General features: G+C 58.4%; 60 protein-coding genes and 1 pseudogene (1 of these 61 cut by a window edge). 24 read left to right on the forward strand and 37 right to left on the reverse strand.

All coding sequences use genetic code 11. The annotated features are described in order from the left end of the window. The 3 genes in view from FGE05_RS03380 to FGE05_RS03390 are tightly spaced (at most 5 nt apart) and all read right to left on the reverse strand, a layout consistent with a single transcriptional unit that may run on beyond the window. Window positions 1-1027 carry the 5' portion of a hypothetical protein gene (locus FGE05_RS03380; RefSeq protein WP_139641528.1) on the reverse strand. The gene continues 803 nt to the left of window position 1, outside the view, so 1027 of the gene's 1830 nt are visible here — the first part of the coding sequence; the start codon lies at window positions 1025-1027; the stop codon falls past the left edge of the window. Continuing rightward, a complete protein-coding gene (locus FGE05_RS03385) occupies window positions 1027-1464 on the reverse strand; it encodes a hypothetical protein (RefSeq protein ID WP_139641530.1) in 438 nt (145 codons plus the stop codon). Before FGE05_RS03385 ends, FGE05_RS03380 begins: the two co-directional genes overlap by 1 nt. Window positions 1465-1469: 5 nt before the next feature. Next, complete coding sequence (locus FGE05_RS03390; RefSeq protein WP_139641532.1) at window positions 1470-2591, reverse strand: AAA family ATPase; 1122 nt, start codon at window positions 2589-2591, stop codon at window positions 1470-1472. A 223-nt stretch (window positions 2592-2814) separates the two neighbouring features. Between FGE05_RS03390 and FGE05_RS03395 the strand changes: the two genes are divergently transcribed. The 4 genes and pseudogenes from FGE05_RS03395 to FGE05_RS30020 all read left to right on the forward strand — a co-directional run. Then, window positions 2815-3294 carry a hypothetical protein gene (locus FGE05_RS03395; protein WP_139641534.1) on the forward strand — a complete coding sequence of 160 codons (480 nt, stop codon included), beginning with the start codon at window positions 2815-2817 and terminating at the stop codon, window positions 3292-3294. A gap of 12 nt (window positions 3295-3306) precedes the next feature. Continuing rightward, complete coding sequence (locus FGE05_RS03400) at window positions 3307-3549, forward strand: hypothetical protein (RefSeq protein ID WP_139641536.1); 243 nt, start codon at window positions 3307-3309, stop codon at window positions 3547-3549. 219 nt (window positions 3550-3768) lie between these two features. Then, window positions 3769-4170 (forward strand): hypothetical protein, encoded by a 402-nt coding sequence (locus FGE05_RS03405; protein ID WP_139641538.1) that lies wholly within the window; start codon window positions 3769-3771, stop codon window positions 4168-4170. Between the two features lie 33 nt (window positions 4171-4203). Further along, window positions 4204-4326, forward strand: a pseudogene (locus FGE05_RS30020) (adenylate kinase); the annotation flags it as partial. A 73-nt stretch (window positions 4327-4399) separates the two neighbouring features. Here FGE05_RS30020 and FGE05_RS03415 read toward each other — a convergent pair. Further along, window positions 4400-5095: a DUF1963 domain-containing protein gene (locus FGE05_RS03415; RefSeq protein WP_139641540.1), complete on the reverse strand. Its 696-nt coding sequence runs from the start codon at window positions 5093-5095 to the stop codon at window positions 4400-4402. Between the two features lie 766 nt (window positions 5096-5861). Between FGE05_RS03415 and FGE05_RS03425 the strand changes: the two genes are divergently transcribed. Continuing rightward, window positions 5862-6269: a helix-turn-helix domain-containing protein gene (locus tag FGE05_RS03425; RefSeq protein WP_055134950.1), complete on the forward strand. Its 408-nt coding sequence runs from the start codon at window positions 5862-5864 to the stop codon at window positions 6267-6269. A 294-nt stretch (window positions 6270-6563) separates the two neighbouring features. Beyond that, entirely contained in the window at window positions 6564-7637 is a 1074-nt protein-coding gene (locus FGE05_RS03430) for an alkene reductase (RefSeq protein WP_055134949.1), read from the forward strand. Between the two features lie 294 nt (window positions 7638-7931). Here FGE05_RS03430 and FGE05_RS03440 read toward each other — a convergent pair whose 3' ends face one another. From FGE05_RS03440 to FGE05_RS03450, 3 genes are all read right to left on the reverse strand, one after another. Further along, window positions 7932-8411, reverse strand: a complete 480-nt coding sequence (locus tag FGE05_RS03440) for a DUF4411 family protein (RefSeq protein WP_055134948.1) — start codon at window positions 8409-8411, stop codon at window positions 7932-7934. After that, window positions 8398-9546 carry an ImmA/IrrE family metallo-endopeptidase gene (locus FGE05_RS03445; RefSeq protein ID WP_139641542.1) on the reverse strand — a complete coding sequence of 383 codons (1149 nt, stop codon included), beginning with the start codon at window positions 9544-9546 and terminating at the stop codon, window positions 8398-8400. The genes FGE05_RS03440 and FGE05_RS03445 overlap by 14 nt, the downstream gene beginning before the upstream one ends. A 354-nt stretch (window positions 9547-9900) precedes the next feature. Next, complete coding sequence (locus FGE05_RS03450) at window positions 9901-10311, reverse strand: helix-turn-helix domain-containing protein (protein WP_257225571.1); 411 nt, start codon at window positions 10309-10311, stop codon at window positions 9901-9903. Between the two features lie 86 nt (window positions 10312-10397). Here FGE05_RS03450 and FGE05_RS03455 point away from each other — a divergent pair, with 86 nt between their 5' ends. Next, window positions 10398-11237 carry an SDR family oxidoreductase gene (locus FGE05_RS03455; protein ID WP_139641543.1) on the forward strand — a complete coding sequence of 280 codons (840 nt, stop codon included), beginning with the start codon at window positions 10398-10400 and terminating at the stop codon, window positions 11235-11237. Between the two features lie 165 nt (window positions 11238-11402). Here FGE05_RS03455 and FGE05_RS03460 read toward each other — a convergent pair whose 3' ends face one another. Beyond that, window positions 11403-12542: a hypothetical protein gene (locus tag FGE05_RS03460; RefSeq protein ID WP_139641545.1), complete on the reverse strand. Its 1140-nt coding sequence runs from the start codon at window positions 12540-12542 to the stop codon at window positions 11403-11405. 197 nt (window positions 12543-12739) lie between these two features. On the opposite strand from FGE05_RS03460, the gene hxsA2 reads away from it, so the two are divergent. The 5 genes from hxsA2 to FGE05_RS03485 all read left to right on the forward strand — a co-directional run bounded on the left by hxsA2 (window position 12740) and on the right by FGE05_RS03485 (window position 17450). Then, window positions 12740-13045, forward strand: coding sequence for a His-Xaa-Ser repeat protein HxsA2 (gene hxsA2, locus FGE05_RS03465; RefSeq protein WP_139641547.1), 306 nt, complete (start codon window positions 12740-12742; stop codon window positions 13043-13045). Beyond that, window positions 13045-13350 (forward strand): His-Xaa-Ser system protein HxsD, encoded by a 306-nt coding sequence (gene hxsD / locus FGE05_RS03470; protein ID WP_139641549.1) that lies wholly within the window; start codon window positions 13045-13047, stop codon window positions 13348-13350. The genes hxsA2 and hxsD overlap by 1 nt, the downstream gene beginning before the upstream one ends. Then, on the forward strand, window positions 13343-14800 hold the full coding sequence (gene hxsB, locus FGE05_RS03475; RefSeq protein ID WP_139641551.1) for a His-Xaa-Ser system radical SAM maturase HxsB: 1458 nt from the start codon (window positions 13343-13345) through the stop codon (window positions 14798-14800). Before hxsD ends, hxsB begins: the two co-directional genes overlap by 8 nt. After that, window positions 14794-15957, forward strand: coding sequence for a His-Xaa-Ser system radical SAM maturase HxsC (gene hxsC, locus FGE05_RS03480; protein ID WP_139641553.1), 1164 nt, complete (start codon window positions 14794-14796; stop codon window positions 15955-15957). The genes hxsB and hxsC overlap by 7 nt, the downstream gene beginning before the upstream one ends. A 353-nt stretch (window positions 15958-16310) precedes the next feature. Then, the gene (locus tag FGE05_RS03485; RefSeq protein ID WP_139641555.1) at window positions 16311-17450 is read left to right on the forward strand and encodes a hypothetical protein; all 1140 of its coding nucleotides are present in this window, start codon (window positions 16311-16313) and stop codon (window positions 17448-17450) included. Between the two features lie 497 nt (window positions 17451-17947). On the opposite strand, the gene FGE05_RS03490 is transcribed toward FGE05_RS03485, so the two are convergent. From FGE05_RS03490 to FGE05_RS03520, 7 genes are all read right to left on the reverse strand, one after another. Next, a complete protein-coding gene (locus tag FGE05_RS03490; RefSeq protein WP_139641557.1) occupies window positions 17948-20371 on the reverse strand; it encodes an AAA family ATPase in 2424 nt (807 codons plus the stop codon). Between the two features lie 231 nt (window positions 20372-20602). Beyond that, window positions 20603-20965 (reverse strand): DUF6124 family protein, encoded by a 363-nt coding sequence (locus FGE05_RS03495; protein WP_139641559.1) that lies wholly within the window; start codon window positions 20963-20965, stop codon window positions 20603-20605. A 619-nt stretch (window positions 20966-21584) separates the two neighbouring features. Then, a complete protein-coding gene (locus FGE05_RS03500; RefSeq protein WP_139641561.1) occupies window positions 21585-22220 on the reverse strand; it encodes an SCO family protein in 636 nt (211 codons plus the stop codon). Beyond that, the gene (gene cyoE, locus FGE05_RS03505; protein ID WP_139641563.1) at window positions 22217-23116 is read right to left on the reverse strand and encodes a heme o synthase; all 900 of its coding nucleotides are present in this window, start codon (window positions 23114-23116) and stop codon (window positions 22217-22219) included. The genes FGE05_RS03500 and cyoE overlap by 4 nt, the downstream gene beginning before the upstream one ends. After that, window positions 23104-24183, reverse strand: coding sequence for a heme A synthase (locus tag FGE05_RS03510; RefSeq protein ID WP_139641565.1), 1080 nt, complete (start codon window positions 24181-24183; stop codon window positions 23104-23106). Before FGE05_RS03510 ends, cyoE begins: the two co-directional genes overlap by 13 nt. A 10-nt stretch (window positions 24184-24193) precedes the next feature. Then, on the reverse strand, window positions 24194-24787 hold the full coding sequence (locus FGE05_RS03515; RefSeq protein ID WP_024778453.1) for a hypothetical protein: 594 nt from the start codon (window positions 24785-24787) through the stop codon (window positions 24194-24196). Continuing rightward, entirely contained in the window at window positions 24753-25490 is a 738-nt protein-coding gene (locus FGE05_RS03520) for an SURF1 family protein (RefSeq protein ID WP_139641568.1), read from the reverse strand. The genes FGE05_RS03515 and FGE05_RS03520 overlap by 35 nt, the downstream gene beginning before the upstream one ends. Before the next feature lie 70 nt (window positions 25491-25560). Here FGE05_RS03520 and FGE05_RS03525 point away from each other — a divergent pair, with 70 nt between their 5' ends. Next, window positions 25561-25764: a twin transmembrane helix small protein gene (locus tag FGE05_RS03525; protein WP_024778455.1), complete on the forward strand. Its 204-nt coding sequence runs from the start codon at window positions 25561-25563 to the stop codon at window positions 25762-25764. Window positions 25765-25770: 6 nt separating this feature from the next. Here the strand turns inward: FGE05_RS03525 and FGE05_RS03530 are convergent, their stop codons facing one another. The 4 genes from FGE05_RS03530 to coxB form a co-directional block, all read right to left on the reverse strand. Further along, window positions 25771-26658: a cytochrome c oxidase subunit 3 gene (locus FGE05_RS03530; RefSeq protein ID WP_024778456.1), complete on the reverse strand. Its 888-nt coding sequence runs from the start codon at window positions 26656-26658 to the stop codon at window positions 25771-25773. Between the two features lie 24 nt (window positions 26659-26682). Then, complete coding sequence (locus FGE05_RS03535) at window positions 26683-27234, reverse strand: cytochrome c oxidase assembly protein (protein ID WP_139641570.1); 552 nt, start codon at window positions 27232-27234, stop codon at window positions 26683-26685. Window positions 27235-27351: 117 nt separating this feature from the next. After that, a complete protein-coding gene (gene ctaD, locus FGE05_RS03540) occupies window positions 27352-28944 on the reverse strand; it encodes a cytochrome c oxidase subunit I (protein WP_024778458.1) in 1593 nt (530 codons plus the stop codon). Between the two features lie 82 nt (window positions 28945-29026). Next, complete coding sequence (coxB, locus tag FGE05_RS03545; RefSeq protein WP_139641572.1) at window positions 29027-30154, reverse strand: cytochrome c oxidase subunit II; 1128 nt, start codon at window positions 30152-30154, stop codon at window positions 29027-29029. 373 nt (window positions 30155-30527) lie between these two features. On the opposite strand from coxB, the gene FGE05_RS03550 reads away from it, so the two are divergent. Beyond that, on the forward strand, window positions 30528-31178 hold the full coding sequence (locus FGE05_RS03550) for a hypothetical protein (RefSeq protein ID WP_139641574.1): 651 nt from the start codon (window positions 30528-30530) through the stop codon (window positions 31176-31178). 142 nt (window positions 31179-31320) lie between these two features. On the opposite strand, the gene FGE05_RS03555 is transcribed toward FGE05_RS03550, so the two are convergent. From FGE05_RS03555 to FGE05_RS03575, 4 genes are all read right to left on the reverse strand, one after another. Further along, window positions 31321-31863 (reverse strand): hypothetical protein, encoded by a 543-nt coding sequence (locus FGE05_RS03555; RefSeq protein WP_139641576.1) that lies wholly within the window; start codon window positions 31861-31863, stop codon window positions 31321-31323. Window positions 31864-32095: 232 nt separating this feature from the next. Continuing rightward, window positions 32096-33625: a SulP family inorganic anion transporter gene (locus tag FGE05_RS03565; protein ID WP_139641578.1), complete on the reverse strand. Its 1530-nt coding sequence runs from the start codon at window positions 33623-33625 to the stop codon at window positions 32096-32098. A 92-nt stretch (window positions 33626-33717) separates the two neighbouring features. Further along, complete coding sequence (locus tag FGE05_RS03570) at window positions 33718-34449, reverse strand: carbonic anhydrase (RefSeq protein ID WP_041020152.1); 732 nt, start codon at window positions 34447-34449, stop codon at window positions 33718-33720. A gap of 195 nt (window positions 34450-34644) precedes the next feature. After that, complete coding sequence (locus FGE05_RS03575; RefSeq protein ID WP_139641580.1) at window positions 34645-35703, reverse strand: PA0069 family radical SAM protein; 1059 nt, start codon at window positions 35701-35703, stop codon at window positions 34645-34647. A gap of 195 nt (window positions 35704-35898) precedes the next feature. Between FGE05_RS03575 and FGE05_RS03580 the strand changes: the two genes are divergently transcribed. Continuing rightward, window positions 35899-36579, forward strand: a complete 681-nt coding sequence (locus FGE05_RS03580; RefSeq protein ID WP_139641582.1) for a tyrosine-protein phosphatase — start codon at window positions 35899-35901, stop codon at window positions 36577-36579. On the opposite strand, the gene FGE05_RS03585 is transcribed toward FGE05_RS03580, so the two are convergent. From FGE05_RS03585 to prlC, 3 genes are all read right to left on the reverse strand, one after another. Continuing rightward, window positions 36560-38557, reverse strand: coding sequence for a M3 family metallopeptidase (locus FGE05_RS03585; protein ID WP_139641584.1), 1998 nt, complete (start codon window positions 38555-38557; stop codon window positions 36560-36562). The two genes, FGE05_RS03580 and FGE05_RS03585, sit on opposite strands and share 20 nt — an antisense overlap. Before the next feature lie 113 nt (window positions 38558-38670). Further along, window positions 38671-38949, reverse strand: coding sequence for a YheV family putative zinc ribbon protein (locus tag FGE05_RS03590; RefSeq protein WP_024778466.1), 279 nt, complete (start codon window positions 38947-38949; stop codon window positions 38671-38673). Next, window positions 38946-40997, reverse strand: a complete 2052-nt coding sequence (gene prlC / locus FGE05_RS03595) for an oligopeptidase A (RefSeq protein ID WP_055135866.1) — start codon at window positions 40995-40997, stop codon at window positions 38946-38948. Before prlC ends, FGE05_RS03590 begins: the two co-directional genes overlap by 4 nt. A 99-nt stretch (window positions 40998-41096) precedes the next feature. Between prlC and FGE05_RS03600 the strand changes: the two genes are divergently transcribed. The 3 genes from FGE05_RS03600 to FGE05_RS03610 all read left to right on the forward strand — a co-directional run bounded on the left by FGE05_RS03600 (window position 41097) and on the right by FGE05_RS03610 (window position 43006). Further along, window positions 41097-41642: a gamma carbonic anhydrase family protein gene (locus FGE05_RS03600; protein ID WP_139641587.1), complete on the forward strand. Its 546-nt coding sequence runs from the start codon at window positions 41097-41099 to the stop codon at window positions 41640-41642. Between the two features lie 67 nt (window positions 41643-41709). Further along, a complete protein-coding gene (locus FGE05_RS03605) occupies window positions 41710-42360 on the forward strand; it encodes an HAD family hydrolase (protein WP_139641589.1) in 651 nt (216 codons plus the stop codon). 187 nt (window positions 42361-42547) lie between these two features. Further along, window positions 42548-43006, forward strand: a complete 459-nt coding sequence (locus FGE05_RS03610) for a transposase (protein WP_139641591.1) — start codon at window positions 42548-42550, stop codon at window positions 43004-43006. Between the two features lie 131 nt (window positions 43007-43137). On the opposite strand, the gene FGE05_RS03615 is transcribed toward FGE05_RS03610, so the two are convergent. After that, a complete protein-coding gene (locus FGE05_RS03615; protein ID WP_139641593.1) occupies window positions 43138-44214 on the reverse strand; it encodes an aminopeptidase in 1077 nt (358 codons plus the stop codon). A 60-nt stretch (window positions 44215-44274) separates the two neighbouring features. Here FGE05_RS03615 and FGE05_RS03620 point away from each other — a divergent pair, with 60 nt between their 5' ends. Both FGE05_RS03620 and FGE05_RS03625 read left to right on the forward strand, forming a co-directional pair. Next, on the forward strand, window positions 44275-44688 hold the full coding sequence (locus FGE05_RS03620) for a hypothetical protein (protein WP_139641595.1): 414 nt from the start codon (window positions 44275-44277) through the stop codon (window positions 44686-44688). A gap of 39 nt (window positions 44689-44727) precedes the next feature. Further along, window positions 44728-45153, forward strand: a complete 426-nt coding sequence (locus FGE05_RS03625; RefSeq protein WP_139641597.1) for a hypothetical protein — start codon at window positions 44728-44730, stop codon at window positions 45151-45153. Here the strand turns inward: FGE05_RS03625 and FGE05_RS03630 are convergent. Next, window positions 45150-45383 (reverse strand): DUF1161 domain-containing protein, encoded by a 234-nt coding sequence (locus FGE05_RS03630; RefSeq protein WP_139641599.1) that lies wholly within the window; start codon window positions 45381-45383, stop codon window positions 45150-45152. The two genes, FGE05_RS03625 and FGE05_RS03630, sit on opposite strands and share 4 nt — an antisense overlap. 129 nt (window positions 45384-45512) lie before the next feature. Beyond that, window positions 45513-45944 carry an OsmC family protein gene (locus FGE05_RS03635; protein WP_139641600.1) on the reverse strand — a complete coding sequence of 144 codons (432 nt, stop codon included), beginning with the start codon at window positions 45942-45944 and terminating at the stop codon, window positions 45513-45515. Window positions 45945-46175: 231 nt separating this feature from the next. Between FGE05_RS03635 and FGE05_RS03640 the strand changes: the two genes are divergently transcribed. Continuing rightward, window positions 46176-47177 (forward strand): LLM class flavin-dependent oxidoreductase, encoded by a 1002-nt coding sequence (locus tag FGE05_RS03640; protein WP_139641602.1) that lies wholly within the window; start codon window positions 46176-46178, stop codon window positions 47175-47177. 53 nt (window positions 47178-47230) lie between these two features. On the opposite strand, the gene FGE05_RS03645 is transcribed toward FGE05_RS03640, so the two are convergent. Together FGE05_RS03645 and FGE05_RS03650 are read right to left on the reverse strand one after the other, a co-directional pair. Continuing rightward, complete coding sequence (locus FGE05_RS03645; protein WP_139641604.1) at window positions 47231-47452, reverse strand: DUF1161 domain-containing protein; 222 nt, start codon at window positions 47450-47452, stop codon at window positions 47231-47233. A 115-nt stretch (window positions 47453-47567) separates the two neighbouring features. Continuing rightward, window positions 47568-47783 (reverse strand): dodecin, encoded by a 216-nt coding sequence (locus FGE05_RS03650; protein ID WP_041024236.1) that lies wholly within the window; start codon window positions 47781-47783, stop codon window positions 47568-47570. Between the two features lie 170 nt (window positions 47784-47953). On the opposite strand from FGE05_RS03650, the gene FGE05_RS03655 reads away from it, so the two are divergent. Further along, window positions 47954-48280, forward strand: a complete 327-nt coding sequence (locus FGE05_RS03655; protein ID WP_024778479.1) for a YqjD family protein — start codon at window positions 47954-47956, stop codon at window positions 48278-48280. Here the strand turns inward: FGE05_RS03655 and FGE05_RS03660 are convergent. Continuing rightward, entirely contained in the window at window positions 48277-49170 is an 894-nt protein-coding gene (locus FGE05_RS03660) for a LysR family transcriptional regulator (RefSeq protein WP_139641607.1), read from the reverse strand. The genes FGE05_RS03655 and FGE05_RS03660 overlap by 4 nt on opposite strands. A gap of 114 nt (window positions 49171-49284) precedes the next feature. Here FGE05_RS03660 and trpB point away from each other — a divergent pair, with 114 nt between their 5' ends. Together trpB and trpA are read left to right on the forward strand one after the other, a co-directional pair. Then, window positions 49285-50517, forward strand: coding sequence for a tryptophan synthase subunit beta (gene trpB / locus FGE05_RS03665; protein WP_139641610.1), 1233 nt, complete (start codon window positions 49285-49287; stop codon window positions 50515-50517). Beyond that, complete coding sequence (trpA, locus tag FGE05_RS03670) at window positions 50517-51329, forward strand: tryptophan synthase subunit alpha (protein WP_041024239.1); 813 nt, start codon at window positions 50517-50519, stop codon at window positions 51327-51329. The genes trpB and trpA overlap by 1 nt, the downstream gene beginning before the upstream one ends. A gap of 61 nt (window positions 51330-51390) precedes the next feature. Here trpA and FGE05_RS03675 read toward each other — a convergent pair whose 3' ends face one another. The 5 genes from FGE05_RS03675 to FGE05_RS03695 form a co-directional block, all read right to left on the reverse strand. After that, window positions 51391-53352 carry a DUF4105 domain-containing protein gene (locus FGE05_RS03675; RefSeq protein ID WP_139641612.1) on the reverse strand — a complete coding sequence of 654 codons (1962 nt, stop codon included), beginning with the start codon at window positions 53350-53352 and terminating at the stop codon, window positions 51391-51393. Next, entirely contained in the window at window positions 53349-53669 is a 321-nt protein-coding gene (locus FGE05_RS03680; RefSeq protein WP_003187020.1) for a DUF2388 domain-containing protein, read from the reverse strand. The genes FGE05_RS03675 and FGE05_RS03680 overlap by 4 nt, the downstream gene beginning before the upstream one ends. Window positions 53670-53695: 26 nt before the next feature. After that, on the reverse strand, window positions 53696-54004 hold the full coding sequence (locus tag FGE05_RS03685; RefSeq protein ID WP_139641614.1) for a DUF2388 domain-containing protein: 309 nt from the start codon (window positions 54002-54004) through the stop codon (window positions 53696-53698). A gap of 106 nt (window positions 54005-54110) precedes the next feature. Next, complete coding sequence (locus tag FGE05_RS03690) at window positions 54111-54428, reverse strand: DUF2388 domain-containing protein (protein WP_139641616.1); 318 nt, start codon at window positions 54426-54428, stop codon at window positions 54111-54113. A gap of 327 nt (window positions 54429-54755) precedes the next feature. Next, on the reverse strand, window positions 54756-54971 hold the full coding sequence (locus FGE05_RS03695) for a DUF1127 domain-containing protein (protein ID WP_024778486.1): 216 nt from the start codon (window positions 54969-54971) through the stop codon (window positions 54756-54758). Window positions 54972-55036: the final 65 nt, after the last annotated feature.

Raw genomic sequence — 55036 nt, forward strand, 5'->3', positions numbered from 1 at the left:
CGTTGATGCTCAGGATCGCGCTGGGCGTGCGGCCGCGGAACATGATCGCCAGCGGCGTAGCGCAGTTGGTCCAGAGAGTGCGGCGAACGTCGAGCGGCTTTTTCTGTCGTGGAGCTGGAAGCTTGACCAACACGAGCCCGGGTTCGTCGAGCAGTTTCAGGGCGACATGGGAGCCGTTGCTAGCAATGACCGGGGGCAACGTCAGCGCAACCCTTGGAATAAGGGTCTTGACCGGGGTGCGAGCCAGCTGTCGTGCGACATCGAACTCACCCTTGATCAGTTGCAAGGCAAATCGCTGGTCGGGGTTGGGCAGGGCGACTTGTCGGGTGCTTCCGTTTTGCAACGCGAACATCAGGCTGCGGCCATCGAGGCTGCCCTGTATCTGGACCCGATGAGTACAGGAACGGGCGTCGGTAGCAGGCAGTCGCTGACCGACGAGCCAGCGTTCGCCGTTGTCATGTTCCTGTCCCGCCAGCCAGATGCGCCAGGTATGCCAGTGCTCATCGCTGACTATTTGATAAGAGCGGGCGGCGAGCAGTTGCTTCAAATGCGCAGCGCTCTTGAACTCATGCAACTGTGGCGCGTTTTGCAAAATACCCCAGCGCAGTTCGGCCCCGGCTTCGCTGGCACGGCGGGCGAGCAGGATCAGCAGCGCCAGGTGTACCAGCCGTGGTCCGCCCAGTTGCAGCGGGCCGGCGTCGAACAGCACGACGATCATGCGGTTGGCCTGATGAGTGCGGTATTGCGGCGCCAGAAACAGATGTTCGCCAACTGCCGCTCTGCGCAGGAACTCGTCGGGCAGTTCGTCGGCCAGCAACCACTCGCTGGTCAGCAGTCGCTCATACGGGCCACGGCGTTGCAGATCGCCAAGGCCGTCGGGTTCGGGCACGCCGCCCTGCTGCATGCCGCGCAATGGGCCTAGCAACGGGTTGAGGCGTGCAAACAGGTCCGCCAACAAGGGCAACTGTTCGGGGGGAAACCAGTGCAGCCAGTCTCGCCAGGGTTGCAGGGATTGGGGTAATTGCATCAGCGACCTGCCCAACCATTCTGAATGCGTTGCAGATGCCGGGCCGTGACGGGCAGGCATCGGTCGAGCGGCACCACTGCCCTGGGGGCATGCCACAGCAGCAGTGGCGCACGCGCGAATCGGCCGAGCAGCGCTTGTCCCATCAGGTCCAGCGGTGCATCGGGTTCCCAACTGGTGGGCAACCAGAGACCGGGTGCGGCGGGCTCGGTGCAGGCGTAGTCCACACCTTCGACCCACGGCAGGTCGTCGGCATTGCCTGTGACGATCAGCACGTCACGGTTGGCAGTAGCATGCAGCCGCATGGTCTGGTCTTCGGGCATGCGCAGCAACCGTGCGAGCAGGCGCGCAGCGACTTCGCCCCAAGCCACGGCGGCCTGTGCTCGACCTGGCTCGGGCCGTACTCGCCAGTTCCAATCGATGGCAATGGCGTCGGCCATGTTCGTCATGCCTGGTTTGTCAGCAGATGGGCCACTTGTCCGCGTGCCTCATACAGGCGCGGGGGAATGGTCTGGATGTTGAAGTTGGCATCGATTTCGCGCAGCAGCGCTTCCAACAACGGGGATGCGGGCGGTTCGCTGCGAGCCAGATAATCCTCTGCCGTTTCAAGCAGACGATGCAGGCGAGCCATCGGTTGCAGCGTCGCCTCCTCGACGGCACTGAACAAATGGCTGTTGCTGCACTGGGCAAAAAGATCCTGCAAAACCTCGCGACCGTGTTGCTGGATCTCCCGGGTTGGCAGCACATAAAGCAACGGCCAGAGGTCGGCTTCGCTGGCTTGCAGGTGCCCGCGCAGCAAAGCCGCCGCTGCGATCAGACGCTGGGATTTGACGATACGTCGGTCAGATAGCTGTATACCGGCCTCTCGCAACCGGCGGATGGCCTGTGCCAGCGCTGGCCGCACCAGTGACAAATCGACGTCCTTGAGCGCATGGCCCAGCGTGTCCAGCTGAGTCAGCCCCAGCAGTTGTGGAACCGGGCGCTGCTCCGACTGCCAGCCGCCGGCCAGCATTGCTTCGAGCTGGTTGTCGGGGACTGCGTCCACGAAGAGATGCAGCAGAAAGCGGTCGCCGAAGGCCGCCAGCGATTCGTCGTCGGGCAGACCGTTCGCCGCTGCGACACATACGCGCAAGGGGCACTGGACCTGGGTGTGACCCCGGCGGAAACGTCGTTCGTTGAGAACGCCAAGCAGGGTGTTGAGGATGGCCGTCGAGCCCAGGAACACTTCATCCAGGAACACGATGTCGGCTTCGGGCAGCATGCCGCTGATATCGGTTTCCACAGTGCCTTCGCGCAGCTTCTTCAGGTCGACCGTACCAAACAGCTCCGAAGGTTCGGTGAAGCGCCCCAACAGATACTCGAAATAGCGACCGCCCATGGACTGCGCAACCCGACGCACCACAGCGCTTTTCGCCGTGCCGGGCGGACCCACCACCAGAATGTGTTCTTGGGCGACAGCCGCCAATACGATCAACTCGGCCAACTGCTCGCGGCCGACCAGGCCCTCAGTGGCGGCGCGAACGGCGTGACGGATCTGACTGGCGGCGAGGTTGAGCGAAGCGGACATGGGGCATCTTCCTTGAATCTGGAGGGGCACATCTTGCCTGAAGGAGAGGGTGGGCTGGCAAGTTCATCGGCATGTGAGGCGCAAGCTTGAGGCGGTGTGCGCCATTGCCTCGTCACTCATGGCCTCATGCGTCCATGCACTTTGCCTAGCAAAGGTGAAATGATTTGAATCCAATGCGCTCGTTGTAGAGAATCGCCGCCTTTACCTCGAAAGGATACGAGTGATGAAGTTCGAAGGGACTTTCCAATACATGGGCAATCACGGGATCGTCTTCAACGTCTCGCAGATCACCCTCACCGACAGCGAACGCGGACGCCTGCGCGAGCTGCATTTTGGCGAGGCGAAAAGCGCCCACTATGAGGTCAACAGCAAGGTCGTCGAGGTGTACGACAAGATGCAGGCCAAGAACCTGCCTTGTGTGATGATGATCGGCATCTCCAAGCCGCTGACCCGACAACAGGGCGATGTCCTCAATGCCCAGCGCACCACGATCGCCAATCTTGCTGCCTCTGCTTTCACTGCTACCACCAGTGCCGTGGCCTCCACTTATGTGGGGGTTCCTGTTGGAATCGGTGTGCGCATGTATGCCAATGAAATTCTTCCCACCTACCATGCGGGCGACGTGCTGGTGAGTATCGAGGCGCAGGTCAATGGCGGCATCGGCCCGCAACGCAGCTTCTCGACATTGATCATCAAGACCTGACGGGAGAGATACATGTCCGACATTACCCAGATGATTATTGCCATGGTGATGTACTTTCTATTCGATCAGTTTCTCAAGCCGTATCTGCTGCGCAAGTGGCTGGGAGTGGCGTTGGTGGCGGCGGGTGCGGTTGGCTGCGTTGTGGCAGGTCAGAGCCGTCTGTTGGGGTTTGATCTGGGATTGCTGTCGGTTTTTGCCGTCGGGATGGGGGTGGGATTGTTCATGAGGCGGCGGCGGTTTGAGCAGATTGGCTGAAGCAGAGCGGGCAGATTTGCCCCGTGGCGAGGGAGCTTGCTCCCGCTTGAGTGCGAAGCGCTCATAAAACCCACCACGCCCCAATGTCCTGGCCGAAGCGGTCGGTGGACTGCTGGCGGACAGAGAGTGTCCTGCTAACCTTTTTCTGTAGTCGGACTCATTGTCGCCAAGCGGCGTTTCCCTAAATAGGTTTACGGTTGCCGCAACAAGAAACGCGACATGACATGGCACCTGATGAAAGAGAGTGGTAGGAGTAGCGCCGTGAAATTCCGATGCCCTGGCTGTGGTTATATCGTAGACAGCCTTCCGCCGACCCATAAGTGCCCGAAATGCGATGAGTTTTCCCGCGATTGGTTGATTTATGACTGGGAGGGCTTTGCTTCAATCAAACGCCGTCATATTAAGTACGACCTTTTAATAATTGGCATGATTCTAATTAATCTGCTTGCGGGAATTACCTTAAGGTCAACCAATGTATTTCAGTGGTTAGCCAACTTATTAATTATCCCAGCCGTCATCAGTTTGTTTTATTGTCGAAGGCAGCTTGGAAGAAAATCGGAATACGAAGGGCATAAAGGTGGGACTGTATTTCCTTGGTTTATCGGTATAGGAGGGATCTAATACGGCCGATAACTCCAGAGGTCTCCATGTGTCTGGATGCCCACGAACCCTCCTTTTACGACCAAACGCCCACCCAGTGAGCGCGTGTCGATGATCCAGCAAAAGTCTGGTGAGGACGATTGGGCGCTGACCGGTTCCTGTATGGTCTGGGGCGAGGTTAATCGATAGGCATCTGGCCTGAAAGTGCGCGGGGCCCCCGCCGAGGGTGCTGAAAGAAGATGGCAACACATCAGTAAAAATCATAATAAAGCGCCCACTCCCCAGTTTCGTTGTGCTTCCAGAACATCAGGCTCCCACTGTCGACCACGTTCAGATTGATCTTCGCGTCTGATGAGATCTGGAACACAAACTCAAAGCCTTCACCCGGATCGACACCCGACTGACAGAAAGAGGGGTAACCGCCGAACTTGTGTTCGTAGGAGTGGGTGACCAAGTCGTAATAGCTCTGTATCTCGCCCGCGCGTTCCAGCGCGAGGATTGCTTGCTCAAGGTCCTCTGGCACACCACCGCCATCCCAGAGTGGAAAGTCCTCCGGTACCGCTTGCGCTTTCAGTGGGAAGGGTTTGAGAAATGCACCCGCCACCGGCAGAGACTTGCGTACCAACACATCATCCGGCCCATATTCACGGATGACCCAATTATTCCCCATTGGCTCAAAGTGCTCGGGAAACGGGTTTGAAATGAACACCGTCAGCACACGAACCCCCGCCAGCAGCGGATTGTTGACGGGCAGGGCGGGCAGGTAAAACTGTGCATAGGGGAGCAATGGTTGCCCTGCCTGGTTGGCGGGCAGCCCTTCATCCGGCCGGAACAGGAAGACCTTGCCCAGCCAGCTTTCTTCATCGGTGCCGGTAGGGCGAAAGCCGCCGGCAATTAGCTTTACGGCGGGGCGGGCTAGGCGTTGTTTGATTTCCTGGATGTCCATGGATGTAACCCTTCCTTTTGCTACAGGTGTAAAGGCCGCAGATTGGCGGTGTGCGGGCTCGGGTGGCAGCGCTTTTCTCCTGAGCCAGGGTGCATCGGTGGCTTCCAGGAGTGGGATTTCGCACACAGCACGGGCCACGACCTTCCTGAAGGTCTTACCTGTGTCTGAGCGTCATCGATACCGGCTCGGCCAGTGGTGAGGAGACGATAGAGCCCAATGGCAAGGCGGACAAGCCGGCGGATTCGAGTTTAGTTAGCTGAGTAGCGCTTCGAGCAGGCAGACTGAAAAAAAGCGGGCAGATTCGCCCCGTGGCGAGGGAGCTTGCTCCCGCTTGAGTGCGAAGCACTCACAAAAATCTATCAAGCGCCGCCTCCCTTGTGGTGAGGGGATTCATCCCCTGGCGCCCGGAATTTGCCGCCGCCAACCCGACTCTGCCGAGGTGGTTTCTCGACGACCGTACCGAGCTCTCGTTGCGGCTGGCCGAGCTGCGCATGCCGGTCCTGCTGCTGTGGGGCAATGCGGATCCGATCAGCCCCGTTCGAGTTGGTCAGCGTCTTGCTCAACGGTTGCCCACGCGCAGTTGCATGTTTCCCTGGCGCCGATCACAGCCGGGGCTTTACCCATGCAGATGCAGTCGCGAGCTTGATCGACAGCCATCTGGTCCGTGGCTGAGCGGTAATAGATCCGCCGCTTCCTAACGGTATATTCTGGATACCGGCGACGAATAGAAAGCCCAAGATCGCCTTGGCATCCAGAGGAAACCGCAATGCTCGAAATCGAACCCCAATGCTTTTCATCGGCATGCCCCAGCCGTGCCCTCTTCGAGCAGATATCTGACAAGTGGTCGATGATGGTGTTAGTCGTGCTGGACGAGGGCCCGCAGCGTTTCAATGCAATCAGGCGCAGGCTGGAGGGCGTTACCCAGAAGGCGCTGACGCAGTGCTTGCGCCGTCTCGAGCGCAATGGCCTGGTGTCGCGCCAGGTGATATCGCTCTCGCCAGTGGCGGTGCAATACCAGATCACAGCGCTTGGTCGCACGTTGCAACGGCCCCTGAGCCAACTCCATGAATGGACACTTGTAAAACTGTCCGAAGTTGAAGCCGCCAGGGAAATATTCGACCAGGCCAAAGACGTGTCAGGGCTTGCGATCGCGTCGTTTTCCCAACCTGGTTGATCGGATCGGACGCGAGTAACCCAGCCATATTTTGATCCGCTGAACGACAGGCATTGCGCCTGTCGTTTGAGATATCCGCCTGGAAACCAGGTTTCCTCAGACCTACTAACGCGACTCAAGGTGCCTGATTGACGCCAGATTTATTCGGTATACCGTGATCGCGTCAGCACCTCGGTGCGCCCATCAATATTCCCGAAAACTATTTACGGATTCACGTAACGGGTCGCCATGTGCGTCGCGAACGCTGCTGGGTGGACATTCGATTGAAGATCATCGTTAGCCAAAGAGAATCTCATGAGCCATTCAAAACTATTAACGCCCGTCGGCAATGCACAGCTGACCTTCAAAAACCGTGTGTTCATGGCACCTATGACCCGAGGGCGTTCGAAAGACCGAATCGCCAATGAACTCACCGCAACTTATTACGCACAGCGCGCATCCGCAGGTCTGATCTTCTCGGAAGGAGCCCAGATCAGCTCCCAGGCCATTGGTTGGACTAACACGCCCGGTATCCATACATCGGAGCAAATTGCTGGATGGAAGAAGGTCACCCAAGCCGTCCATGAAGCGGGGGGGCTGATCTTCGCCCAGCTATGGCACACAGGCCGTGCCTCCCACCCTGATTTCCACAATGGCGAATTACCTGTTGCGCCATCGGCGGTACCTTTCAACAGCCAAGCCTTCACTGACGAGGGGATCAAGCCGTCCGTTGTGCCACGGGCACTAACCCTCGACGAAATCCAAGCCACCCTGAACGATTACGAAACCGCCGCCCGCGCAGCCAAAGCGGCGGGGTTTGACGGCGTCGAAGTTCACGGTGCCAACGGCTACTTGCCGGCTCAGTTCCTGGAAGACGGATCCAACAAACGAACCGACGCTTATGGCGGCACCATTGAAAAGCGCGCCCGTTTCCTGCTGGAAGCCACGGACGCTGCTATCAAAGTATTCGGACCAGAGCGGGTCTCTGTAAGGCTCTCACCGCGTATTCCTTACAACGACATGGGCGATTCCACGCTTGAGCAAACCTACATGTTTGTCGTCGAAGCGTTGGAAAAGAAGAAAGTGGGCATCCTGCACTTCATGGAGCCGCCCGCATTGCCCGAGGGCCTGAAACTGTTGGCACCTGAAGCAAGAAAACGCTTCACGGGCCTGTTTGTGGTGAATGTCGGTTACGACCAGAAAACAGCCGAACAGGCTTTGGAGAGTGGCTTAGCGGATGCGGTGACCTTCGGTAGCCTTTTCATCAGCAACCCTGATCTGCCGGAGCGGTTCAAGGTTGGTGCACCGCTGGCGCCTGCCGACCAGAGTACCTATTACAGTGGCAACGAGCAGGGATATACCGATTACCCAGCGTTTTCTGTTGCATAGGTAGAAAGGGGGGGCGGGTTTATTTTCTGAAAATATATCCGTCCCCTCGTCTAATGCCGATCAGTTAAGCAGTGGCTGGGAATGTTGTTGGCGGCGGCGGGTGCGGTTGGCTGCGTTGTGGCAGGTCAGAACCACTTGTTCGGGTTTGATCTGGGATTGCTGTCGGTCTTTGCCGTGACTACGGGATGAGGTTGTTCATGAAACGGCGGCGGTTTGAGCAGGTTGACCAAGGAGAAGAAGGGGTAAATGGAATATCAGAAAATATCCCATTTTGTACTCAATGAGTTGAAGTCATCACCCGAAAACCGCTTGTGATCGCTTGATGTAGTCGAGGAAGTTGATCCAAGGGGTTTGCACACTTTCCATATTGCTAACAGCAGGAATCTTCCAATTGCGTTTGAGCTTGTTCGCAGAAGGCTGAAACGCCTCATCCGTGACTAACTCGCAGCCATGTAGCTTCGCGGTGGCAATGATGTATAGATCATTTTCATCGACCCCAGCACCGTATTTGTCTTCTTCGATCTCGAGCAATCCTTTGATACGAAAGGCTTCCAACAGAATCGCCTCGGTCACAGGCATCTTTTGCAGACCTGCATCCTTCAGCCAAGTCACGCACTCCGGTGCTTTGTGCCCAACCTCTTCGGCGGCAACCTCGGACATCCGAATCACCCCTTGCATCACTCGATCCGCCATCCATGCCCAAAGACCCGGAAACTGCGCGATAGGGTAGTTATCCCATGCGTAAAGCATGGATGAGGCATCAAACACCTGCATAGAAGCGTTCCAGCTTGTGCAGGTCCGAGATCTTAAGGTTGTCGAGATAGCTGCTTGCCTTGGCAAGAGTGATACGACGAGCGTTCATGGCTTCCAGCACTGTGCGCACGTAACCATCGCCAAAAATGTGCCGGGGTTCGCGATTGCGGTGCTCTCGGCTGCCACCCTCTTTTTCAGGCATTACTCGTTGCGTGCTCCACCGCCGGTATGCGGCATAGGCTTCGCTTGGCAAACGTCCGGCATCCATCAGACGCCGTAGAATCATCTCGCCGCTCACACCCCACGCCCTGCGTTGTGGTTCCAGCCAGCCATCAAATTCGGCCACCTCAACAGGGCGCTCATTGTCATGAATGCTTAGCAGAAACCGATCGGGGACCAATAGATGGCCGGCAAAGGCATTCGCCTCTTGCTCTTTATCGTCCGCCGAATACAAATCCTCTTCATCATCAATCGAGCTTGCACGATGAATAAGTAGGTGCCCCAACTCATGCATCAACGTGAAGCTTTGGCGGGTATCTGCATCCTGCTTTTTGACGACGATTACCGGGCATTCAGAATCGTAGAGCGAAAAACCGAGAATCGGGTTTTCTTTGGCAATCTGCCATTTACCGTTGTAGCCATTGCTGCGGAAGACCAACAGGCCGCGCGCTTCGATGGCCTTACGATAACTGTCGAAATTGTTAAGGTTCGCCAGCCCCAGCCATTCACGCACACGGCTGGCCGCATCGGGGATGCTCAGGCCTGCCAGGTCGGGCGGCGAGAAACGCACGACTTCCGTCGCATCAAGCTCCTCACGTAGTGCAAGGTACACGGTGCGATGGTGCTCCACTCGCTCAACCAGCAGCTTCAGGCGATGCGAAAGCTCCGGTTTCTGATTGCTCAAGGTGCGGAACTGCGGCGAGTGCACCTTTGCCTCGTTGACCGGCCCTGGCTCCATGAAAAACAAGGTGCCTCGCCCGAAAAAGGCCGCGAGCTTACGCAACTGGTTGAAGGTCAGCCCCGCCTCGCCGGCCATCACTTTTTCAAAGCTGGCAGGTGCTATATCGATCTCACGGGCGAGCTCGTCCCGCGTCATACCGTGATCGGTACAACACCAGTCTATCCGCGCGAGATTGATTGATTGGATACGTTCCATGATTTGAGTATATAGACGGTGTGTACCGGTGAACATGAGCCACCAAAGCTAGCTGCCGAAAGCTTGATGCGGTCGGGCCTATGACTTTCCCGGGGAGCTAGCATGCCGGAGTGTCATCGATACCGGCTCGGCCAGTGGTGAGGAAACGATAGAGCTCGAGGGCAGGGCTGAAAAGCCGGCGGATTCTGGTGCGGTTGTAGGCAAAGGCGCAAGGATATGTGGCTTGGAGGTGCGGTGGTCAGATCCTGGCTTGGCTCATAGAAGGTGGCGAAGCAGGAGCAAGCATCCACGCGAATGTTATTGAAGGGGGCCCCCTTGAATATAGACCTGTCTCTTTCCGCCGAGCAGCCCCAATTACCCCCGCGCCTCGCCCTCCGACCGACTCCGCCGCACCGACATAATCTGCGGAATCTTCTCCTCAATCCAATTCACCATCACCTCAAGATGCTCCGCCGCCTCCCGACCCAACGGCGTCAAGCGGTACTCCACATGCGGCGGCACCACCGGCAGCGACTTGCGATTGACCAACCCATCCGCTTCAAGCTCCTGCAACGTTTGCGACAGCATCTTCTCACTGACCCCGCCAATCTTGCGGCGCAGCTCGCTGAAGCGGTGCATTCCGCCCAGCAGCATGACCAGCACCAGCACGCCCCAGCGGCTGGTCATGTGCTTGAGGACTTCCCGCGAAGGGCAGTCGGCGCTCAGTACATCGCCGCGTCGAACAGCGGCGCTGAACGGCTCGGAATTTCCGGTAGGTGTGTCCACGATACTTACCTTTATGTACGTACTTACAAAAAGTTACCTTGGCCGCTAGGGTGACCATTCTTCCTTTCCCCATCAAGGTATTTGTCATGATCGCCATCACCGGAGCCTCCGGCCAACTGGGCCGTCTCGTTATCCAGTCCCTGCTTGAACGCGTGCCCGCCGAGCAAATCGTCGCCCTGGTCAGAGACCCCGGCAAAGTCCAGGACCTGGCCGCACGGGGCGTGGTGGTACGCACAGCCGACTACAACCAACCGGCCACATTGACTGCCGCGCTGAAAGGCGTCGAAAAACTGCTGTTGATTTCCTCCAGTGAAGTGGGCAGCCGGGCTGCCCAACACCGCGCCGTGATCGAAGCCGCCAAGGCCGCTGGTATCGCACTCCTCGCCTACACCAGCGTCCTGCACGCCGATACCTCCACGTTGGGCTTGGCCGCTGAACATTGCGATACCGAAGACGCCTTGAAAGCGTCCGGTGTGCCACACGTCTTGCTGCGCAACGGCTGGTACACCGAAAACTACCTGGCGAACGTACCGAGCGCCGTGGAACACGGCGTCCTGCTCGGCAGCGCCGGCGAAGGCCGCATCAGCTCCGCGCCCCGTGCCGACTACGCCCAAGCCGCAGCGGTGGTGCTGACCACTGAAGGGCAGGCGGGCAAGGTCTATGAACTGGCGGGGGATAGCAGCTACACCTTGACCGAACTGGCTGTGTTGATCAGCCAGAAAACCGGAAAGCCAGTGGTTTATCAGAACCTGCCGCAGGCTGAGTTTGAGGCGGTGTTGATCAGCGTGGGGTTGCCGGCGGGGTTGGCGGAGTTGCTGGCGGATTCTGATGCGGCGGCGGCGAAAGGGGCGTTGTTTGATGAGAGCGGGGTGCTGGGGCGGTTGATTGGGCGGGGGACTACGCCGGTTGCGGAGTCTTTGGGTTAAGCAGTCAATCAAGGTCCGGAAAATGAACTTGCGTGCCGGTCGACATCAACCGGCACGTGAAGCTGGGAGCGCGGTCCTTGGGCTGAATGGTTGTTGTGCTTGCAACACTTGACGTTTGTACTGGTGGAAAAAGAATGGAAATGTCGATTCGAAAGAAGCGCGTGGTCAAGGGGCTGCCTTTGATTGAAAATTCTTGGGTTTAGGAGCTGTAACGGGGACCGGCTGCTGAACAACCTTAACAACAGGAGGGGGCATTTTCTCCAGCGCGATGATCAGTCGTGCGTTGAGATCTTCGCTGTGCTTCTGAGCGTCCTGAAGCTGCTGCGTCAGTTCCGTTTGTGCCTGGCGTGACTCTTCAAGCTGCGTCTGAAGCGCTACAAGCAAAGCAGCGGACTGCTTGTCCGAAGACTTACCAGCCTCCGTCGCCAAAAATACCTGCCAACCGGTTAGGAACAACGAAACTAACGCAGAGAACACCAGACCTCCGATGGTGAGCTTCACCGTAGTCGAAGCAGATTTTTTGTTGTCTTCCAGATGCAACATAAATTCAGGCACGGCTTGCATCACAGACGTAGTTGCGTCGCCAATTGCCGCAGCCATACGAAGTAACTCGCTCGACATCACAGCCAATGTTCTTAGTGATTCTTCTGCCGCCTTGGCTGATCGCTCCGCTGGCAACACTATACTTTCAAGCGTCGGAGCGTCGTTCTGTCCTTGCAGGACCTTCGCTGAAAGATTGCCATGAAGCGGCTCTACGCATTCTGATTGGATAGAAGTAACCGGTCTTGACAGATCACGAACACGTTCGGTTAACGATCGCAGGCCGTCCAAGCTGCTCTTGAACCGGGTAACCGTATCTGGGGCCACAACAGTCCGAAATCGTTCAAGCATTTCCTTTCTGGAATTCGTAATGTGCTCCACCTGCATTTTGACAACCTGACCAAGGCCGGCAACAGACTCGGAGCCATCTAGAGATTCCGCACCGCAATGCCTATATGCGACAGGAAGCAAGGAAGCGATGTCTACCGGAGTGAGTCGCTCCAATTCTTCTGGCTGAATGGACGGTGCGTCGTAATCTTCGCTGTCCCTCGACAGTATTCTGCCCAAGACGTTATGCCCCGCAGCACTCAGGTCATCAACCCAAGTCGGTTCCGTGGCTATGCCTACCATGTCACCCACAGTGAAGTTCCGGACATAAATTGGCCCGATGCTGGTATTTACCTCCGTTTTCGTAACAAGATCTGCCAACCTCAGCTTTCGCTTATCCGTCATTCCTCCATCCCTTTTGTACTTGGCAATATGCATAGGTTATCGCGCATAGCGGCATAGAGCCATTACCCCGCTTTTGAGCATTTGCAGCGGGCCAGGCTGATTGATATCCAGAACTCCACGGGTGGCGTTTCATCAGCTAAAGTTCGTAGTAGTCGATTAATGGCACTTTGCCCCATGAGGGAACACCTATATAGTGCTGGCATAACCACACCATTCACAGGGATGTTGAAATGAAAAAGCGTGATTTTCTGCTGCCCCTTGCCACTCTGACTGCCGCCGTAACCGCCAACCAAGCATCGGCCTCCGTTGCGATGACCAGCACCGATAAAGCAGATGAAAGCACCGCCCTTGAGAACCAAGTCGCGGCACTGCCAATCGTCAATGTTGGCGAGCAGATGGTCACCGGTCGCCAAGGCGATAACCTCTTCAGTTTTATCCTAAAGCGTGGTGAAGACGGCCAGATGGTCGCTGCCCACTATTCGCATAGCTCACACGCGTCCCACAGTTCTCACAGCTCGCATTATTCGAGCCGCTGATGGCTGGCCTCGCGGAGCTGACCTTCGATGGTCAGCTGTACGGAGCCGAAGCAATCCAGAAGGCGGCATACCGTGCTATGCACGCCTTCACACTCGACCTGAAAGTCGACGGCGATAACATTCTCTGCACGCTGGTTGGCAATATCACAGCTGAGCAGGAAGCCTTTGAGCGTGCCGTTGAAGAGTTCCGAAAGGACGTGCTCGACTATCAGTTGCGTGCCCAGCTTCAGGCTGAAACCGCCCCTATTCGCAACCTCATAATAGGGCTGGCTTTCTCCAACGCCAGGCTGAACCAAAGTGAGTAAATTTCAGGGGCTGGATGCCTATACCCGGAGCGCCAAATACGAACTGCTGCCGTTCAAGTTCGACCGTCTTGAAGGTGATAACTACGTCATTACCAACATGACCGGCGAGTACCTAGAGGTGGCAAAGCCAGAGTTGCACGTCCTCCTCGCCAAAGATCTTGCAACGGAGCATCCGCTTTTCGCATCGCTGCGCGCCAAGCATTTCATCCGCTATGCCGATGAGCAGGCTCCCCTCGATCTGCTCGCATTGAAACTGCGTACGAGACTCTCGCGTCTGACAGGGTTCACTAGTCTGCACATCTTTGTGGTGACGCTGCGCTGTGACCATAGCTGCCCCTATTGTCAGGTTTCGCGGCAAATGGATGGCGAAACTTCCTTCGACATGACGCCCGATATGGCGGACAAGGCTTTGGATTTCGTCTTTCGATCTCCCAATCCTGCGATCAAGATCGAGTTCCAGGGCGGCGAACCACTTTTGAATTTCGAAATGGTGCGCTACGTAGTAGAGGCTGCAAAGCGACGAAACTTGGAGGAAAAGCGTGATCTTGAGTTTGTCATTGCTACCACGTTGTCGCTGCTCACCGACGATGTCCTCGCGTTCTGCCACGAGCACGACATTATCCTTTCGACGTCACTCGATGGCCCAGCAGACCTGCACAATGCAAATCGGCCTCGTGTCGGTCGTGATAGTTTCGAACGTTTCGAAGCAGGCTTGGCCAAGGCTCGCAATGTCCTGGGCGTGGACAGAGTTAGCGCTCTGATGACAACCACTGACAAGAGCCTGCCTCGTGTTAGAGAGATCATCGACGAGTACGTTCGACTGGGTTTCAACGGTATATTCCTGCGGGCGCTTTCTCCATATGGCTTCGCCATAAAAACACGCAAATTCATGACCTACGATACGGAGCGCTGGCTGGAGTTCTACAAGGAAGGCCTCGCCTATATCCTTGAACTGAACAAGGCTGGCGTCCCTTTCGTTGAGCACTATGCATCCCTGATTCTCAAGAAGATGCTTACCAGCAATGACCCGGGTTACGTCGACCTGATGAATCCCGCAGGCGCCGGTATCGCCGCGATCGTCTTCAACTATGACGGTTCAGTCTATGCCTCTGACGAGAGTCGAATGCTTGCAGAGATGGGGGATCAGACGTTCCGATTGGGCGATATCCTGACTGACAGCTACGAAGACATCATTCTTTCCGATGTACTGCTTGATGCCTTGGAACAGTCGTTCACTCTGAGCGCGCCAATGTGTTCCGACTGCGCTTTTGAACCCTACTGCGGCGCCGAACCAGTGTTCCATCACGCCATATTCAAGGACGTTCTAGGCAGAAAGGCTGAGTCCTCGTTCTGCAAGCGGAACATGTCAATCTTCAAACACCTTATCGGCCTGATGAACTCAGACGCCTCTACTCGCCGCCTCTTCATGCAATGGGCCAACGCATGCTGAAACTCGCTGGGAAAGTCGGGCGAATCCAACTGGTCGAAGTCCAGGATCGTCCATTGCTACTGCAGGTCAGCACCAATCCGGCGATCCCAATGGTGCTGCGGGCGACGCAAGCCTTTTTGGTTTCTGAACAGGAATTGCCTGAAGGCTACTTGCATTATTTGATTCCCGAAGGTCTTGAATCGCGCGTGCAAGAGCTGGAAGGGAAGAGCTCTTTTACCTTACTGCCTAACGACTATCATTACCTGGGGCATGGGGACATCATTCGCCTGGACGGTCAGGCGATTCGGGTGCTGTTTAGGGCTAATTCTGGACATAACTCGTTGTTGGTGACCGAGCAGTGCAACCACTATTGCCTCATGTGTTCCCAGCCACCCAAGAACGTTGACGACAGCTGGATCCTCGATGAGCTCGAAGCACTGATTCCCCTGATCCCCAGGGAAACACCCGAGGTAGGGTTCTCAGGTGGAGAACCAACGCTGGCCGGGGCTCGATTCATCAATCTCATGCGGATGATGAAGTCCTACCTCCCCAGAACTGTCGTACACGTACTCTCAAACGGTCGCACGTTCGCCGATGAGTCTTTTGCTCGCCAGTATGCAGAGGTCGACCATCCTGACATCATGGTCGGGATCCCGCTTTACTCTGATGATCCAGACTTGCATGACTACATCGTGCAGGCGCCTGGAGCATTTCACGAAACGGTCCAGGGGATTCTCAACCTCAAGCGCCTGAACCAGAAGGTTGAAATCCGGATCGTCCTGCACAAGCAGTCGATCAGCCGTCTGCCGCAACTGTGCGAGTACATCGCACGAAATCTACTCTTCGTTGATCACGTGACGCTGATGGGATTGGAAATGATCGGCTTCACGCGGGCCAATCTGGAAGCCTTGTGGATCGACCCCGCAGACTACCGAGACGTTCTGAGCGAAGCTGTAGGCATCTTGGCTGCTTATCGAATGAACGTGTCTGTCTACAACCACCAGTTGTGCTTGGTGAACGACGATGTGCTTCCGTACTACCGAAAGTCCATTAGCGATTGGAAGAACGAGTACGTGCCAGAGTGTGATGGGTGTGCACGTAAATCTGAATGCGGTGGCTTTTTTTCTTCCGGAGTGCGTAATGGATACAGCAAGGCTATTACCCCTTTTCTACCGTGACGTCCGTCCAGTAAAGAGCTGATTCCTTACGCTCGCTTCGAGACCTCGATCCGTCTACGGCGATACCAGAAAAAGGGCCGACTTACTATCTGCAAATTATTCTGTCCCTTTTGGTCCACACCGAAAACGGACCACGATGGCTTTCAGCGTTTTTCTGTGAGTCGTTTTCTGTGAGTAAGACAACGTTGCAAGGCGCAGCAGAGGCGTGTATCGCTAAAATCGATCATTAACAGCAGGACTGATTGACTAGCATCTATTTGATATCATTCGCACGAGGTCATTCGCCAACATCCTGAGCTCCGTCAGCTCAAAGACGGCAGAAACAGCGAACGATCTAACGGGGCCGCCACAGTGTGGCGCTTGAAAATGCAGATTTTGTTCGTAAATTGAGGGCTGTAATGGGACATGACCATTGGGAAGAAGATGCGATGCAGCGCCGTATGGATGAAGCTCGGAACCAAACCAACGAATTTGAAGAAGAATTAGAGCGTCAGCACCACCGTGACCGGCAGCGCGAATTAGAAATCGAGCTTGAATTAAGTCAGCGAAGGGAAAATCTCGATAAAGCGGAGAGGAGAAGTATTCTTGTTAAGAAGCTTATTGCAACTTTTACTATCTTAGCCGGTATGATTGCGGCGGTTGGGATTTTATCTCGAGTTTTACAGGAGAGTAAGCTTGGGGAGTTGCTTCTCTCTGGTTGGACTGCCCCAGCCATAGTGACATCTCTTGTAGTAATGGTTATGTCAAAAATATGGGCGGACGGTTGGGGGCAAGACGACAACTCTTTTGTAGAGCTGGATAAGCGAGCGAGAAATGAAAAAACACGCTACAGAGCGTCGCAATTTGATGCGCTGCTCGCCACGATAAATGAATCCGTTAAAGATGTAGAAGGCTCCGGGAAAAGTAAAGAACGCTCGCGCACGATCGCCGGAGGTCTGAGTTTTATGGAGCAAATGCGGGCTGTTATCGAGTCTTTGGATTATCAGATTGATTATGCAGAACAAAAAGCGTCAACCCTGCTAGATATAGGGCGCCGCTTTGTACGCTGGGGTATCTGGCTATATGTATTGTCTATTGTGATTTGGCAGGTTTATTTGTGGAGTGTTAGTTTTGTATTTAATCCTGGAATAATCTCGGGCATGGTGTCGAGCTCGCTTCTGTTCTTAATTGTTGAGTTTTTGGGCGCGTGGTACTTAAAGCAATATCGTCACTATGGAGATTCTGCATTTTCGTATATGAAGGTTAGGTCTTCTTATAATAGATATATGTTGGCGTATTGTGCCGTTGTTCAGTTTTCCGGGAACGATCTTCCTGCGGCTAAAGATGATATTTTGAAGGTTTTAGCCGAGCCGGAGAAGTGGCCGGATTTCAAAGAAGTAACCACAAACGACTTCAATTATATGTTGCAGTCGGTTGAGTCTCTCGGGGCCGTATTTGAAAAGCTTAAGGGCGTTTTCGGACGCAATGGCAAAGATAATTCTGAACGATCGTAGATGCACATTATGCCGGCAGGGTTGGCGGCGTTGCTGGCGGATTCTGAAGCGGCGGCGAAAGGGGCATTGTTTGATGAGAGTGGGGTGTTGGGGCGGTTGATTGGGCGAGGAAATACTTCGGTTGCGGATTCTTTGAGTTAAGTAGCCAAACCAAGGCCAGGAAAATTGACTCTCGTGCCGGTCGACATTGACCGGTACGCAGCTGGCAATGAGACCCACGGACAAAAGCTGCCTGAACTCCCTCTTGAGTGCGAAGCACTCATAGAAGGCCCGCAGCCCTGAATGCCAAGCAGCCAACACACAAAACTCTGTGGCGAGGGGATTTATCCCCGCTGGGGTGCGAAGCAGCCCTGAAATAGCTAATACGATCATTCTGATGCACCGAGATTAATCAATATTCAGGGACGCCTCAGGCCAGCGGTGCGACGCGTCATGTCCCCGAACCTCCAAACCAGGACATCGACACTTGACAGAAAATAAAGCCGCCTCCTTTGGCTTCAAGCCACTCGTTCGGGTTCTCCAATGCTTTTCAATAGGGCATTATATTGAACGGCGTCAGAAGCATATATTTTATCCAAGACATAGTTCGCTACTTTAGCAATCTCAGGGATTTCTACGGGTTTAAAGCTTCTATCTGGTACAGCTTCTAAGTGAGAAAATTCATTGTTAAGGCGATTAACAAGAGCGACGGCCGTATCTTCCTCTTCTCCAAAAAATTTTTTTATCCGTTCAAAAGTGTCGCTCCTATCGTCATGATAGGGGTACTTAAAGAAAAGAAACGCCTCAAGGAATTTTCGCAGGTTGTTGCCAAAGCCAAAGAATGGTTCGTGGCTAATTTGTGCGGCATCCTGATTTTTGCATTTATAGATCTGATGGAACAGGTAGTGAAATTCAGTGATGTAGTCTTTTAGATAAGAGGGCATAAGAAAGATGTTGCTTGCTGCCCCGTTGCGCTCAATCATGAAGTGTTCATGGTCGTAAACGGTTTTGGTCTTGTCTGCCCCCGCAGATATTTTCTTCGTTGGTATGGATAGGCGTTTTAGGTATTTCAGAAAATCCAAATTGTGGGTTGAAATAAAAAGCTGCTTGTATCGGTAGCAGTTTGAACCATCGATTTTTTTTATTGGCTTGGCGATCAAACTTTCAATTAGGCTGAACATGAAAAAAATATGGTTGCTGTCCAAGCTTGAAATAGGGTCATCAATGTAGATTATAAGTTCTTTACCTTTACTTTCAGGATCTTCCAGTTTTGCAATGAAGTAGCAGAAGGAAATCAAACTGCATTCGCCTTCGCTTAGGTTGTACGCGGCCTTGCCATCTCGTGTGATCTCGAACTTGACAGTTGCCTTGTCAGCACTGTCACGAGGCTCAAGCTTGAGGCCGTCATGACCGAAGAAGTTGTTGAGCAGGGAGTTGACTCGCTCGGCCCCTTTACGCTCATCCTTTTGCTTGGCTCTTAAGGCTTGGACTTCTGCCTCGGCGTCACGAATTTCCTTTTCTACGTCCATATATGCCGCGCTTGCGGTGTCGGCGCTGATCTTGAGGGTCGCTATGCGGGTAGATTCAGTTTCATAGGTAATAGCGTCCGCAAACGCAGACACGTCAGCCAACCGAAGCGCGTCTCTCGCAGCGGTCTTATCCTTTTCCAAAGTCTTTGTCTTGCCATTGTTTTTGGCAATCAAAGTATTAATGGCGTCCACATGCTTCTGAATTTTTTTGGGGTCGCACAGTGACGGCAGAAGTGTTATAGCTTGGAACAGATTGTTTTTTCGTGTTTCTAATAACTTCTTGAGTGCTTCCATGTCTTTTTTGTAGATGTCCAATGCCTCGGCAAGCGCCTTGCTGCTCGCGTCAAAGTTAGAACGTTCCTCCGTGTAAAACTGCTCCCCTCTCAACGAGTTAAACCTTGCGACGGCCGCAATCTCGTCGTTGACTGAGGTTATGACATTGTCCAAATCGGTTTCAAGATCACCGGATTCCTTGCTGAAGTGCTCGTCCAGCCTCTGCCAAATATCGTGAGGCAGGCTCTGCCGACAGAAAGCACAAACGTCGCGTTTATCACGGTGGTGAGCGATACCTTGCTTGACCCACAGTTGCAATACGCCGTCGTTTAGTAGTTCTTGAATGGGCTTGGTTGGTGTAATCACTTTGGAAAGAATTGGCTCGGCTTGGCCTTTCAAGGAATCAAGCTGGAGGGCAATGGCAAGCGTGTCTGTTATGTCAGGCAAAGCCTCTTGCTTGAGCAGTGAAATCTTGCCTGCCTGCTCCTGAAGCGTCAGCGGGACAAACTCAGCCTTCTTAGTGGCGGCGATGTCGCGCCTGATGTGGTCGATGTTGTACACGGGAACGCCGTACTGGAGATTTTTCTTGATCTTGTCAGCCGCATGCGAACGCAGCTTGCCTTCCAGTGCAGTGAAAGCAGTACTGTGGTCGGTCTTGGTGCGGTCACGCTCTTTTCTTTTGGCTTCCAGGTCAAAGCGAAGGCCAGCCTTGGCCTCTACGCTTCCCAGCCTAGCCTCGATGGAAGCAATGGCATCGTCAATTTCCTTGTTCTGCTCGCCGACTATGGCGAAGGTCTTGATCTCACCGCCATCCTGATTGACCAAGAAACTGAGGTTATCGGTGACAAAGTCGCGGTTGTAGACCCTTACGTCATAGTTATGAGTCAGTAGGCCGGAGCAGGTTACTGCACCCTTGTCGCCCGTAACGGTGAAGGACGAGCCAGTATAGTTTAAGGGGAGTCTATGCGTCTCCAGGGCACGAAAGACACGAGAAAGAGTCGTTTTGCCCGAGTAGTTGCGCCCGTAGAGGATATTTAGACGCTGGAAGGTCTTAACGTTTTTTCCGCTGTCTCTAACGGCTTTCTTCCACTCTAGCCCGGAAAAGCTTCCGAAGTTTGCGATGTCTATCTGATTGATCATTGATCCATTCCTACCCTGGCGGACTTCAGATGCTTGCAACAGATTAAACCGACCCCAGTTTAGTAGAGACTTTGAGTGTCTGCCTTTGGCCGTTTGTGATCTATCGGGCAGGTAGAAAATTTTTTTGCAGAAAGAGTGCTGAAAATATTTAGAGGTTATTCGTCCGCATTTATGGATAAGGCACAAAAACCCGACGCAGGACGCCGGGTTTTTTCATTGAAAACCCTTTACTTACCGCCCCGGCTCCACATTTTCCAACACCCGATTCGCCAACAACGAACTCAGCTCAATCAACTGCTGAATCCCCAGCGCCAAATGGCGCCGCGAGCCATCCAGGTCAAACGCCAGATCACTAACCATAGCATCGGCTGAAGCCAACGTTTCACTGAGGTTAGCGAGCATGCATTCGTTATCGAGGCCTTTCACAACGGTGAAAACCTGCCCCGGTATCGGTTCGTCTTTGGATTGATCTGTCTTCGGCAGCAAGTAGTGGTCCAGCACGCGTTTGGTGGTTTCTTCTTGCTTCCTGGCCTTGGCTTTTGCGGACTGTGTGGTGGGGCCTGTTTCTGGTGGGTTTGGAGTTACTTTGAACATTGGTGTGATCCTCTAATGGGGCCGCACCATTTCGCTACTAAACGGATGGAGGCGGCTGTGCGCAAGTTAGTAGACCGGTGATCACACCAAACCCGGCGCGCCCGAAGGCGCCATGCGCACAGCCACCATCAAGAACAGGCAATGCCTGCTGATGAGACTTGTGCAACCGAAGATGTGAACCGGGCTACTAAACCCGACCACTGATGAGCAGTGGCAGGGAAACGATAGAACCCCGGAACAAGGCGCACAAGCGGGCGGATTCTGGCGTAGTTGTAGGCAAAGGCGCAAGGATGCGTGGCTTGGTGGAGGAGTGTAGTCAGGGTCTGTAGGAGCAGGGTTTACCGGCGATGCGGGAGATTTGTTTGGGTCTGGAACCGCGTCGATTTCATCGCGAGCAGGCTCGCTCCCACAGGGATTGCGGGCTGTTGCAGATACTGTGTTCACCACCACCCGGTGTGGGAGCGGGGCTGGAGGCCTCTCGCCCTGAACCCAGCCACCGCGTTGTGCCATGTAGATCGCATTCAGCCTTTTGGGGGGCTGCTGCGCAGCCCAGCGGGGATAAATCCCCTCGCCACAAGGAATCGGCATGGCTGAGCTGAGCGGCGTGCCCCTGGAGGGGCTATTTGCGCTTGAGCATCTCTGGCAACTGCGCCACCAGTTTCTGATTATTCAACGGCGCGCGGATGAACCCACGTTGGTGGCCGTCCGGGCCGATGACGGCGAGGTTGCCGCTGTGGTCGACGGTGTAGTTGGGTTTGCTGGTGTCCGCCGGGATGAACGGGATGCTCACGGCGTTGGCGAGTTTCTGCAGGTCTTCGATGGATGCGGCGGTGAGGCCTATGAACTGTGGGTCGAAGTAGCCCAGGTATTGCTTGAGCTGCTTGGGCGTGTCGCGGTTCGGGTCGACGCTGACCAGTACGATCTGCAACTTATCCACAGCCTCTTTCGGCAACTCGCTTTTGATCTGGCGTAGTTGGGCGAGGGTGGTCGGGCAGATGTCCGGGCAGAAGGTGTAGCCGAAGAACAGCAGGCTCCATTTGCCTTTCAAGCCGTCCACGGCCACGGGCTGGCCGTCCTGGTCGGTCATTTTCACTTCCGGCAGGGTGCGCGCCTGGGGCAGCAGGATGATGCCGGCGTCGATCAGCGCCGTCGGGTCGCCTTCACCCTTGCCGGACAGCACTTTGTTGACGGTGAGGCCGAGAATCAGCGCGATCACGGCCACGAGGATGAAGACGGTTTTCTGGGTTCGGGTCATAGGCTCAACAGTAAGTAATGATCTACAAGCAGGGCGATGAACAGCAGGAACAAGTAGTAGATAGAGTACTTGAACGTGTTGATCGCCGCGTGCGGCCGACTGCCACGGTACAACACCACGGCCCATTGCAGGAACCGCGCGCCCAGCACCAGCGCACACACCAGGTAGAGCAGCCCGCTCATCTGGATCACGAACGGCATCAGGCTCACCGCCAGCAGCACCAGGGTGTAGAGCAGGATGTGGATTTTGGTGTAGTGCTCACCGTGGGTGACCGGCAGCATCGGGATGTCGGCCTTGGCGTATTCCTCCTTGCGATGGATCGCCAGGGCCCAGAAGTGCGGCGGGGTCCAGGCGAAGATGATCAGCACCAGCAACAGCGGTTCGGCGCTGACATGGCCGGTGGCGGCGACCCAACCCAGCAACGGCGGCGCAGCGCCGGCCAGGCCGCCGATGACGATGTTCTGCGGCGTCGCGCGCTTGAGGAAACCGGTGTAGACCACTGCATAGCCCAGCAAGGAGGCCAAGGTCAGCCAGGCCGTCAGCGGGTTGGTGAAGGCCAGCAGCAGGGCCTGGCCGATCACCGCCAGGGCCAGGGCGAAGGTCAGTGCGGCGGCCGGCGAAACCCGGCCTTCGGCCAAGGGCCGTTTGTGGGTGCGGGCCATTACTGCGTCGATGCGTCGGTCCACCACGTGGTTGACCGCCGCCGCGCCACCGGCACACAGGGCGATCCCCAGGTTGCCGAACACCAGCACCGTCCACGGCACGCCGGCGCGGGTGGCGAGGAACATGCCGACCAGTGAGGTGATCAGCATCAGCACCACCACTTTCGGCTTGGTCAGCTCCAGATAGTCGCGCCAGATCGCCTGGCTGCGGCGTGCACCGGTCAGGGTTGCCATGGCATCTCTCCTTTTATTGTGATGGGGCTGGTGCCGTGTTTATGCGGGTTGAACCGCCAGCGCAGCGGGACTTGATGCTTGACCCGGACCAGGCTGGTGCGGGCGTGATAATTGACCAGCACCAGGGTCAGCAGCAGCGCCGCGCCCCCGGCGTTGTGAGCGACGGCCACCGGCAGCGGCAGGTGGAACAGCACGTTGCTGATGCCCAGGGTGATTTGCGCCGCCAATGCAGCCAGCACCAGGCCCGCCAAGCGGGTCATGCCCACCGCTTTCAATTGCCAGGCCAGGCCCAGCAGCACCACCGTCACCAACAATGCGCCGATTCGGTGGGTCAGGTGGATGGCGGTGCGGGCGTCGCTGTCTAGCTGGCCGCCCAGGTAGTTCGGGCCGATGTGTTGGGTCAGGTGGAAGCCATTGGCGAAGTCCGCCGGCGGCAGCCATTGGCCGTGGCAGGTGGGGAAGTCGATGCAGGCCACCGCGGCGTAATTGGAGCTGACCCAGCCACCGAGGGCGATCTGCCCGATCACCAGCAGCAGCCCGGCCGTGGCCCAGTGTTGCAGGCGCTTGGGCACGGTCAGCGCCGGCAGTACGCCGGACAATCGCAAGGTGAGCAGGAACAGCAGGCTCAACGTCGCGAAGCCGCCCAGCAAATGTCCGGTCACCACCTGCGGCCATAACTTCAGGGTTACGGTCCACATGCCGAATGCCGCTTGCGCGAAAACCACCGCCAGCAGGAACAACGGCAACTTCAAGGGCTGGCCCGGGCGGTGGCGGTTCATCCAGGACCGTGCCGCCAACGCTACGATCATCAAGCCCAGGGTCCCGGCGAAGTAGCGATGGACCATCTCGTTCCAGCCCTTGTGGGCTTCCACCGGGGTATCGGGAAAATGCAGTTCGGCATGGGCCAGTTGGGCTTCGCTCTTGGGCACGCTGATGAATCCGTAGCAACCGGGCCAGTCCGGGCAGCCGAGGCCGGCGTGGGTCAGGCGGGTGTAGGCGCCCAGCAATACGACGATCAGTGCCAGCAGGGTGGCAAACAGCGCAAGGCGAAATCCTGGTTTGGCCATGTCGATGCCCTCATCCGATGTTCGACAGTTTCAGCAGGTGCCGCAGGTCGTTGAGCAGGTCCTTGCCTTTGACCCGGGCGTCATAGCGCAGCACCAGGTTGCTGTGGGGATCGATGATCCACAGCTGGGCGCCGTCGGTGTTCTGGACGTCTTTCTGATAGACCGGCAGGTCCAGCGGGTAACGTTGCAGTTGTGGGTATTCGCGCTGCAGCTGGGCGTCATATTCGGCATCCAGCGGTTGGGCGATAGCCAGGGCATGGCTGGCGCGGGACGCGTCGCGACCGAGGCCGATCTGCACCTGCCGGGCCAGGTACACCAGTTGCCGGCAGTCCACCGAGCATTCCTTCGGCGCCGTGACGAGGATCTGCCAGCGTTGCTCATCGGCCTGTACGCCGATCTCGGCGCGGGTCTGGCCGGTGCCGATCAGTTCGCCGTGATAGCTGCGGCTGTCCGGGACCCAGAACTGGAATTTGTACATGCCGGTGGCCAGGATCATCGGGCCGATGACGCCGAACACGATCAGCAGCAGTTGCAGGCGTCCCTTGCGACGGTCGCGCGCGGAGGGTGCCTCAGACGTGTTGGTTGGATTCATGGCGGTTCCCATGGTGTCTCCCTGCGTTATGCCATCCGAGATAAAGAAAAAGGCCGAACAGTGCCGCCGCCATGGCGAACCACTGCACGGCATAACCGAGGTGTTTTTCCGGGCCCATGCTCACCACCGGCCAATCGGTCCGGTAGGCGCCGGGGCCGTTTTGTTGGCGCAATTCATAGGCGAAACCGTGGCGGCCCAGCTCGGCCCAGAGCTTGTCCGGCTCGATGGCGGTGACCAGGCGTGGCCAAGGTGCGCCGGTGGGGTCGGCGTGGAGCTGGAACGTGGTGCCGGGCGCGACATAGACCCAGGCCTCCAGGCTCAAAGGCTGTTCGGGGGTGTCGAAGACCGGCGGGGTGCGGCGGTCAGGCCAGGGCAGCCACCCACGATTGACCAGCAGCCACAGCCCGGTGCGGTGGTCGAGAAAGGGTTGCAGCAACTCGACGCCGACCTTGCCGTCGTGCTGGCGGTTATCCAGCAGGATGCTGTGCTCGGCGTCGAACTGACCGCTGAGCTGCACCGGCCGAAAGGCTGGATCCGCCGTCTGTTGCAGCTCGGCGCTGTCCATTGGCGGCGCCACGCGACGCTCGGCGTAGTTCGCCATGAGCACGCGCTTCTGTTCGCCCCGGCTCAATTGCCAGAAGCCCAGGCACACCATCACCGGCACCAGAATGGCCACCACCAGTGTCGGTACGAGGCCCGGCCGGAAGCCTTTCATGGCGCCGCCCGAAAGTCGTCGAACGGGAAAGCTATACTCACGTGCATCGCGTCCCCCCGGAGTGTCCCTGATGCTAAAAGCAGCCATCGTCCTGATGCTGATCGCCACGGTTGTCAGCCTGTTCAGCGGCCTGTTTTTTCTGGTCAAGGACGAAAGCGATTCCAATCGCCTGATGATCGCCCTGGCGATTCGGGTCAGCCTGGCCGCTGTCACCGTCGGCTTGATCGCCTGGGGCTTCTTCAGCGGCCAGTTGGTGTCCCACGCGCCTTGGTAAAAAGCGCTAGAGCACGTAGACGAAGATGAACAACCCGATCCACACCACATCGACGAAGTGCCAGTACCAGCTCGCCGCCTCGAAGCCGAACTGATGCTCGTTGTCGAAGTGTCCGCGCATGATCCGCATCAGCATGACGAACAGAATGATCGTGCCGATGGTGACGTGGGCGCCGTGGAAACCGGTGAGCATGAAGAACGTCGCGCCGTAGACCCCGGAGCCCAGGGTCAGGCCCAGTTCCTTGTAGGCGTGGATGTATTCTTCGGCCTGGAAGCTCAGGAACGCGCAACCCAGTAGCACGGTGATCGCCAGCCAGAGCTTCAGCGCGCCACGGTGGCCTTTTTTCAAGGCATGGTGGGCGATGGTGACCGTGACGCTGGAGCTGACCAGCAGCACGGTGTTGAGCAGCGGCAGGCCCCAGGGGCTGATGACTTCCTTGGGCGCCGGGAACAGTTTCGGGTCGGGGTTGTTCAGCAAGGGCCAGGTGAACTGGAAGTTCGGCCAGAGCATATGGGCCAGACCCTTGGTGCCTTCGCCGCCTAGGGCCGGTCCCGACACATGGCGTACGTAGAACAGCGCACCGAAGAAGGCGATGAAGAACATCACCTCGGAAAAGATGAACCAGCTCATGCCCCAGCGAAACGAGCGGTCGAGCTGCGGGCTGTACAGCCCGGCGCGGCTTTCCTTGACCACCGCGCCGAACCAGCCGAACAGCATGTAGGCCACCAGCAGGCCGCCGACGAAGAAGATCAGCGGGCCGTGGGATTCCGGTCGGGCGGCCTTCAGGTCGTTGAACCAGGTCGCCAGGCCATACACCGTGACGAACATCCCGACCGTGGCGATGATCGGCCACTTGCTCTGGGCCGGAACGTAATAGTGTTCGTGAGTTGCCATTTATTGTTCTCCTTATCGGGCACGCTATCGTTCAGTGTTTTGAGCCACCGGTGGATGACGAGCGGTGATATCGAACAGCGTGTAGGACAGCGTCAGGTGCTTCACATCCTTGGGCATGTCCCGGTCGACGATGAAGCGCATGGGCATTTCGATCCGTTCACCGGGTTGCAGCACTTGCTGGGTAAAACAGAAACACTCGGTCTTGTGGAAGTACGCCGCCGCGGTGCTCGGCGCGATGCTCGGAACGGCCTGGGCGCTCATCGGCCGGTCGGTGGGGTTGTGGGCCACGAAGACCATCTCGTTCACCGCGCCCGGCTGCACCACCAACTGATCACCCTTGGGGTAGAAGTCCCAGGGCATGTCCACCGCATTGGTCGACAGGAACTGCACGCGCACCTGCCGCGACGCATCGGCCACCTGCTCGCCTTCGTACTGCCCGGCGGTCTTGCCATTGATGCCGAACGCCTTGCACATCACGTCGTAGATCGGCACCAGGGCAAAGCCGAAGACGAACATCGCCACCACCACGATCATCAGGCGGGTGACCAGTTTCTTCAGCGAAATCGAGTCAGCCATGGTTCCCAACCTCCCCACGAACCCCTGTGGGAGCGAGCCTGCTCGCGATAGCGGTGCATCTGGCACACCGAGTCGCGTCTATCGCGAGCAGGCTCGCTCCCACAAGGGCAACCGTGTTCATTTCACTTCCGGCGGCGTAGTAAAGGTGTGATACGGCGCCGGCGACGGCACGCTCCACTCCAGCCCTTCGGCGCCATCCCACGGTTTGGCCGGTGCTGGCGGGCCGCCGCGGATGGTCTTGATCACGATGAACAGGAAGAAGATCTGCGTGGTGCCGAACATGAACGCGCCGATGGACGAAACCATGTTGAAGTCGGCGAATTGCAGGTTGTAGTCCGGAATCCGCCGGGGCATGCCCGCCAGGCCGACGAAGTGCATGGGGAAGAACGCCATGTTCATCCCGATGAACGACAGCCAGAAGTGCAGCTTGCCGAGGGTTTCGTCATACATGTGGCCGGTCCATTTCGGCAGCCAGTAGTAGGCCGAGGCGAAGATCCCGAAGATCGCGCCGGGCACCAGCACGTAGTGGAAATGCGCGACCACGAAGTAGGTGTCCTGGTACTGGAAGTCCGCCGGGGCGATGGCCAGCATCAGCCCGGAGAAACCACCGATGGAGAACAGGATCACGAACGCCACGGCAAACAGCATCGGCGTCTCGAACGTCAGCGAGCCTTGCCACATGGTGCTGGCCCAGTTGAACACCTTCACCCCGGTGGGCACGGCGATCAGCAGGGTGGCGTACATGAAGAACAGCTCGCCCACCAGCGGAATGCCCACCACGAACATGTGGTGCGCCCAGACGATGAACGACAGGAACGCAATGGCCGCCGTGGCGTAGACCATCGAGGTGTAGCCGAACAGCGGCTTGCGCGAGAACGCCGGGATGATCGAGCTGACGGCACCGAAGGCCGGCAGGATCATGATGTACACCTCGGGGTGCCCGAAGAACCAGAACACGTGCTGGAACAGCACCGGATCACCGCCGCCGGCGGCACTGAAGAAGCTGGTGCCGAAGTGGATGTCCATCAGCATCATCGTCACGCAGCCGGCCAGCACCGGCATCACCGCGATCAGCAGGAACGCGGTGATCAGCCAGGTCCAGACGAACAGCGGCATTTTCATCAGCGTCATGCCGGGGGCGCGCAGGTTGAGGATGGTGGCGATCACGTTGATCGCGCCCATGATCGAACTGATCCCCATCAGGTGGATGGCGAAGATGAAGAACGTCACGCTTTCCGGCGCGTAGGTGGTGGACAGCGGGGCGTAGAAGGTCCAGCCGAAGTTCGGCCCGCCGCCCGCGGTGAACAGCGTGGACACCAGCAGCAGGAAGGCGGCCGGCAACAGCCAGAAGCTGAAGTTGTTCATGCGCGGCAGGGCCATGTCCGGCGCGCCGATCATCAACGGGATCATCCAGTTGGCGAGGCCGACGAAGGCCGGCATCACCGCGCCGAAGACCATCACCAGGCCATGCATGGTGGTCATCTGGTTGAAGAACGCCGGTTCCACGATCTGCAGGCCGGGCTGGAACAGTTCGGCGCGGATCACCATGGCGAACGAGCCGCCCAGCAGGAACATGGAGAAGGCGAACCACAGGTACAGCGTGCCGATATCCTTGTGGTTGGTGGTCAGTACCCAGCGCATCAGGCCCTTGGCGGGGCCGTGGGCGTGGTCGGCGCCGGCATGACCGTGGTCATCGATCACAGCACTCATGTCCTGTCTCCTTCGAACGAATGGGCTGGACGGCGCGGGGCGATGAGCCCCGACCGGTTGCGGGAACACACGTCAGGCCGGCTCATTTGCTTTCCGCCTGTTTGAGTTCCAGCACTTCTTTCGGCGTAACCATGTCGCCCTTGTTGTTGCCCCAGGCGTTACGTTCATAGGTCACGACGGCGGCGATATCGACTTCCGACAGCTGCTTGCCGAACGCGGCCATGGCGGTCCCCGGTTTGCCGTGGAAAACCAGGCTCAGGTGATCGGCCTTCGGCCCGGTGGCAATCTTCGAGCCCTTGAGTGCCGGGAACATCGGCGGCAGGCCCTGGCCTTCGGCCTGGTGACAGGCCACGCAGGTGGTGTGGTAGATCTTGTCGCCACGTTCCTTGAGTTCGTCGAGGGTCCATTCCTTGCTGGTCAGCTCTTTGAGCTGCGCGGCTTCGGCCTTGCGTTCGGCCAGCCATTTTTCGTAGTCGGGCTTGCTCTTGACCTCGACCACGATGGGCATGAAACCGTGGTCCTTGCCGCACAGCTCGGCACACTGGCCGCGATACAGGCCGGGCTTGTCGACCCGGGTCCAGGCTTCGTTGACGAAGCCGGGAATGGCGTCGCGCTTGACCGCGAAGGCCGGCACCCACCAGGAGTGGATCACGTCGGCGGAGGTCACCAGAAAGCGCACCTTGGCGTCGACCGGCAGCACCAGCGGCTTGTCGACTTCCAACAGGTAATGTTCGCCCTTGGCGCTCTGGTTATGGATCTGTTCGGCGGGTGTCGCCAGGTTGCTGAAGAACTCGACGTCCTGGCCCAGGTATTTGTAGTGCCACTTCCACTGGTAGCCGGTGATCTGGATATCGATGTCCGACTCGCTGGAGTCGTACATCTTGATCAGGGTCGCGGTGGCGGGAATCGCCATGGCCACCAGGATCAGGAAGGGCACGATGGTCCAGAGGATCTCGACGCGGGTGTTCTCGTGGAAGTGGGCCGCGTTCTGGCCTGTCGAGCGGCGGTGCATCATCATCGACCAGAACATGGCGCCGAAGACGATGAGGCCGATCACTACACAGATCCAGAAGATGGTCATGTGCAGGTCGAAAACTGCATTGCTGATCTGTGTCGCTCCAGGCGCCATATTCACAGTCCAGGCCGCTTGTGCCTGGCTGAAAATCGAACACAACAGGAGGCCCATCCAAACATGTGGATGTCGCGTCATTGCGGGTTCCCCTTATCGTTCTTGTTATCCCGTAGGCATAAAGCCCGCGGCAAGGAGAGCGGCTACATCAGACTACGAACTCGAACCGCCGTGCCTTGCTGCCGTACATCGGGTTCATCAGCTAACTCCATTCAGAACCGAGTATAGACAGCGACTGCAACCTCGCAACGCGATGGCGTAAATCGTTTGAAACAGACGGGACTTGCGCTGGAGGCCGCGAATGGAGAAGGATGCGAAACCAGATGATGGCAAACCGATATAACAGCGCTGCATCAAGGAAGAGGCATTTATGACAAATAGGTCTTAGGCGTGTTTATTCGCCAGCTAAGTTATGTCTTCCCTATTTCATTGCCTTTGTTTTCCTGGAGTTGTCATGAACACCGCCGCATTGCGCGAGCAGATCCAAAAAGCCCAACAACACGAAGCCGAGACCGGCCAATTGGCCCGTCAGTTGGAAGGCCAGTTACCGCACCTGCACCGGGCTATCCAATTGCCAGAGACGAATGCCAACGACGTCCTGGCGCGGTTTGTCGCCGCCTACATCGACGAAGTCCCCGACCTGCTGGATGCGGCCAACGAGGTCGCCAAGGAGGCGGGCATCGAGCCGCAAATCAAACCGGTGCTGACAATCGCCGAACAGTATTTCCTCCAGCCGCCGACGATCATGGCCGGTCATGTCGGGCTCGACAGCCTGCTGGACGAGGCCTACCTGGCCCACCGATTCGTCGAAGAGGTCAATGACCTGTACATCAAGCATTTCGGCCAGCCATTGATCCCCTTGGACATGACGGTCGCCAATCTGATTGCCCACCAGTTGATCGGCGAAGCCTTTGCCAACCAGCTCGACGAAGTGGTGCATCACGCCTTTGATGAGATGCTCAACGAAGAGACATTTGCCTTGGAGTCGGTGGAAACCTACCGCGAGAAACTCAGCAGCCCGAACACCGGCGCCGCCTGGAAGCGCTGGCCGTGCATGTCGCGGCGCCTGGGGGTCGGACTGGAACTGGACAAGCCGGCGGCTTGATCAAGAGCTGACTCTCACCAACCCCCTGTGGGAGCGAGCCTGCTCGCGATAGCGGTCTATCAGCTGACTAAAATGTAGTCTGATGCACCGCCATCGCGAGCAGGCTCGCTCCCACATTCGTTCATAAGGATGCCCTTCGCTTTCAGGCCTTGAAGTCTTTCATCGAGGCAAAGGAATTCGCGATCTTGCGGTAGATCAAGTGATCGTCCAGATCCGTATCGCCATCGCTGTCGGCGTCGGTGGCGTTGATGACCTCTCGATAAAGTCCCTTGTTGTAGCCGGTCACCGTCACGATTGAATCGGGGGCGGTCATGTCGGAATCTTTCTTGTAGAGGCCGATGTTGACGTCAGGCAGTGCAGTGTTTCGGCTATTGCTGCCAAACGACACCAGGATGCATTTGTACAGCCGCCGCTCATCCATGCTACTCAACGTGACCATGGCGCTGGCCAGGTCGGCGGCAAGGGTGTAGTAAGACGCGTCATCGTCGTCGATGTCGTCGTCGCCCTCGACATCGTCCACACCTTCAGCGGTTTCATATTGGCCAGTGGTGGAATTGGCATAGGCCGTGACGACGACATCGGGTTTGAGTCCGGGCCTATACCCGTTGTTATATCGGGAGATTATGGCTTCTGACACACCATCGTCATTAGAGTCGTTGAACTCGTATAGCAGCGCGTAGTTCATGGAATGCTCCATGGGAGATAGGGAAGATACCTCCCCTACAAACTAAGTCTCGCTCAACGAATGCGTCTACTGTCATAGCTGACAGGTGTACGTGTGTACAACTGTTCCAAGTGCCAACAAAAAACCTGTGGGAGCGAGCCTGCTCGCGATCGCGGTGTATCAGCTAACGAAAATGTTGTCTGACGCACCGCCATCGCGAGCAGGCTGGCTCCCACATTCGTTTATCAGGGTGTCAGGACGCCGCAGCGCCAATCCCCGTCGTCGTTCGCAACCGTCCTTCCAGTCGGCGCTTGAGCCCGCGGGACTCGATCAGCAGCTTCGATCCCTTGCTGGCGTTCGCCCGGCTCCATTCTTCCAACAACTCCAGGCAGGAGTGGTCGATGTAGCTCAGGTTGTTGAGCGGCACATGTACCGTCACGCCCTCGGGGATGGTCCCCAACACCTGGGTCAACGCCGGCACCTTGAGGAAGGTCGCCGCGCCGACCAGGCGCAGTTCCATCTCACCTTCCTGGGGCAGATCCACCAGGCTGATTTTCAGTCGCGAGGCTTTCCAGGCCAATTTCGCCAGGGTCAGGCCGAAACCGATCAGCACGCCGGTGAGCAGGTCGGTGAAGATGATCGCCAACGCCGTCGCGGCATAGGTAAACATCGGCATCCGGCCATAACGGCCCAGGCCTCGAAACGCCTTGAGATCCACCAGTTTGAAACCGGTGTAGACCAGCACCCCCGCCAGGCTCGCCACCGGAATGCTTTGCAGCACGCTGGACAGCAGCAGGACAAAGAGCAGCAGCCACAGGCCATGGAAAATCGTCGACATCCGCGTGGTGGCTCCGGCCTGGACGTTGGCCGAGCTGCGCACGATCACCCCGGTCATCGGCAAGGCACCGAGCAGGCCGCAGAGCATGTTGCCGATACCTTGGGCGGACAGTTCCCGGTCGAAATCCGCACGCTCGCCGCTGTGCATGCGATCCACGGCGGCGGCCGACAGCAGGGTTTCGGCGCTGGCGATGAACGCGACCGTCAAGGCGGCGACCAGCAACATTGGATCAGCCAGGTTCATCAGATCCGCCGGGCGTAGCCAATCGATGGCTTCGGCGAGGTTGTCCGGCACTTCGACACGCTTGACCTGCAAGGCCAGCACGAGGCTGGCCACGGTGGCCAAGCCGACACCGAGCAAGGCGCCGGGTATGAAGCGCAGGCCGTGAGGGCGAAATTTTTCCCACAGCCACATCACCGCAATCGTCGACAGGCCCAGCAGGCCGGCCTGCCAGCCGAACGACGGCAACGCCTGGGCGACTGCGCCGGGGAATGCCGCCAGGTTATCCAGCCCTGACGGCTTGGGCGCCGCGTCGAGCATCACGTGGACCTGGGACAGCACGATCAGCACGCCGATACCCGCCAGCATGCCGTAGACCACGGCCGGCGCGGTGACCCGGAACCAGCAGCCCAGGCGAAAACGCCCGGCCAGTAATTGCAGGAGCCCGGCCAGCAACAGGATCGGCCCGAGCATGCCTACGCCATGTTGGCGCACCAGTTCGAAAACCAGCACCGCCAACCCGGCGGCCGGCCCGCTGACTTGCAGCTTCGAACCGGCGAAAAAGCCCACGATCAGTCCACCGACAATGCCGGTGATCAGACCCTTGGCGGGCGGCAGACCGGACGCAATGGCGATGCCCATGCACAAGGGCAGCGCCACCAGAAACACAACCACCGAAGCCAGCAGCTCCCGTGGCAGAACAGCTTTCAATTGAGCAGCACGCATGGCGGTTCTCCTGAAGATTCTTCAGGCATGGCAAGGCCCGCCCGCTCGAAGAGCAGGAAGGCTTGACCACGCAAGGATTTATTTAGGAGCGATTAGAAGCGCGCTTTGGGCGTCGCGACCGGGATCGGATGGCTGCCATCGAGCGGCAGGAAACGACCCTGGTCCGCATCGAAGGCTTTGATCTCGCTGGTCTCGATGTTGTACACCCAGCCGTGGATGAACAACTGACCGCTGGCCATGCGCGAGGCCACCGAAGGGTGCGTTCGCAAGTGCTGCAATTGCGCGATCACGTTTTCTTCAGTGAGGATGGGCATGGTCTGTTTTTCGTCGCCGCACGGGCAGTTGTCGTGGACCATGGTCTTGGCCACTTCGGCGTGGCGCAGCCAGGCTTTGACCGTGGGCATTCTTTCCAGGGTTTCGGGGTTGAGCACCGCGCGCATGGCGCCGCAATCGGAATGACCGCACACAATGATGTGCTGCACCCCAAGGGCCAGTACGGCGTATTCGATGGCGGTGGAGACGCCGCCGTTCATTTGTCCATAAGGCGGAACGACGTTGCCGACGTTGCGGGTCACGAACAGATCGCCTGGAGAGCTATGGGTAATCAGCTCGGGCACGATGCGCGAATCGGCGCAGGTGATGAACATCGCCCGGGGCGATTGGGCGGTGGCGAGTTTCTTGAAGAGTTCTTCCTGCTGCGGGAAGACTTCGTGATGGAAATGCAAAAAGCCGTCAACAATATGCTGCAGCGCTGCATCGGCGGTTTCCGCCTCGGGTTGGGCTGAAGCCGACGCAGCCAACGGCTGTTTATCCTTGTCACTCATGATTCATCCTCATAACGCCAGTGGCTGGTTAAAAAACGTCCAGGTCAAAGGGTTCGACCCGTCAGTCACTCGATGAACAAGGTAGCGGTCGAAACTTAACTCAAACTGAATCGGAGGCTCTAGGACAATGATTACGGGCATGACCTAAAGTGCAGGTGCCCTCCTGTCCAGCCTGTGCTGCAGGGTCAACTTTAATCAAATCAACGACATCTGTCGGCCCGGCGGGCAAAAGGCCTCGCAGTCGAGAGTGTACCCTTCGCGCCGATCGAGCCCCAAGCGTTTGATCGCCTTGGCGAAGCGCTGGGCCAGCAGGTCGGCAAAGGGGCCTTCGCCGCGCATGCGTTTGCCAAACTGGCTCTCGTACAGCTCGCCGCCACGGCTCTGGCGGACCAGGCTCAACACATGGGCGGCGCGCTGCGGGTAGTGGGCCTGCAACCACTCTTCGAACAGTGGCGCGACCTCCAGCGGCAAACGCAGCATGATGTAGGAAGCACTTTGGGCACCGGCGGCATGGGCTTCGTTCAGCAGGCTTTCGATTTCGCTGTCGTTGATCATCGGAATCATCGGCGCGCACAACACCCCCACGGGAATGCCCGCCTCCCGCATCACCCTGATCGCTCGCAACCGCGCCTTGGGCGCCGCCGCGCGGGGTTCGAGAATACGTTTGAGCTCGTCGTCCAGGGTGGTGAGGCTGATCATCACCGCCACCAGCCGTTGCCGGGCCAGCTCGGTGAGCAGGTCCAGGTCCCGCAGGATCAGCGAGCCCTTGGTCACGATGGTCACCGGGTGGCGATAGCGCAGCAGCACCTCCAGGATCCGGCGGGTGATGCGCTGTTCGCGTTCGATGGGCTGGTAAGGATCGGTATTGGAGCCCAGGTTGATCGGCGCGCACTGATAGCCGCGCTTGGACAGTTGCTCCTCCAGCACGTCGGCGGCGTTGCTCTTGGCAATCAGTCTGGTTTCGAAATCCAGCCCCGGCGACATGTCCCAATACGCATGGCTGGGCCTTGCATAGCAGTAGATACAGCCATGTTCACAGCCCCGGTAAGGGTTGATCGAGCGATCGAAAGGGATATCCGGAGAGGTATTGCGGGTGATGATGGTCTTCGCCGCCTCGAAGCGCACTTCGGTGCCTTGGGTCAGTGGTACTTCCTGATACCAACCATCATCTTCGACCACCGAGCGGCTCGGGGCGAAGCGGTTGTGTGGGTTGGTAGCGGTGCCACGACCGCGAGGCGGAAGAGAGGCCGACATGAGAAATACTCCGATGCTGTATGTGCATACAGTATCTCCTGCATTCGGATTGGACCAGTGCCATTCAGCGCCTGAGGGGCGTTGGCGCATCTGCGATGACAATTCACAACACTTTGACGTCCTTGTTACGGGTTTTTAACTGGGCAGAGCCGAAACTGCTCCACTTCGAACTCTCTTGTTTCCGGTCATCCGTGCATGTTCAAGTTTCGCTCCCGTTCACTGTGTTGCCTGGCCTTGCTGATGGGGCTGGCCGTGCCCTCGGTCCAGGCCGCTGATGTCGTACAGACGAGGCCCGCTGAGTGGGCCCAGCCTGTAGAAAAGGATTACAACCTTTACCAGATGTCACCCACCCTTTACCGCAGTTCCTTGCCGGATGGTGGAGCCTTGCCCCTGCTGACGAAGCTCAGGATCGGCACGGTCATCACCTTCCTGCCAGAGTCGGATGCACGCTGGCTCTCCACCCCCGGTATTGAGCAGGTACGGTTGCCGTATCGCACCAACCATGTCGACGACAGCGACATCCTTCGGGCCTTGCGTGCCGTCCAGGCGGCCGAAGCCAAGGGCCCCGTACTGATGCACTGCAAGCACGGCTCGGACCGCACCGGGCTGGTGGCGGCGATGTACAGGGTGGTCGTGCAGGGCTGGAGCAAAGAAGACGCGCTGAACGAAATGACCGAAGGCGGCTTCGGCGACAGCCATCACTTCAAGGATGGGGTTCGTTACATGATGCAGGCCGATGTGGAAAAACTCCGTCTTGCATTGGCGAACGGCGAATGCAGCACTAGCGTGTTTGCCCTTTGCTCCTTGAAGAGCTGGGTCAACTCGACCACGACAGCCCATCACCTTGAGCCGCAGATCACCCTGCCCGAGCGCTGATCGATGACGTGCCTGAAAAGGCGGCGATGGAGACGGACAGCGGTCGCGAGTCACCTGGCGCAAAAATGGTTTCACGCAACGCGCGGCCGGTTACCGGGTTGAACAGCCCGTCGCGCTTGAATCGCTGGAACACGGTCATGGCCAATTCCTTTGCCCAGGCGTAGGCGTAGATCGTCGCCCCATAGCCGGTCACCAGGTAGTCCAGGCCATTGGGCCAGCGCTCGCTCGGCGACACCGGCAGATGCCCCACCTGCGCGCTGGTTTGATCAAATACCTGTTGGACGGTCCGCCCGTCGCCGTGGGTGCGGTGTAATTCCATGTCGAATAAAGCGCTGCGCAACAGCACCGCGGTTTCCCAACTGTTCTGGGTGCGGGCAAAGGTCAACAGTTGAGTGGCGACCTCGTCAGGCATCTTTTCTCCGGTTTGATAGTGCTTCGAGATCCGCACCAGGCATTGCCTTGAGAAGCACCATTGCTCGAACAGGATCCCGGCAAATTCGGCGGTGTCGCGAGACAGGCTGTTGATGCCCGACAGATCGCGATAGTCGGCGCGGGTCAGGACATGCTGCAGGCAATGGCCGAACTCATGGAAAAGGATTCGCAGTTGCAGATGGTCGAGCAGGACCGGGTCTGGTCCCTCGCTGCGCGGTAGCCAGCCATGCAGCGCTGCGATGGGGTGTCGTGGACGGCCCTCGGCGGTGATGTGGCGGTTTCGCAGGGTGGTGGTATTGGGAAAACCGTCTCGGTTGGCATCCGAAAACGGATCGAAATAAATGTAACCAATGGTCGCGTCCCATTCGCGGACTTCGAACAGACGCACGTCGGGGTGCCAGGTCGCTACATCCTGTCGCTCGACGAAGTCGACGCCGAACAACTCCGTCGCCATCCGCAACAGCTGGGCAAACGTGGGCTCCAATGCAAACCAGACACTCAGCGCTTCCCTGGAAACGCCTGCTGCCTGCTGGCGAAGTTGATTCGCCAGGTAGGGGTAGTCCCAGGGCTGGGGGTCGCTGAGACCTTGCTGCGTGGCAAAGGTCTTGAGCTGGTCGGCGTCCCGCTTGAATGTGTGCTGCTGCCGTTCGAGCTGTGCCCGCAGAAACGTCATGACTTCTTCAGTGGAGGCGGCTTGCTCTGGCTCGATCGCCAGCTGGGCAAAATTCGAATAGCCCAGGGAGGTGGCGTACTGATGACGGTCATCGAGCAATTGCCTGAGTATGTCGGCGTTGTCGAACTGGCCCGCGTGTGGGCCTTGATCCGATGCGCGGGTGCTGTAGGCCTCGTACATCTGCTGACGTAGGAAACGGTTGTCGGCGTAGTGAGTGACGATGCCAAATGATTCATCGCTAAGTGTCAGCAGCCATCCCGTGCGGCCGGCTTCCCGCGCCTGGCGGGCCATTTGTTGCTTGAACCGCGACGGCAGGCCGCTCAGCTGAGCTTCATCGTCAAACGTTTTGCGCCAGGCCTGGTTGGCCAGTTGCAGGTTTTCCAGGAATAACCCCTGGACCTCCTTGATGCGCAGCTTCAGCAGGCTCTGGCCTGCCGGCATGTGCTGGTGAAATTGGTGCAGGATTTTCTTCAGGACCCGTGTGCGAGTCGGTGCGAAATGCCTGGCGATCTGGCTGTCCGCCAAGCGCTGATAGAGCTCGAACAGCGTGGGGTGTTGTTTCAGCGAAGCCTGGAAGTCATGTAATCGTTCACTGCAATCCAGGGAGGCCCGCGCCCAGGCGTCCGCTGTCCGGGTCGTGGTCAGAAGGTGCAGCAGGTAACCGAAGCCTTCCAATCGTGTGTGGATTTCATCCATGGCCAACACGAGGTCGTCCCAAGTGGGGAAGGGCGTCTGGGTCTTGATGATATGGGCGACCTGATCGCGGCTTTCGGCAAGCAGGCGGTCGAGGGCGGGTGAGAAGTGTTCGGCTTGAATCTGCGAAAAAGGCGGCAGGTCATACGCCTGCAGCAGCGGGTTATCGTCGTGGGGCATGGAGGGCCTTCCTGTCTGTCTGGGCTGACCAGTCTGGGCAGGAAGGCGTGAAGCCTGGCGGTATATATATATCGCTCCCGGGCCGGGTGGCCCGGAAGGTGATGCCGGACATGTCAGTCGGTTTTTTTCTTCAACTTGGGGTTGGGAAAGAACTGTACCGCCTGGACCTTGGCGTCCGGCACTTTAAGCGCCGACGTATTGACCCGGGTGCCCAGTTCCTTGGGCACCGATAGGCCTTGTTCGTTGAGCGTGTCGGAATAACCACAGGCGACGCACTCGCGGTGCGGCACGCCGTCTTCGTTCCACATCATCAACTTGTCCGGCTCGCTGCACGCCGGGCAGACTGCCCCGGCGATAAAGCGTTTTTTCGTGATCACAGGCCCCTCGCTCATGCTGCCGCGTCCTCGCTCAGGCCGCTATGGCGCAAGAGTGCGTCAATCGACGGCTCACGGCCACGGAAGTCGACGAACAGCACCATCGGTTCCTGGGAACCTCCACGGGCCAGGATCGCCTCGCGGAAAGCGCGGCCGGTGTCGGCGTTGAGCACGCCGTCTTCCTCGAACTTCGAGAACGCATCGGCCGACAGCACTTCCGCCCACTTATAGCTGTAGTAGCCCGCCGCGTAGCCGCCGGCGAAGATGTGGGCAAAGCTGTTGGGGAACCGGTTGTAGGCCGGAGGACGCATCACCGACACCTCGTCGCGCACACCTTCGAGCACTTGCAGCACGCTGCGGCCGTCGCCATGGGTGGCGTGCAGTTCGAAATCGAACAGCGAGAATTCCAGTTGGCGGACCATCATCAGGCCGGACTGGAAGTTTTTCGCCGCCAGCATCTTCTCCAGCAGGTCCTGGGGCAGCGGTTCGCCGGTCTCGTAGTGACCGGAGATCAGCGCCAGGCCTTCAGGCTCCCAGCACCAGTTCTCCATGAACTGGCTTGGCAGCTCCACGGCATCCCAGGCCACGCCGTTGATGCCGGATACGCCGGCGTGCTCGACGCGGGTCAGCAGGTGGTGCAGGCCATGGCCGAACTCGTGGAACAGTGTGGTGACTTCGTCGTGGGTCAGGAGGGCCGGTTTGCCACTGTCGGCCGGGGTGAAGTTGCACACCAGGTTGGCGACCGGGCTTTGCAGCACGCCATCGATCGTGCGACGACGGTCCCGGGCGCCGTCCATCCAGGCGCCACCACGCTTGTTGGCGCGGGCATAGAGATCGAAGAAGAAACGCCCGACGTGCTGGCCGTTTTCCTTGATCTCGAACAGGCGCACGTCCGGGTGCCAGGCGTCGAAGCCTTTCAGCTCGGTGATCTCGATGCCGTAGAGGCGTTGCACGATGGCGAACAGACCGCTCAGTACCTTGTCGATCGGGAAGTACGCGCGCAGGGCTTCCTGGGCGACGCTGTAGCGCTGCTGGCGCAGTTTTTCACCGTAGAAACCGCTGTCCCAGCTTTGCAGATCGGGGCAGCCTTGCTCGGCGGCGAAGGCTTTCAGTTGTTCCAGATCCTGGGCGGCAAACGGTTTGCTGCGCTTGGCCAGGTCACGCAGGAAGCTGAGGACCTGGTCGCTGGACTCGGCCATCTTGGTCGCCAGGCTCAACTCGGCGAAATTGGCGAAGCCCAGCAATTGGGCCAGCTCCTGGCGCAGGTCGAGGATCTGCTCCATCACCGGGCCGTTATCGTTCTGACCGGCATTCGGGCCTTGGTCCGACGCACGGGTGCAGTAGGCCGCGTAGACTTCTTCACGCAGGGCGCGGTCTTCGGCGTAGGTCATCACCGCGTAGTAGCTGGGGAATTCCAGGTTGATCAGCCAGCCGTCCAGTTCCTTGGCCTGGGCTGCCGCAGCCATTTGTGCCTTGGCCGAATCGGTCAGGCCGGCGAGCGCCGCTTCGTCGGTGACGTGCTTGGTCCAGGCCTGGGTGGCGTCCAGCAGTTGGTTGGAGAACCGGCTGCCCAGCTCGGACAACTTGCTTTGCACCTCGGCGTAGCGTTTCTGCTGCTCCGGTGGCAGGTCGATACCCGACAGACGGAAGTCTCGCAGGGAGTGTTCCAGGATGGTTTTTTGCGCCACGTCGAAACCGGCGGCCTCAGGGCTGTTCGCCAAGGCTTCGAAGGCCTGGAACAACTCACGGTTCTGGCCCAACTCAGTGGAGTAGGCGCTCAGGGCTGGCAGGCAGGCTTCATAGGCTTCACGCAGTTCAGGGCTGTTGCGCACCGCGTTCAAGTGGCTCACCGGGCTCCAGGCGGCGCCCAGGCGATCGTTGAGCTCGTCCATCGCCAGCACCAGGCCGGCCCAGCTTGGCTGTTGGCCTTGGGTCTTGAGGATCTGCGCGATGGCGGCACGGTTGTCAGCCAGGATCTGCTCGATGGCCGGTTGCACGTGTTCGGCACGGATCGCCGAGAATGGCGGCAGGTCATAGGGCTGTAAAAGAGGGTTGTTCACGCTCACGGTTGGCACCTTGGCTGGAAGAAACATCGGCCCATCTTAATTACAATCGACCTTCACCGCAGCTAGCAGCGACTATCAGTAGAAAAGAGAGAGCCTATCGTGACCCTTCGCACGTACCAGAATCACACCCCACGGCTTGCCCGGGGCGCTTTCGTCGACAGCACCGCGGTGGTGATCGGCGACGTTGAAATCGGCGAAGACAGCTCCGTCTGGCCACTGACGGTCATTCGCGGCGATATGCACCGCATCCGCATCGGCGCCCGTACCAGCGTGCAGGACGGCTGCGTGCTGCATATCACCCACGCCGGCCCGTTCAATCCCGATGGCTTTCCACTGTTGATCGGCGACGACGTGACCATCGCCCACAAGGTCATGCTCCATGGCTGCGCCGTGGGCAGCCGGGTGCTGATCGGCATGGGCAGCATCGTCATGGACGGCGCGGTGGTCGAGGATGAGGTGATCATTGGTGCCGGCAGCCTCGTACCGCCGGGCAAACGCCTGGAGAGTGGCTTCCTGTACGTGGGCAGCCCGGTGAAACAGGCCCGGCCGCTGACTGACAAGGAGCGCGCCTTCTTCACCTACAGCGCGGCGAACTACGTCAAGCTCAAGGATTTGCACTTGGCTGAAGGTTATGACCAGCCCTGAAACATCTGGTGAGTCCCCTCGCCACAGATGACCCCTTGCTACTGATTCATTCACCTCGGGAGCTTGCATGCACTACCAAACCGTACTGTTCGACCTCGACGGTACCCTCACCGACCCGCGTGAAGGCATCACCCGTTCGATCCAGTTCGCCCTCAGCCAATTGGGCATCGACGAGCCCGACCTGACCCGCCTCGAACATTTCATCGGCCCGCCGCTGCTGCAGGCCTTCATGCAGTTCTATGGCTTCGACGAAGCGAAGGCCTGGGAGGCGGTGAATTTCTACCGCGAGCGCTTCAAAGTCACCGGCCTGTACGAAAACCGCGTTTTCGAAGGGGTGATGCCGCTGCTGGAAACCCTGGTGGGGCAGGGTCGGCAGTTGTACATCGCCACTTCCAAGCCTTGGGTCTTTGCCCGGGAAATCGCCCGGCATTTTGATTTTGCGCGGCACTTCAAGGTGATCTACGGCAGCGAGCTGGACGGCACCCGCACCGACAAAGTCGAATTGATCGCCCACCTGCTGGCTGAAGAAGGCATCGACCCGGCGAAGACCCTGATGATCGGCGACCGTAAACATGACCTGATCGGCGCGCGCAGCAATGGCCTGGATGCGGCTGCGGTGGGGTATGGGTTTGGCAGTCGTGAGGAGCTCCTGGCCGAGAGTCCGGCGTATCACTTCCAGACGGTGGATGAGCTGCATCAGGCATTTATGCGAGGGTAGTTCGATGGTCATCGCGGGCAAGCCTTGCTCCCACGGAATCCATCCGGCATGAGGGAATTGTCGGTTCTGTGGGAGCAAGGCTTGCCCGCGATGAGGCCACCCAGACACATCCTGCTCCAACTTTTCAGATCAGATCCGCTTCTGCTGTCTAGCCTTAGGACAAAGACAGATCAAGGAGGATCCCCCATTGAAAACCCAGGCACATTCCAATCGATTGCGTTTCGGGCGTTATTCGCAATCCGGACAAATTTATCTATTGACGGTAGTAGCGCTCCGTCGCGATCCGGTTTTCAATCGCTTCGAGACAGGACGTTTGGTAGTGGACGCCTTTCGAAAAGCTCAGCAAGAACAATTCGCCCGTTCCCTGGCCTGGGTTGTCATGCCGGACCATTTTCATTGGCTGATTGAATTGCAGGATATAGGGCTTTCGAAATTGATTGCGCGCACGAAGTCCCGGACCACCGTAGCCTTCAATCGACAGATGCAGCGTCAAGGACCGCTTTGGCAAGAAGGTTTCCACGACCGGGCCATTCGCAAGGAAGAAGATTTGCAAGCGGTGGCGCGTTATATCGTGGCAAACCCTCTGCGAGCGGGGTTGGTTAAGCGGATAGGGGATTATCCGTTGTGGGATGCAGCATGGATCTGAGTCGGCTTATGCGGTGTTCATGACGGCCTCATCGCGGGCAAGCCTTGCTCCCACAGAACTCATCGGGCATGAAGGACTTCCCTGTGGGAGCAAGGCTTGCCCGCGATGAGGCCGGCTCAATCACTGGATATCTATGACCCTGCCAACGCCTTCAACGCCGCCTTGCGCTCATCCATTGGCAGCTTGCCCAGTTTTTCCACCGCGGCATAAAACGCGACCCAGTCACCCGATTCCTGTCGGAACAAGGCCGCAAACGCCGGCACCCATTGGTCATACAGGCCAAACGGCAGTAATCGCGCATTGTTCAGCGGCGCATAGACCCAGGCATCGTAACGTTTGTCGCCGGCCCACTGGCTGTCACGTAGCTGCGCATATTCGGCGCGTAGGCGTTCGAACGCCTGAAGCTTTTGCTGACGCATCTGTTCGGGTGGCAGGGGCTGGGTATAGAGCTTTTCCAGTCGTTGACGGGTGTCGAGGATCAGCTGGATGAACTGATCGCGCTGACGTGCCTGCTGGCCGTTGTCCGGCGCCAGCCCGCGACTGGCGCGCCACTGCCGGGTGCCTTCCTGTTCGACGAAGGTGGCGAAGGACTCGTTGAACTCAGTTTCGTCCTGTACGTAGAACCGCTGGTGCGCCAGTTCATGAAAAATCAGTGTGGCCAGGCGTTCGTCGCCCCAGTGCATCATCGAGCTCAGGATCGGGTCGTTGAACCAGCCCAGCGTCGAATAAGCCTCTACCCCGCCAATCGACACATCCATGCCACGCAAACGTTGCAAGGCGGCTTCGCCACGGGCGGCACTCTGGCTGTAGAAGCCGCGATACGCCACGCAACCGGCGATGGGAAAGCAGTGGTTTTGCGGGGCCAGGGAAAATTCCGGCGTGGCGAAGACATTCCAGACTACGTAAGGCCGACCAATGTCCGCATACAGGCGGTAACTTTTGTTATCCGGCAGATGCAGGTGAGCGCTGGCGAAGGTTCGTGCCTCACGCGCCTGCACCAGATGCTCCCGCAACCGGGCGTCGCGAGTGGGGTCGGCAATCACCTGGTCGACGGGCTCCCGGGCCTGCAACAGCCGCAGCTGTCCGCTGATGAGCTGGCCGTAGTAACCGACGTTGGAACAACCGTTGAGTAACAAAAGCAGGAGGCCCGGAAACAAAAGCCTGAAAACACGGTCGAGTAACCGATGGCTGGAACGCGGCCTGATCAATTGGAATCACCTTGGGAAAAGTCTGCGCACAAGACTATCCCGCCTGCCCGGAGCTTCGCTATGCGCATGTTGATGCTGACGAGTGGCCTGTTGCTGCTGACCGGTTGTGCCAGCTTGCCTGACCCTGATCCTTCGCAAGCGTGGATCGATCTTGGCAATCATCAGGACACGGCGCTGCAAGCGCTGGAAGTCGATGACAAGACGTCCGTGGACAAACGTTATTTCGAAGTGCAGCCCGGCGCCCATGAGTTGACCGTGCGTTATCAATTTGCCGTCGAGCCCGGGAATATTGGCCCGGATGCCGAGCCGCTGTGGCGGGATTGTCGGTTGAGTGTGAAATTCAAGGACTTCAACGCAGGCCAGCGCTACCAGTTGCAGGCCGGCAGCATCGGTTTCCGACCATGGGCCAAGCTCTATGACCAGCAGCGCAAAGTGGTGGGCCAAGGTACGCCGGCGGGCTGCCAGCAGAGTTGATCGGCGCTATGCTCAACACCCGACTTCAGGGAATCCACCATGCGCCCTCATATCCTGTTACTGGCTCTTGTCTCGTTGAGCGGTTGTGCATCAAGTCCGCAGCCCCCGGTCGATCCGAACATGGCCTGGGTCGATTTTGCGACCCCCATGCCGGGCGGAAAACTGCTCATGGCCGAGGGCCTGGATGGGCAACGCTTGCAAGATGGGCGGTTCTTCCAGGTTTCGCCGGGCAGCCATGAGCTGAAAGTGCGCTTCGACTTCGAGGTCATGAGTGGGGGTGGGTTGGGCATGCAGGCCGAACCGCAGGAGCGGTTGTGCTACATGATCGTGCGCTACGATCATTTCGAGGCTGGCCAGCGTTATCGGCTGGAAGCTCGCAACCTGGCGTTTACCCCAAGTGCCCGGCTCTATAATGCCAAGCGTAAGATTGTCGCCGAGGAGCGGCAGGTCAACTGCGTCCCTTAATTGTCGTTCTTCTGGTAGATGATTTTCTTCGTACCGCCTTCGCAGGTGCCGACCACCATGTTTTGATCGTGGACTTCTTCGTTCGTGGCGATTTCCAAGGTGTAGGACGACACTTTGTTCGCCTGGATCTTCGCCTCGATTTCCGCTTTCAGTTCTTCACAGGATTTTGGCGCCGCCAGGGCTGACGTGGTCAAGGCGCAACCGATGATGACCAGGGCAAACCGTTTCATGCTCGAACTCCTCGCTGCAGCACGTACCGCTTGTACGTTGAAACTGCCTACTGCATTCGACCACACATTGCTCAACGGGTAACAGGGGAAGATCGCAGCCTTCAGCGGCTGCGATCCTTATGCAGGGCGTCAGTTCACCAACGTGGCATCCAGGGTGATCTTGGCGTTCAACACCTTGGAAACCGGGCAACCTTCCTTGGCCTTGTTGCTCAGTTCTTCAAACTGCTGCTGGCTGGCGCCGGGGATCTTCGCCTTGAGAATCAGCTTCACCGCCGTGATGGCAAAGCCGCCGTCGACCTGGTCGAGGGTCACTTCGGCATTGGTATCGATACTGTCGGCCTTGAGCCCGGCATCCCCCAGAATCATCGAGAACGCCATGGAGAAGCAGCCGGCATGGGCCGCGCCGATCAGCTCTTCGGGGTTGGTGCCGCGGCCGCCTTCGAAACGGGCCTTGAAACCATAGGGTGCTTCACGCAGTACGCCGGTTTCCGTGGAGATGGAGCCGATGCCGGTTTTCAGGTCACCTTCCCAGTGAGCCGATGCTTTCTTAATGATAGCCATGTCTGCCTCCTCAAGATCCGGCGCGCGGGTTGCGCCGGGTGTTTTTTGACTGCCAGGCTTGTGAGGATAGACCGTCCGATAAAGTTCACTTCATCGATTAGTCGACTAATTTAGTAGGAAAATTCGTTGCAGCTATTGAAACTCGGGTATATGCCCACATTGCAGGGAACACACCTACAGAAAACGGTAGGCTTTTGCTCGTAGGAAAAGCCCCGTTGGAGACGCCGGCCCATGAAACAGCTGTCCGAAGTGAAATTCTCAACCCTCGACCTCGTGCCTGTCCGCGAGGATGGCAATGCCGCCCGTTCCTTGCGTAACTCGCTGGATCTGGCGCAGCACGTGGAAAAATTCGGCTACACCCGTTTCTGGGTGGCCGAACACCACAATATGGATGGCATCGCCAGCTCCGCGACGGCGGTGTTGCTGAGTTATCTGGCCGGTGGTACTTCGACCATTCGTGTCGGTTCCGGCGGGGTGATGTTGCCCAACCATGCACCGTTGATCATCGCCGAACAGTTCGGCACCCTGGAAAGCCTCTACCCTGGTCGGATCGATCTGGGACTGGGTCGTGCGCCCGGCTCCGATCAGATGACTGCCCGGGCCTTGCGTCGTGAGCGCTCCGGTAGTGCGGATGATTTCCCAGAGGATGTGGCCGAGCTGATGCGCTATCTCGGCCCGCGCACGCCCGATCAACGCATCATCGCCATGCCTGGCACCGGGACCAACGTGCCGGTGTGGTTGCTGGGCTCCAGCCTGTTCAGTGCGCAGTTGGCCGGTGAGCGCGGTTTGCCCTACGCCTTTGCCTCCCACTTCGCGCCGCGCTACATGCATGAGGCGATTCGCATCTACCGTAATCACTTCCAGCCGTCGGCGGTGCTCGACAAACCCTACGTGATGCTCGGCGTGCCTTTGGTGGCGGCGGATACCGATGAGCAGGCTGATTATCTGGCGACTTCGGTGTATCAGCGGATCCTCGCGCTGATGCGCGGCCAGAGCCTGGTGCAGCGTCCGCCCGTCGAAACCATGAACGGTCTCTGGTTGCCCCATGAGAAAGAAGCGGTGGGCGATTTCCTTGGCCTGGCGATGGTTGGTGGTCCGCAGAAGATCCGTGCCCGCCTCGAGGTGCTGATCGAGCAGACTCAGGCCGATGAGCTGATTTTCACCAGCGACCTGTATGAGCATGCCGACCGCTTGCGTTCATATGAATTGTTGGCGCAGGTCATGAAGGGCTGAATCGTGCCCATGAAAAAGCCGACGCATGCGTCGGCTTTGACATTCGAGCAGCATCAGCGCTTGTAGACGATTTCCTTCGCACCACCCTCACAAGTACCGACGACTTTCCCGTCACTCGCCGCACCTTTATCGACGATCTCCAGCGAATAACCTGACACCTGCTTGGCGTCGAGCTTCGCTGCGATTTCGCTTTTCAGCTCCTCGCAGGGCTTACCGGCGGCAAATACCGAACCCGCAAGGCTCAGCAGACCCACAGCAACCATCAACTTTTTCATCGCTCGCACTCCTTGGTCGGATCAATAGGCTGGTATTAAACAGGAGGGATGCGCCCGCCGGATAGCGCATCGCCATTCCTATGGCACTCCGCCAGCCTGCAAGTTCCAAGCCCCCTCAGCTATTTGCGATCCGGAACCCGACCTTGAGGGTCACCTGAAAGTGCGCGGCCCGGCCGTTTTCAATATGCCCACGGGTTTCCGTGACTTCGAACCATTCCAGGTGCTTGAGGCTTTTGCTGGCTTCGGCCAGGGCATTGTTGATGGCATCTTCGATGCTGGTGGGAGACGAGCCGACCAGCTCGACCTTTTTGTACGTGTGATGATCAGTCATGGCGTTCTCCTTAGGTTATCTCTAGCCGCTTGGCTACCAAGAGCCTAGCAGCGATTTTTCGCCTTACGTGTGGTGCCGTTCACGCGCTGAAGTTCAGATTTACTGCACTTTCAGAAATGCTGGGAGTCCCAACTTTCACACGCACTCAACCACTGCAGGAGAGAGCCACCATGGCCAGCAATTCATTACGCAAAGCCTCGTTGCAAAGCATGGAAGCGGAAATCGAGAATCTGCTCAAGTCGTTGGAAAGCCTGAAGGACGACGCTTCGGACGAGTCGCGTAAGACCCTCAAATCGCTCAAGGCAAACGCCGAAAATGCGTTGAAGCATTCCCGTCATCTGCTCAGCGATGCGTACGAAGAGGTCAAGGTGAAAACCCGCGAAACAGGGCTCGCCACACGCGATTACGCTCAAGAGCACCCTTGGACGACCGCCGGTGTCGCGGTCGGGGCTCTTGGTCTGTTGGCCGCTTATCTGCTGTGCAAGCGCGGTGATTAAGCCGGTTGGCTCAGCTCATGCCTGAGCCACTGAGCCAACTGCCGGGCACGGCCGTCCGCGGCGCGCTTGGGTAGCCACAATGCCAGTCGCGCCGGGGTTTCATCGAAGCCCCATGGCGCGACGAGGCGTCCGGCGCGCACATCCTCGGCCACCAATGGCTCGGGAGCGATGGCCACGCCCAGCCCAGCTACCGCGGCCTCCAACAAATAATACAAATGCTCGAAACCCTGGCCGAATTTCAGCGCCTGGGGATCGAGGTTGTTCTGCCGTGCCCAGGTCGGCCAGGCTTGAGGACGCGACGTGGTATGCAGCAACGACTCGCCCAGCAGCGCATCGACCGGGGCGCCGTTCAGGTCGACGAAACCGGCGTAACGCGGGCTCATGACCGGACCGATCCGCTCGCTGACCAATTCATACACTTGCATGTCTGCCGGCCAGGGAGGCTCGGCAAACACCAGTAAAGCGTCCAGCCCTGGGCGCCTGGGGTCCAGATCACCTTCGCCAGCGGACAGATGCAAGCGCAAGTCCGGCAGATCGGCATTGAGCCGGCCCAGGCGCGGAATGAACCAGCGCGCCAGCAGACTGCCCGAGCAGCCCAGCACAAACGGAGCATCCGCCATGCTTTGGGTGAGTTCGGCGCAGACGCTACGTAGCCGCTCGAAAGCTTCGGCGCTGGCATCGCGCAGACGCAGGCCCGCATCTGTGAGTTTCAGGCCGCGTCCGTCCTTGATGAACAGGCTGACGCCCAGATGCTCCTCCAGCACCTTCAACTGTCGACTGACTGCGCCGTGAGTCACGTGCAGCTGTTCGGCCGCCTGGCTTACGCTGTTCAAGCGGGCGGTGGCTTCGAAGGCGCGCAAGGCGTTAAGCGGAGGCAGATCGTGGCTCATGGTATCTGTGAGTTTTCCTGACAGGTTGCGGCGATCTTATCGGTTTTCAGAGAGGGATGTCAGGGGTAGAGTGACCTCATTGTCTTCTTTCGCATTTGCCTGGAGCGTTCTCCCATGACCCAGCCTACGACCCCTTTCAACCTGCGCAGCGGCCCCGACGCCAACGGCCTGTTCGGTACGTTCGGCGGCCGCTATGTGGCCGAAACCCTCATGCCGTTGATCCTTGATCTGGCCCGCGAATACGAAGTGGCGAAGGAAGATCCTGCATTCATCGAGGAGCTGGCCTACTTCCAACGGGACTACGTCGGTCGTCCAAGCCCGCTCTATTTCGCTGAGCGCCTGACCGAATACTGCGGTGGCGCGAAGATCTATCTCAAGCGCGAAGAGCTGAACCACACCGGCGCGCACAAGATCAACAACTGCATCGGTCAGATCCTGCTGGCGCGGCGCATGGGCAAAAAACGCATCATTGCCGAGACGGGCGCCGGCATGCACGGTGTGGCGACTGCCACCGTGGCCGCGCGTTTCGGTCTGGATTGCGTGATCTACATGGGTACCACTGACATCGAGCGCCAACAGGCCAACGTGTTCCGCATGAAGTTGCTCGGCGCCGAAGTGATTCCGGTGGTAGCGGGCACCGGCACCTTGAAGGACGCCATGAACGAAGCGCTGCGTGACTGGGTCACCAACGTCGACAGCACGTTCTACCTGATCGGCACCGTGGCCGGTCCGCACCCGTATCCGGCCATGGTTCGCGACTTCCAGGCGGTGATCGGCAAAGAAACCCGCGATCAACTGCAAGCACAGGAAGGCCGCCTGCCGGACAGTCTGGTGGCGTGCATCGGTGGTGGTTCCAACGCGATGGGCCTGTTCCACCCGTTCCTGGACGACAAGAGCGTCGACATCATCGGCGTTGAAGCGGCTGGCTACGGCATCGAAACCGGCAAGCACGCGGCGAGCCTGAACGGTGGTGTCCCCGGTGTATTGCACGGCAACCGTACCTTCTTGCTGCAGGACGAAGACGGCCAGATCATCGACGCCCATTCGATCTCCGCCGGCCTCGACTACCCAGGTATCGGTCCGGAACACGCCTGGTTGCATGACATCGGTCGCGTCCAGTACACCTCGATCACCGATACCGAAGCGTTGGATGCCTTCCACAAATGTTGCCGCCTGGAAGGCATCATCCCTGCGCTGGAAAGCTCCCATGCCCTGGCTGAAGTGTTCAAGCGCGCACCGAACCTGCCCAAGGACCACCTGATGGTGGTCAACCTCTCCGGCCGTGGCGACAAAGACATGCAAACCGTGATGCACCACATGGAACAGTCCCAGCAGGAGAAACACTGATGAGCCGCCTGCAAACCCGCTTTGCCGAACTCAAGCAACAGAACCGCGCCGCCCTGGTGACCTTCGTGACCGCTGGCGACCCGAACTACGACACCTCCCTGGCGATCCTCAAGGGCCTGCCGGCGGCCGGTGCCGATGTGATCGAATTGGGCATGCCGTTCACCGATCCGATGGCCGACGGCCCGGCGATCCAGTTGGCGAACATCCGCGCGCTGGGTGCCCAACAGAACCTGGCGAAAACCCTGCAGATGGTTCGCGAGTTTCGTAAAGACAACAGTGAGACGCCCCTGGTGCTGATGGGTTACTTCAACCCGATCCATCGTTATGGCGTGCAGCGCTTCATCGGCGAGGCGCTGGATTCCGGCGTTGATGGCTTGATCGTGGTGGACATGCCGCCCGAGCACAACGGCGAACTGTGTGATCCGGCCCAGGCTGCGGGCCTGGATTTCATCCGCCTGACCACGCCGACCACCGACGATGTGCGGTTGCCGACCGTGCTCAATGGCAGTTCGGGCTTTGTGTACTACGTGTCGGTGGCGGGCGTGACCGGCGCCGGTGCCGCGACGCTGGAGCATGTGGAAGAAGCCGTGGCGCGTCTGCGTCGCCATACCGATCTACCGATCAGCATCGGTTTCGGCATTCGCACGCCGGAGCAGGCCGCCGCCATCGCACGGTTGGCCGATGGCGTGGTGGTCGGCTCGGCGTTGATCGACCATATCGCCAGTGCCGAGACATCGGAGCAGGCCGTCGACGGTGTGCTGAGCTTGTGTGCCGCCTTGGCTGACGGTGTGCGTAAGGCGCGCGTGAGCTGATTTATTGCTGAAAAAAAAGGGTTCAGAACCAAGTTCTGAACCCTTTTTTATGCCTGGGACACTAGGGCAATTCCAACCCACCGCTCGCCTTGTGCAGCTTGCGCAAATGCTCACCAAGCTCCTTGACGTTGGCCTCGCTCGCGGCGATTTCAGCAGCGCGGCTAGGCTCGAGCAGCGCCCGGACTTCCTTGTCCAGATCTCCCGTCAGTGTTTGAAGCTGTTTCTGGCGCAGGCTGCTTTCCGATTCCAGTCGCTGCCACTCGCTGGGTTGTGGCAACCCGTAGCCGCTGCTGCCCAGCAACTCCGCGGGGCGGCTCAGGAAACCGCTGTTGGCGAGGATCTGTTGCAGTGTCGCGTTGGCCCTTTCCATGCCGCCGTTCTGCAGCTCACGGGCACCGAGGTAACGTTGTTTGACCTCATCCTGGGCCAGCAGCAATTGCCGGCGATAACTGGCCTGTTCCAGCAACAGTAAAGCCGCGCTGGTGCGCAGGTCAGCCTGTTCGAACCAGACACGGCGCTCGGCGGCGTCCAGGGCCAGCCAGTCTTCCACCGATTGTTGTTTGATCGGCAGGTATTTCTTCAGCACATTGAACATCGCCTGATACCGATCGCGAAAGGAATCGAAGCGGTAGCCCAGGCGCAGGGCCTCCTTGGGGTCATCCAACACGCTGGTATCCGCCAGACCCCGGCCCTTGAGTACTTCCAGTAATCCGTTGGGCATGATGCTGTCCAGGCCCTTGAGTTGTTCGTTATTGCTGCCGCTGCGCAGCAGCTTCAAGCTCTCCACCGCGCAGTTATTGGACAGGAAGTAATAGCTGCCGTCGTAGCTCCAATGCATTTCGGCGGCGTGCTCGACCGTCTCTTCGATCTCGGTCCGTGACAGGTTCAGCGGCACGGACGCCAGGCTTCGCAATTCGGTCTTGGTGTATTCGTCGATCACCTGGGCCAGTGGCAACACGAACAGGCGCGACGGGTACTTGCCCACCAGGCCATCCCAACTGGACAGCTGCACATCACCCACGAAGGCGCGGTACGAGAGCACCAGGTGTTGATCCAGATCCAGCCGGCAATCTGGCCCACGTGGGCGACCAGGTGCGCAGATCACCAACCGCAGCATGCTGTGGCCCCAGCGGCTGACCCAATTCTGATTGGCTTCGGCCAACAGATAGTCGATGGCGTAAACCCGTTCCGGATCGACCTTGCCCAGGGGTGTCCTGGCGAAATCGTTGCCGGCGTTGAGGAAGGCGAACGACTTGGCGCAGGTGTCCTTGGCGGGCGGGGCCCAACCAAAGTGTTCTTGGTAATAGCGGTACAGCGCGGGTCGTCGGCAGGCGTAGCTCGGGTCGAGGAGAAAGTACTCCATGTTGACCGCGACGAATTCCTTGGGGCTGCTGGTCTCGTAGAGGTCCGGGCTGCGGGCGACCTGGCGGTTGTGTTGCTCCCGTTCACCGCGACGGCCGACGTACTGTGGCCAACCTGCGAGGTCCAGCAGGCGGGGATCGTCACTGAGGGTGAAACGGCGGTCGTTCTGGCCGCGGCACTCATCCGGAAGGCCGATCAGCCCGGCGCTACTGTTGCGTCGTGTGCAGCGCTGGATCAACGCGCGCTCGGCATCCGGCCATAAACGCGCGCGGTCATAGATGTGGGTCAGTTCGTGCAGGACGGTGGCGAGCAATTCCCGCCGCACGGTACCGTGGGGGCGGTGGGTCTTCTGCGTAGCGGCGCTGCCGTCCGTGAGACTGTCGAGCAGATTGCTGTTGAGGTCGAGCTGTGACACCCGCGAGGCTTGGCCATACGCGTTGGCTGGCATCCGGTCGGTCCAGCCGACATCGATACGACGGTCCAATTGTTCGATGAAGCGCGGCGGCAAGGCCGCCATGGCTTCATCGAGCAGCGCCTGGCTGGCCTGCTGTTGCGCGGGGCTCAGGCCTTCATCGTTGAGGTGCAGTCGCAGGCCTGCCTGGGCTGCGCCGCCCATGAGCAGCAGGGCCCCGGCCGCCAGCCAGGCGGCGAGCCGCCTCACAGTGCGAGGATGGCTTCGGCGAGGACCTGGTCACTGGCATCGCGGGCTTCCGGCACGCGGGTACGCAAGGTGTCGAAGGCGGCCTCAAGATGAGCGCCACGGATTTCACCGTTGCTGGCGACGAAGCTGGCTGCATCGTCATGGGCTTCGCGGACGATCTTCGAATCACGGATGGAAGTGGTGGTATCGGAGGTGAAATCGATCGTGCGCTGCGAGGCGCGAACGATGATGTTACTGGTGGCTACCAGGGTATGGGCCTGGGCCACATCGGCCAATACCAGCAGGCCTAGGGCGGCAGCAATCAGCGGGCTACGCATGGAACGACTCCGGAAAGTAGGGATAACTATTGGACGAGAATTGCCTGTGCCAGTTCAAGGTCGCTGACATGAAGTTTTGGCTGGGTCTGGCGTAGATAAGCCAAGGCCGACTCCAGTCGTGCGCCTCGTAACTGTCCTTCACTGGCAACGAATGCCGCTGCGTCATCGCGAGCGGCGACGATCAGTTTATGGTCGAAGGGCGCGGAGGTCACCATGCTCGTGGCGTAGCCACTGACGACCAACTGCTGGGTGGATACATCGAAGGCTTGAGCCGAAACGGACCAGCAGGCAGCGACCAGGAACAAAACGATAGGCAGATCTGAGGTAAAACGCATGGCACTCGACGGTTGATGGCGAACCTGAAGGCTAGCGCAAACCGCCGGGCCAGAGCCAGCGTTGAAACATCGGGATACCTTCGGCCGCCCGATATTTCATGTTGGATCAGATCACCAGGATCGCCTGGGCCAGTTGGGCATCGGTGGCATTCAATTGCGGTGCCTGTTGGCGGATGAAATCCAGAGCACTTTCCAGCTTCACGCCACGGATAGCGCCTTCGCTGGCCACGAAACTGGCGGCATCGTCACGGGCCGCCTGGACGATTTTATTGTCCCGCAGCGAGGAGGTCGCATCGGAAGTTGCATCGGACGTGGCCTTGAGCGCGCCGACGATGGAGTCGGTGGTGACGATGAAGCTGCTGGCATTGGCATGGGCGGCTACGGCCAGCAGGGTTGCAACGCTGAGCAGACGAAGACGGATCATGGTGAGATTCCTTGGATAATGAGAATGCCGGTTCTGTAGCTGGAAGAGGAGACGTCTGTTCGACTCGCTTCGCCACGTTCGCCTGGATAGTAAAGTCAGATCGCGACGCAGGACAGCTTTGATAAGGGATCCCTCCAGGGTTCTGACTGCAAATCAAAACTGTACCTGTAGATATGATGATCTATAAAACTGTACCTGTTTGCAATCTGGCATCGAATTTAGGGGCACTTAAACGACAAGACCCGTCGCGGTTTCCCGCGACGGGTCTTGTTGTGTTCAATTCGGTGCTGGCGGTGGACCCGGTGGGTCAGGGCCAGCGACGCTGAGTTAGCGCCAGAACGGCTTGCTCAGCTCTTCGTAGCGTTGTGCTTCGCTGATACCGGCGTCAGCCAGCAGGCGAGCATCCAGACGAGCCAGTTGATGGCGGCTGGCGATGCGGCGCTGCCACAGCATCAGGTTGGCAATAACGCGAAGAGGCAGGGAAGCCTGGTTTTTTGCAGCGTTGTCTTCGAAAAACAGCTCGGAACTGAGTGTACGTTCCATGGTTGACATCCTTCCGCTTATGGCGGGATTAGGTAGTGGTTTAACTTTAACTGGTGCCCATGATC

The sequence above is a fragment of the Pseudomonas sp. ICMP22404 genome (genome assembly GCF_006227205.1).
Lineage (GTDB): Bacteria > Pseudomonadota > Gammaproteobacteria > Pseudomonadales > Pseudomonadaceae > Aquipseudomonas.

Coding starts and splice junctions, on each gene's coding strand:
- FGE05_RS03495 (WP_139641559.1), bottom strand. CDS start 20,965: ATGTTCAAAGTAACTCCAAACCCACCAGAAACAGGCCCCACCACACAG.
- hxsC (WP_139641553.1), top strand. CDS start 14,794: ATGCTGAAACTCGCTGGGAAAGTCGGGCGAATCCAACTGGTCGAAGTC.
- FGE05_RS03440 (WP_055134948.1), bottom strand. CDS start 8,411: ATGCAGGTGTTTGATGCCTCATCCATGCTTTACGCATGGGATAACTAC.
- FGE05_RS03685 (WP_139641614.1), bottom strand. CDS start 54,004: ATGCGTTTTACCTCAGATCTGCCTATCGTTTTGTTCCTGGTCGCTGCC.
- FGE05_RS03520 (WP_139641568.1), bottom strand. CDS start 25,490: ATGAAAGGCTTCCGGCCGGGCCTCGTACCGACACTGGTGGTGGCCATT.
- FGE05_RS03530 (WP_024778456.1), bottom strand. CDS start 26,658: ATGGCAACTCACGAACACTATTACGTTCCGGCCCAGAGCAAGTGGCCG.
- FGE05_RS03640 (WP_139641602.1), top strand. CDS start 46,176: ATGAAACAGCTGTCCGAAGTGAAATTCTCAACCCTCGACCTCGTGCCT.
- FGE05_RS03585 (WP_139641584.1), bottom strand. CDS start 38,557: ATGCCCCACGACGATAACCCGCTGCTGCAGGCGTATGACCTGCCGCCT.
- FGE05_RS03535 (WP_139641570.1), bottom strand. CDS start 27,234: ATGGCTGACTCGATTTCGCTGAAGAAACTGGTCACCCGCCTGATGATC.
- FGE05_RS03655 (WP_024778479.1), top strand. CDS start 47,954: ATGGCCAGCAATTCATTACGCAAAGCCTCGTTGCAAAGCATGGAAGCG.
- FGE05_RS03580 (WP_139641582.1), top strand. CDS start 35,899: ATGTTCAAGTTTCGCTCCCGTTCACTGTGTTGCCTGGCCTTGCTGATG.
- FGE05_RS03455 (WP_139641543.1), top strand. CDS start 10,398: ATGATCGCCATCACCGGAGCCTCCGGCCAACTGGGCCGTCTCGTTATC.
- FGE05_RS03630 (WP_139641599.1), bottom strand. CDS start 45,383: ATGAAACGGTTTGCCCTGGTCATCATCGGTTGCGCCTTGACCACGTCA.
- FGE05_RS03570 (WP_041020152.1), bottom strand. CDS start 34,449: ATGAGTGACAAGGATAAACAGCCGTTGGCTGCGTCGGCTTCAGCCCAA.
- FGE05_RS03645 (WP_139641604.1), bottom strand. CDS start 47,452: ATGAAAAAGTTGATGGTTGCTGTGGGTCTGCTGAGCCTTGCGGGTTCG.
- FGE05_RS03500 (WP_139641561.1), bottom strand. CDS start 22,220: ATGACCCGAACCCAGAAAACCGTCTTCATCCTCGTGGCCGTGATCGCG.
- FGE05_RS03650 (WP_041024236.1), bottom strand. CDS start 47,783: ATGACTGATCATCACACGTACAAAAAGGTCGAGCTGGTCGGCTCGTCT.
- FGE05_RS03550 (WP_139641574.1), top strand. CDS start 30,528: ATGAACACCGCCGCATTGCGCGAGCAGATCCAAAAAGCCCAACAACAC.
- coxB (WP_139641572.1), bottom strand. CDS start 30,154: ATGACGCGACATCCACATGTTTGGATGGGCCTCCTGTTGTGTTCGATT.
- FGE05_RS03635 (WP_139641600.1), bottom strand. CDS start 45,944: ATGGCTATCATTAAGAAAGCATCGGCTCACTGGGAAGGTGACCTGAAA.
- FGE05_RS03385 (WP_139641530.1), bottom strand. CDS start 1,464: ATGGCCGACGCCATTGCCATCGATTGGAACTGGCGAGTACGGCCCGAG.
- hxsD (WP_139641549.1), top strand. CDS start 13,045: ATGGCTGGCCTCGCGGAGCTGACCTTCGATGGTCAGCTGTACGGAGCC.
- FGE05_RS03625 (WP_139641597.1), top strand. CDS start 44,728: ATGCGCCCTCATATCCTGTTACTGGCTCTTGTCTCGTTGAGCGGTTGT.
- cyoE (WP_139641563.1), bottom strand. CDS start 23,116: ATGGCAACCCTGACCGGTGCACGCCGCAGCCAGGCGATCTGGCGCGAC.
- hxsA2 (WP_139641547.1), top strand. CDS start 12,740: ATGAAAAAGCGTGATTTTCTGCTGCCCCTTGCCACTCTGACTGCCGCC.
- trpA (WP_041024239.1), top strand. CDS start 50,517: ATGAGCCGCCTGCAAACCCGCTTTGCCGAACTCAAGCAACAGAACCGC.
- FGE05_RS03415 (WP_139641540.1), bottom strand. CDS start 5,095: ATGGACATCCAGGAAATCAAACAACGCCTAGCCCGCCCCGCCGTAAAG.
- FGE05_RS03490 (WP_139641557.1), bottom strand. CDS start 20,371: ATGATCAATCAGATAGACATCGCAAACTTCGGAAGCTTTTCCGGGCTA.
- FGE05_RS03565 (WP_139641578.1), bottom strand. CDS start 33,625: ATGCGTGCTGCTCAATTGAAAGCTGTTCTGCCACGGGAGCTGCTGGCT.
- FGE05_RS03620 (WP_139641595.1), top strand. CDS start 44,275: ATGCGCATGTTGATGCTGACGAGTGGCCTGTTGCTGCTGACCGGTTGT.
- FGE05_RS03425 (WP_055134950.1), top strand. CDS start 5,862: ATGCTCGAAATCGAACCCCAATGCTTTTCATCGGCATGCCCCAGCCGT.
- FGE05_RS03605 (WP_139641589.1), top strand. CDS start 41,710: ATGCACTACCAAACCGTACTGTTCGACCTCGACGGTACCCTCACCGAC.
- FGE05_RS03525 (WP_024778455.1), top strand. CDS start 25,561: ATGCTAAAAGCAGCCATCGTCCTGATGCTGATCGCCACGGTTGTCAGC.
- FGE05_RS03445 (WP_139641542.1), bottom strand. CDS start 9,546: ATGGAACGTATCCAATCAATCAATCTCGCGCGGATAGACTGGTGTTGT.
- FGE05_RS03590 (WP_024778466.1), bottom strand. CDS start 38,949: ATGAGCGAGGGGCCTGTGATCACGAAAAAACGCTTTATCGCCGGGGCA.
- FGE05_RS03510 (WP_139641565.1), bottom strand. CDS start 24,183: ATGGCCAAACCAGGATTTCGCCTTGCGCTGTTTGCCACCCTGCTGGCA.
- trpB (WP_139641610.1), top strand. CDS start 49,285: ATGACCCAGCCTACGACCCCTTTCAACCTGCGCAGCGGCCCCGACGCC.
- FGE05_RS03575 (WP_139641580.1), bottom strand. CDS start 35,703: ATGTCGGCCTCTCTTCCGCCTCGCGGTCGTGGCACCGCTACCAACCCA.
- ctaD (WP_024778458.1), bottom strand. CDS start 28,944: ATGAGTGCTGTGATCGATGACCACGGTCATGCCGGCGCCGACCACGCC.
- FGE05_RS03660 (WP_139641607.1), bottom strand. CDS start 49,170: ATGAGCCACGATCTGCCTCCGCTTAACGCCTTGCGCGCCTTCGAAGCC.
- FGE05_RS03395 (WP_139641534.1), top strand. CDS start 2,815: ATGAAGTTCGAAGGGACTTTCCAATACATGGGCAATCACGGGATCGTC.
- FGE05_RS03430 (WP_055134949.1), top strand. CDS start 6,564: ATGAGCCATTCAAAACTATTAACGCCCGTCGGCAATGCACAGCTGACC.
- FGE05_RS03460 (WP_139641545.1), bottom strand. CDS start 12,542: ATGCATATTGCCAAGTACAAAAGGGATGGAGGAATGACGGATAAGCGA.
- FGE05_RS03515 (WP_024778453.1), bottom strand. CDS start 24,787: ATGGGAACCGCCATGAATCCAACCAACACGTCTGAGGCACCCTCCGCG.
- FGE05_RS03690 (WP_139641616.1), bottom strand. CDS start 54,428: ATGATCCGTCTTCGTCTGCTCAGCGTTGCAACCCTGCTGGCCGTAGCC.
- FGE05_RS03400 (WP_139641536.1), top strand. CDS start 3,307: ATGTCCGACATTACCCAGATGATTATTGCCATGGTGATGTACTTTCTA.
- FGE05_RS03680 (WP_003187020.1), bottom strand. CDS start 53,669: ATGCGTAGCCCGCTGATTGCTGCCGCCCTAGGCCTGCTGGTATTGGCC.
- FGE05_RS03555 (WP_139641576.1), bottom strand. CDS start 31,863: ATGAACTACGCGCTGCTATACGAGTTCAACGACTCTAATGACGATGGT.
- FGE05_RS03405 (WP_139641538.1), top strand. CDS start 3,769: ATGACATGGCACCTGATGAAAGAGAGTGGTAGGAGTAGCGCCGTGAAA.
- FGE05_RS03390 (WP_139641532.1), bottom strand. CDS start 2,591: ATGTCCGCTTCGCTCAACCTCGCCGCCAGTCAGATCCGTCACGCCGTT.
- FGE05_RS03695 (WP_024778486.1), bottom strand. CDS start 54,971: ATGGAACGTACACTCAGTTCCGAGCTGTTTTTCGAAGACAACGCTGCA.